This is a genomic window from Streptomyces sp. NPDC048106, from assembly GCF_040706415.1.
GTDB lineage: Bacteria > Actinomycetota > Actinomycetes > Streptomycetales > Streptomycetaceae > Streptomyces.
On record NZ_JBEZND010000017.1, the window covers coordinates 1 to 57,249 of the forward strand.

48 protein-coding genes and 1 riboswitch (1 of these 49 only partly in view) are annotated in these 57,249 nt (G+C 72.0%); of the genes, 14 read left to right on the forward strand and 34 right to left on the reverse strand.

The features are described from left to right. Positions 1-935: 935 nt before the first annotated feature. The 3 genes from AB0927_RS18885 to AB0927_RS18895 form a co-directional block, all read right to left on the reverse strand. Positions 936-2,822 carry a DEAD/DEAH box helicase gene (locus tag AB0927_RS18885; protein WP_366668750.1) on the reverse strand — a complete coding sequence of 629 codons (1,887 nt, stop codon included), beginning with the start codon at positions 2,820-2,822 and terminating at the stop codon, positions 936-938. 2,390 nt (positions 2,823-5,212) lie between these two features. Further along, complete coding sequence (locus tag AB0927_RS18890; RefSeq protein WP_366668751.1) at positions 5,213-6,541, reverse strand: TRAM domain-containing protein; 1,329 nt, start codon at positions 6,539-6,541, stop codon at positions 5,213-5,215. 164 nt (positions 6,542-6,705) lie between these two features. Further along, positions 6,706-8,754, reverse strand: coding sequence for an APC family permease (locus AB0927_RS18895; protein WP_366668752.1), 2,049 nt, complete (start codon positions 8,752-8,754; stop codon positions 6,706-6,708). A 391-nt stretch (positions 8,755-9,145) separates the two neighbouring features. Here AB0927_RS18895 and AB0927_RS18900 point away from each other — a divergent pair, with 391 nt between their 5' ends. Continuing rightward, positions 9,146-9,817, forward strand: coding sequence for a TrkA family potassium uptake protein (locus AB0927_RS18900; RefSeq protein ID WP_366668753.1), 672 nt, complete (start codon positions 9,146-9,148; stop codon positions 9,815-9,817). Next, positions 9,817-10,491 (forward strand): TrkA family potassium uptake protein, encoded by a 675-nt coding sequence (locus AB0927_RS18905; protein ID WP_366668754.1) that lies wholly within the window; start codon positions 9,817-9,819, stop codon positions 10,489-10,491. The genes AB0927_RS18900 and AB0927_RS18905 overlap by 1 nt, the downstream gene beginning before the upstream one ends. A 116-nt stretch (positions 10,492-10,607) precedes the next feature. On the opposite strand, the gene AB0927_RS18910 is transcribed toward AB0927_RS18905, so the two are convergent. The 8 genes from AB0927_RS18910 to AB0927_RS18945 all read right to left on the reverse strand — a co-directional run bounded on the left by AB0927_RS18910 (position 10,608) and on the right by AB0927_RS18945 (position 18,092). Then, the gene (locus AB0927_RS18910) at positions 10,608-11,393 is read right to left on the reverse strand and encodes a DUF3159 domain-containing protein (RefSeq protein WP_366668755.1); all 786 of its coding nucleotides are present in this window, start codon (positions 11,391-11,393) and stop codon (positions 10,608-10,610) included. 3 nt (positions 11,394-11,396) lie between these two features. Then, complete coding sequence (locus tag AB0927_RS18915) at positions 11,397-11,795, reverse strand: OB-fold nucleic acid binding domain-containing protein (RefSeq protein ID WP_366668756.1); 399 nt, start codon at positions 11,793-11,795, stop codon at positions 11,397-11,399. Positions 11,796-11,908: 113 nt separating this feature from the next. Then, entirely contained in the window at positions 11,909-12,622 is a 714-nt protein-coding gene (locus AB0927_RS18920) for a response regulator (protein ID WP_366668757.1), read from the reverse strand. After that, a complete protein-coding gene (locus AB0927_RS18925) occupies positions 12,616-15,231 on the reverse strand; it encodes a sensor histidine kinase KdpD (protein ID WP_366668758.1) in 2,616 nt (871 codons plus the stop codon). The genes AB0927_RS18920 and AB0927_RS18925 overlap by 7 nt, the downstream gene beginning before the upstream one ends. A 123-nt stretch (positions 15,232-15,354) precedes the next feature. After that, positions 15,355-16,041 (reverse strand): ABC transporter ATP-binding protein, encoded by a 687-nt coding sequence (locus AB0927_RS18930; RefSeq protein WP_366668759.1) that lies wholly within the window; start codon positions 16,039-16,041, stop codon positions 15,355-15,357. Positions 16,042-16,166: 125 nt separating this feature from the next. Continuing rightward, positions 16,167-16,931: a DUF3710 domain-containing protein gene (locus AB0927_RS18935; RefSeq protein ID WP_366668760.1), complete on the reverse strand. Its 765-nt coding sequence runs from the start codon at positions 16,929-16,931 to the stop codon at positions 16,167-16,169. 1 nt (position 16,932) lies between these two features. Further along, positions 16,933-17,511 (reverse strand): dUTP diphosphatase, encoded by a 579-nt coding sequence (dut, locus tag AB0927_RS18940; RefSeq protein ID WP_366668761.1) that lies wholly within the window; start codon positions 17,509-17,511, stop codon positions 16,933-16,935. Continuing rightward, positions 17,508-18,092, reverse strand: coding sequence for a PaaI family thioesterase (locus AB0927_RS18945; RefSeq protein WP_366668762.1), 585 nt, complete (start codon positions 18,090-18,092; stop codon positions 17,508-17,510). The genes dut and AB0927_RS18945 overlap by 4 nt, the downstream gene beginning before the upstream one ends. A 113-nt stretch (positions 18,093-18,205) precedes the next feature. On the opposite strand from AB0927_RS18945, the gene AB0927_RS18950 reads away from it, so the two are divergent. After that, complete coding sequence (locus AB0927_RS18950; RefSeq protein ID WP_366668763.1) at positions 18,206-18,688, forward strand: DUF3093 domain-containing protein; 483 nt, start codon at positions 18,206-18,208, stop codon at positions 18,686-18,688. A 98-nt stretch (positions 18,689-18,786) separates the two neighbouring features. On the opposite strand, the gene AB0927_RS18955 is transcribed toward AB0927_RS18950, so the two are convergent. From AB0927_RS18955 to AB0927_RS18970, 4 genes are all read right to left on the reverse strand, one after another. Further along, positions 18,787-19,701, reverse strand: coding sequence for a hypothetical protein (locus tag AB0927_RS18955; RefSeq protein WP_366668764.1), 915 nt, complete (start codon positions 19,699-19,701; stop codon positions 18,787-18,789). 13 nt (positions 19,702-19,714) lie between these two features. Next, positions 19,715-20,011, reverse strand: coding sequence for a DUF4193 domain-containing protein (locus AB0927_RS18960; protein ID WP_053655247.1), 297 nt, complete (start codon positions 20,009-20,011; stop codon positions 19,715-19,717). A gap of 401 nt (positions 20,012-20,412) precedes the next feature. Continuing rightward, complete coding sequence (locus tag AB0927_RS18965) at positions 20,413-21,660, reverse strand: HAMP domain-containing sensor histidine kinase (RefSeq protein WP_366668765.1); 1,248 nt, start codon at positions 21,658-21,660, stop codon at positions 20,413-20,415. Positions 21,661-21,666: 6 nt separating this feature from the next. After that, complete coding sequence (locus AB0927_RS18970; RefSeq protein ID WP_003993508.1) at positions 21,667-22,320, reverse strand: response regulator transcription factor; 654 nt, start codon at positions 22,318-22,320, stop codon at positions 21,667-21,669. 412 nt (positions 22,321-22,732) lie between these two features. On the opposite strand from AB0927_RS18970, the gene AB0927_RS18975 reads away from it, so the two are divergent. After that, complete coding sequence (locus AB0927_RS18975) at positions 22,733-22,906, forward strand: hypothetical protein (protein WP_285553251.1); 174 nt, start codon at positions 22,733-22,735, stop codon at positions 22,904-22,906. 89 nt (positions 22,907-22,995) lie between these two features. On the opposite strand, the gene AB0927_RS18980 is transcribed toward AB0927_RS18975, so the two are convergent. Further along, entirely contained in the window at positions 22,996-23,832 is an 837-nt protein-coding gene (locus AB0927_RS18980; protein WP_366668766.1) for an inositol monophosphatase family protein, read from the reverse strand. An 8-nt stretch (positions 23,833-23,840) separates the two neighbouring features. Then, the gene (locus tag AB0927_RS18985; RefSeq protein WP_366668767.1) at positions 23,841-24,968 is read right to left on the reverse strand and encodes a ferrochelatase; all 1,128 of its coding nucleotides are present in this window, start codon (positions 24,966-24,968) and stop codon (positions 23,841-23,843) included. Between the two features lie 173 nt (positions 24,969-25,141). Here AB0927_RS18985 and AB0927_RS18990 point away from each other — a divergent pair, with 173 nt between their 5' ends. Together AB0927_RS18990 and AB0927_RS18995 are read left to right on the forward strand one after the other, a co-directional pair. Then, complete coding sequence (locus AB0927_RS18990) at positions 25,142-26,392, forward strand: MFS transporter (RefSeq protein ID WP_366668768.1); 1,251 nt, start codon at positions 25,142-25,144, stop codon at positions 26,390-26,392. Further along, complete coding sequence (locus tag AB0927_RS18995) at positions 26,340-27,671, forward strand: D-arabinono-1,4-lactone oxidase (RefSeq protein WP_366668769.1); 1,332 nt, start codon at positions 26,340-26,342, stop codon at positions 27,669-27,671. Before AB0927_RS18990 ends, AB0927_RS18995 begins: the two co-directional genes overlap by 53 nt. Here AB0927_RS18995 and AB0927_RS19000 read toward each other — a convergent pair. Further along, the gene (locus AB0927_RS19000; RefSeq protein ID WP_366668770.1) at positions 27,595-28,338 is read right to left on the reverse strand and encodes a hypothetical protein; all 744 of its coding nucleotides are present in this window, start codon (positions 28,336-28,338) and stop codon (positions 27,595-27,597) included. The genes AB0927_RS18995 and AB0927_RS19000 overlap by 77 nt on opposite strands. Before the next feature lie 480 nt (positions 28,339-28,818). Here AB0927_RS19000 and sepH point away from each other — a divergent pair, with 480 nt between their 5' ends. Further along, the gene (sepH, locus tag AB0927_RS19005; RefSeq protein WP_366668771.1) at positions 28,819-29,859 is read left to right on the forward strand and encodes a septation protein SepH; all 1,041 of its coding nucleotides are present in this window, start codon (positions 28,819-28,821) and stop codon (positions 29,857-29,859) included. 63 nt (positions 29,860-29,922) lie between these two features. Here the strand turns inward: sepH and AB0927_RS19010 are convergent, their stop codons facing one another. After that, the gene (locus tag AB0927_RS19010) at positions 29,923-30,774 is read right to left on the reverse strand and encodes a sulfurtransferase (RefSeq protein WP_366668772.1); all 852 of its coding nucleotides are present in this window, start codon (positions 30,772-30,774) and stop codon (positions 29,923-29,925) included. A 357-nt stretch (positions 30,775-31,131) separates the two neighbouring features. On the opposite strand from AB0927_RS19010, the gene AB0927_RS19015 reads away from it, so the two are divergent. Further along, complete coding sequence (locus AB0927_RS19015) at positions 31,132-31,923, forward strand: VOC family protein (protein ID WP_366668773.1); 792 nt, start codon at positions 31,132-31,134, stop codon at positions 31,921-31,923. Positions 31,924-31,961: 38 nt separating this feature from the next. On the opposite strand, the gene AB0927_RS19020 is transcribed toward AB0927_RS19015, so the two are convergent. The 5 genes from AB0927_RS19020 to AB0927_RS19040 are packed head-to-tail and all read right to left on the reverse strand — an operon-like array spanning position 31,962 to position 37,768. Further along, the gene (locus AB0927_RS19020) at positions 31,962-32,612 is read right to left on the reverse strand and encodes a thymidine kinase (RefSeq protein ID WP_366668774.1); all 651 of its coding nucleotides are present in this window, start codon (positions 32,610-32,612) and stop codon (positions 31,962-31,964) included. A 52-nt stretch (positions 32,613-32,664) separates the two neighbouring features. Further along, the gene (locus AB0927_RS19025) at positions 32,665-33,855 is read right to left on the reverse strand and encodes a nucleotide pyrophosphatase/phosphodiesterase family protein (protein ID WP_366668775.1); all 1,191 of its coding nucleotides are present in this window, start codon (positions 33,853-33,855) and stop codon (positions 32,665-32,667) included. Next, positions 33,855-34,442, reverse strand: a complete 588-nt coding sequence (locus tag AB0927_RS19030) for a DUF5998 family protein (RefSeq protein WP_366668776.1) — start codon at positions 34,440-34,442, stop codon at positions 33,855-33,857. The genes AB0927_RS19025 and AB0927_RS19030 overlap by 1 nt, the downstream gene beginning before the upstream one ends. Positions 34,443-34,452: 10 nt before the next feature. Beyond that, positions 34,453-34,917, reverse strand: a complete 465-nt coding sequence (locus AB0927_RS19035) for a hypothetical protein (protein ID WP_366668777.1) — start codon at positions 34,915-34,917, stop codon at positions 34,453-34,455. A gap of 4 nt (positions 34,918-34,921) precedes the next feature. After that, the gene (locus tag AB0927_RS19040; RefSeq protein WP_366668778.1) at positions 34,922-37,768 is read right to left on the reverse strand and encodes a GNAT family N-acetyltransferase; all 2,847 of its coding nucleotides are present in this window, start codon (positions 37,766-37,768) and stop codon (positions 34,922-34,924) included. Positions 37,769-37,912: 144 nt separating this feature from the next. On the opposite strand from AB0927_RS19040, the gene AB0927_RS19045 reads away from it, so the two are divergent. Further along, entirely contained in the window at positions 37,913-38,194 is a 282-nt protein-coding gene (locus AB0927_RS19045; protein WP_366668779.1) for an HPr family phosphocarrier protein, read from the forward strand. 310 nt (positions 38,195-38,504) lie between these two features. Here AB0927_RS19045 and AB0927_RS19050 read toward each other — a convergent pair whose 3' ends face one another. The 4 genes from AB0927_RS19050 to AB0927_RS19065 form a co-directional block, all read right to left on the reverse strand. Next, complete coding sequence (locus AB0927_RS19050) at positions 38,505-39,191, reverse strand: GntR family transcriptional regulator (RefSeq protein ID WP_366668780.1); 687 nt, start codon at positions 39,189-39,191, stop codon at positions 38,505-38,507. A 199-nt stretch (positions 39,192-39,390) separates the two neighbouring features. After that, positions 39,391-40,134 carry a M23 family metallopeptidase gene (locus AB0927_RS19055; protein WP_366668781.1) on the reverse strand — a complete coding sequence of 248 codons (744 nt, stop codon included), beginning with the start codon at positions 40,132-40,134 and terminating at the stop codon, positions 39,391-39,393. A gap of 12 nt (positions 40,135-40,146) precedes the next feature. Further along, positions 40,147-40,305: riboswitch (cyclic di-AMP (ydaO/yuaA leader) on the reverse strand. Positions 40,306-40,532: 227 nt separating this feature from the next. Continuing rightward, positions 40,533-41,903, reverse strand: coding sequence for a pitrilysin family protein (locus tag AB0927_RS19060; RefSeq protein WP_366668870.1), 1,371 nt, complete (start codon positions 41,901-41,903; stop codon positions 40,533-40,535). 17 nt (positions 41,904-41,920) lie between these two features. Continuing rightward, positions 41,921-43,315 carry a pitrilysin family protein gene (locus tag AB0927_RS19065; RefSeq protein ID WP_366668782.1) on the reverse strand — a complete coding sequence of 465 codons (1,395 nt, stop codon included), beginning with the start codon at positions 43,313-43,315 and terminating at the stop codon, positions 41,921-41,923. Between the two features lie 295 nt (positions 43,316-43,610). Here AB0927_RS19065 and AB0927_RS19070 point away from each other — a divergent pair, with 295 nt between their 5' ends. Then, positions 43,611-46,070, forward strand: coding sequence for a DNA topoisomerase IV subunit A (locus AB0927_RS19070; protein WP_366668783.1), 2,460 nt, complete (start codon positions 43,611-43,613; stop codon positions 46,068-46,070). A 33-nt stretch (positions 46,071-46,103) separates the two neighbouring features. On the opposite strand, the gene AB0927_RS19075 is transcribed toward AB0927_RS19070, so the two are convergent. Continuing rightward, entirely contained in the window at positions 46,104-47,255 is a 1,152-nt protein-coding gene (locus AB0927_RS19075; protein WP_366668784.1) for a GTP-binding protein, read from the reverse strand. A 153-nt stretch (positions 47,256-47,408) separates the two neighbouring features. Continuing rightward, on the reverse strand, positions 47,409-48,572 hold the full coding sequence (locus AB0927_RS19080) for a citrate synthase/methylcitrate synthase (protein ID WP_366668785.1): 1,164 nt from the start codon (positions 48,570-48,572) through the stop codon (positions 47,409-47,411). A gap of 121 nt (positions 48,573-48,693) precedes the next feature. Between AB0927_RS19080 and AB0927_RS19085 the strand changes: the two genes are divergently transcribed. The 3 genes from AB0927_RS19085 to AB0927_RS19095 all read left to right on the forward strand — a co-directional run bounded on the left by AB0927_RS19085 (position 48,694) and on the right by AB0927_RS19095 (position 52,722). Beyond that, positions 48,694-49,956, forward strand: a complete 1,263-nt coding sequence (locus tag AB0927_RS19085; RefSeq protein ID WP_366668786.1) for a citrate synthase — start codon at positions 48,694-48,696, stop codon at positions 49,954-49,956. Between the two features lie 123 nt (positions 49,957-50,079). Next, positions 50,080-51,021 carry a sucrase ferredoxin gene (locus AB0927_RS19090; protein ID WP_366668787.1) on the forward strand — a complete coding sequence of 314 codons (942 nt, stop codon included), beginning with the start codon at positions 50,080-50,082 and terminating at the stop codon, positions 51,019-51,021. 36 nt (positions 51,022-51,057) lie between these two features. Next, on the forward strand, positions 51,058-52,722 hold the full coding sequence (locus AB0927_RS19095) for a sensor histidine kinase (RefSeq protein WP_366668788.1): 1,665 nt from the start codon (positions 51,058-51,060) through the stop codon (positions 52,720-52,722). Positions 52,723-52,744: 22 nt separating this feature from the next. On the opposite strand, the gene AB0927_RS19100 is transcribed toward AB0927_RS19095, so the two are convergent. From AB0927_RS19100 to AB0927_RS19110, 3 genes are all read right to left on the reverse strand, one after another. Beyond that, positions 52,745-53,794: an ABC transporter substrate-binding protein gene (locus AB0927_RS19100; protein WP_366668789.1), complete on the reverse strand. Its 1,050-nt coding sequence runs from the start codon at positions 53,792-53,794 to the stop codon at positions 52,745-52,747. Between the two features lie 99 nt (positions 53,795-53,893). Next, positions 53,894-54,757, reverse strand: coding sequence for an ABC transporter permease (locus AB0927_RS19105; protein ID WP_366668790.1), 864 nt, complete (start codon positions 54,755-54,757; stop codon positions 53,894-53,896). Further along, positions 54,747-55,562, reverse strand: a complete 816-nt coding sequence (locus tag AB0927_RS19110; protein WP_366668791.1) for an ABC transporter ATP-binding protein — start codon at positions 55,560-55,562, stop codon at positions 54,747-54,749. Before AB0927_RS19110 ends, AB0927_RS19105 begins: the two co-directional genes overlap by 11 nt. A 158-nt stretch (positions 55,563-55,720) precedes the next feature. Between AB0927_RS19110 and AB0927_RS19115 the strand changes: the two genes are divergently transcribed. Beyond that, positions 55,721-56,413, forward strand: coding sequence for a response regulator (locus tag AB0927_RS19115; RefSeq protein ID WP_366668792.1), 693 nt, complete (start codon positions 55,721-55,723; stop codon positions 56,411-56,413). An 18-nt stretch (positions 56,414-56,431) separates the two neighbouring features. Here the strand turns inward: AB0927_RS19115 and AB0927_RS19120 are convergent, their stop codons facing one another. Continuing rightward, positions 56,432-57,249 carry the 3' portion of a cation acetate symporter gene (locus AB0927_RS19120; protein WP_366668793.1) on the reverse strand. Its footprint extends 799 nt past the window's final position, so the window shows 818 of its 1,617 coding nt (coding positions 800-1,617); its start codon lies off the right edge, out of view; the stop codon is at positions 56,432-56,434.

A 57,249-nucleotide genomic window follows, 5' to 3' on the forward strand; every position in this document is an offset into this window, starting at 1 on the left:
GGCATCTCCCGCCTGCACAACCTCGTCCTTGCCGGGTGACGCAGAAACCACCAGGTCACCCGGCACATCAAAGATCATTTACGGGACAGCCCTTAGTGGATCACCGACAAGGTGCGCTGGCTGCGGGAGTGGCGGGCGCCTTCCGGGACGATCGAGGATCGCAACGGCACACAAGCGGAAGACCTGGGCCATGCCCTCTTTGCCCTGACGGCCGGCCTCCAGGATGGCCGGCCGAGGATCGCAATTCTTCTGGCCACGTGGTGACCCGGATGTATCCGAGTCATGGTGGTCGCCCACCGGGGAGGCCGAGGATCGTAACCAAGTCACCGAGAACGGCCGCATGTTCGGCGTGCGTGGCAGTCGTTCTGCAGAATGACCGAAGATCGCAACGTGATGTCGTCGACGACACACAGGTGCGGCATGCACCGTGGCGCTCGCCCTCCGGGATGAGCGAGGATCGCAACGTCGTGTTATGGGGGAAGGGTGCTAACGGCAAGATCGTGGCAGTCGGCCCCTCCGGAGCGACCGCGGATCGCAACAGCAGCCGGTCTTGACGACGGGGCCCCGCGGATCCGAGGTCGCCCTTCGGGGCGACCGCGGATCGCAACAGCCGATGCCTCGGTCAACCCGGTTCGTCGTTGCCTGGCGGACCGAGGACCGCAATGACGATAGCCGCACAGTCGCTGGCATCGTCACCGTGGGATGGCGGTCACCCCCTCTGGGGTGGCCAAGGATCGCAACAACGAACGGCCTTTCATCCGTGCCGAAATCGAGGGAAGGGGGCCGTCCTCCCAGGACGGCCGCGAGCACAACCCCTGTCATGGCAGACAAGCGCCCCGGTCGACACCTCGCGGCGGTCGCTTTCCGTAGTGACCGGGGATCGCAACAGCGCGGCCTTGATCCGCACCAGGCGGGACACGATGTGGCGGTCGCCCTCATGGGCGACCGAGGATCGCAACGTGATGTTGTCGACGACACTCAAATGCGGCATGCACCCTGGGCAGCAGGTCGCCCGTCACCGGGACGGCCAGCCCGCAGCGCAGCGCGGCGTCGGCTTCCCTCTTGGGTAAGGAGGCCGTGTGCTGCTGGAGGCTGCGCAGCACCTCCGGGCCGCAGGGCCGGAACGGATCCGTCAGCTGTGCGACGGCTTCTTCGATCTGCTCCCGGTCACGCTCGTCCCGGATGACGACCACCGGGACACTGTGCTCGTCTTCGATCATCTGGAACTCGCGGTCCACCTCGGGGAAGTCAAGGGCGCGCCGCAGCTTCTGGATGTGCGCTCCCCAGCCCCGCTTCCGGGTCCCCGCCCTGCTGGTACGAATATCGCCGCTGGTAGTAGTGGTGCAGTGCGTCGAGATCGTCCGGCGCGGCGAGCGGATGCGGTCCGAAGAACTGTTTCCCGGTCTGCACCGCGGTGCGGTACTCGTCGCTGCGCGGCCGGCTGCCGTCTGCGGGGTCGAAGACGATGACGGTGCCGGAGGGCAGGCGTCCGTCGCGGTTGCAGCGGCCGGCCGCCTGCTGCAGGGGACTTGTAGGGCTCCGGCGGCGCCCACGCCCGGTACACGCGTGGGAAATCGACGTCCACACCCGCCTCGATCAGACTGGTCGACACCACCTGGACCGGCTCCCCCCGGCCGAGCCTCCAGCGTGACGTCCTGCCCCGTCCGCCACTCGTACTCCACCCTGCGCAGGGAATCGAACAGCGCCGCCGGGTCGTCGATGACCGCTTTCCGCTCCAGCCCCTTCCACGCCGACAGCTCCCAGAACGACGGCTGGGTCGCCGAGACCAGCAGCACCGTGGCCCCGAAGTGATCCACCAGCCCCCGCAGCCCGCTCAGGATCGGCGCGAGAAGACGGTCCGGCAGCGCCTGCACCTCATCCAGGATGATCACCGAGCCGGCCAGATTGTGCAGACGCCGCATCTGCGACGGCTTGTGGGAGAAGAGGGACTCGAACAGCCTGACCGTGGTGGTCACCACGAACGGCGCGTCCCAGTTCTCCGCCGCCAGCTTCGCCGTCCGGGCACGCTGCCGCAACGCCTCGCGCTGCTCCTCGGCCAGCTCGCCGAACCCAGCCCCCTCCACGTCGAGGTCCACGGCACTGTGATGCTCCAGCACCATCGCCGGCCCGCCGCCGGCGTCCTCGGGGTCGAGCAGGTCCCGGTACACGGCCGCGTTCTGCTCCGTGATCGAGATGAACGGCACCGCCAAAACGACACGGCGCTTGCCGTGCTGCGCCGCGTGCCGCAGCGCGAAGGCTCCCGCGGCCATGGTCTTCGCCCCATCGGTGGGGACCTGGAGCACGTACACGCCCGGCTCGCCCGCCGCCGCGCATGCCCGCTCGTACACCGACTGCCGCAGCGCATCCACCGGCGAGGACCCCCGCCCCGCCAGGTACCGCTTGCGCCGGGCCTCATAGCGCTCCACCACCGCCGCCATGTCTGCCGGCTCCCCCACCCGCACCGCCGCACCCTCGAAGTGGGCGGACGTGTCGAGGTAGTCCGCGTCCACAACACAGGAGAACAGCATCCTCACCAGCAGGTCCAGCCCCAGGCCCTGCTCCCGCCTCGGCAGGTCGAGCAGCCAGCCGGGCAGAGCGATCCGCGACGAGCGGTGAATCTCCGGAACGATCCCCTCCACAGCGCGGATCGCCTCCTGAACCCGCGCAGCCTCCGACCCGCCCGGACGGCCCTTGTGCAACTCGTCCGGCAGCCGCCCCGGGTCTAGAAGCCCGCCGTGATGCCCGAACACCACCGTCGCACACGCCAACTGCGTATACCGCTCCGCCAGCACCGTGCCGGCATGCTTGTGCCCAACCCCCACCCTCCCCCACCTCTGCGCGCCTCGACGGCCCGGAGCCCGTCCTGCCACGCACACGCCCCCTTGCCCACGTCGTGCACCAAGGCCAGATACTCCGCCAACTCCCCGGCCCCGAACACCTCCCCGAAACGCCGCGCCAACGCAGCCGAGCCACGCAAGTGGTCCTCCAACGTGTGCCGCACCCCCGAGACACCACTCAGGCTGTGCGCATACAACACACCCGCCACTACACCCTCTCCTCCCCGCCAGATGCACGGCGCCCTCCAGCCGAGACCAAGACCGTATCCGCACCCTCGGACACCAACCGGCTCTCAGACTCCAATCAGCACCCCCAAATCCCTGGTCCGAACCGGGAACACCGAGCCGCGGGGCCGCCCCATCCCTGCTGACCTGGCAGCCACCACCTCTCCAGCATCCCGGTCAAAGCCAGCAGGAGCGTTGAAGACCCGATGGCACAACAGGTCCAACTCACGATCAACGATCGCCCCAGGACAACCGCCAGGAGGCCGCCACACCCTGGCCACCGGCGTGGTGTGCATTGCAACCCTCGGTCGCCCCGGAGGGCGACCGCTAGCCTGGCGCGTACGACATCCCGCAGGCACCTCCCGGATCGTTGCGATCCTCGGCCCCCCGGAGGGTGACCGCCAGCTCGGCGAGGGCGTCTTGCAGCTAACGGGTGGTGAGCTGGTTGCGATCCTCGGTCGCCCCGGAGGAGGACCGCCAGGTCCGACGACCTGATGTCGGTGCACGAGCTGTACGTGTTGCGATCCTGGGCCGCCCCGGAGGACAACCGCCAGCAGCCCGCCGTCTACAACCCGGACACCGGTCAGTGGTTGCGATCCTCGGCCGCCCCGGAGGACGACCGCCAGGGCCCTCGGGGACGCCAGCACCGAGACGGAGATCGCGGTTGCGATCCTCGGTCGCTCCGGAGGACGACCGCCAGTCGGGGAGTGCTGGGGCATGAGGTCTCCAGACATGACGTTGCGATCCTCGGTCGCTCCGGAGGGCGACCGCCAATGCCGGTCCACACCCGCACGCGCCCGGTGTCCGTCTCGTTGCGATCCTCGGTCGCTCCGGAGGGCAACCGCCAGCCCGGGCCCCAGCCGAAGTACTTGAGCTGGGTCTTGGCGTTGCGATCCTCGGGCGCCTCGGAGGGCAACCGCCAGCTCATGATCCACGACGCGTCAGGCGTCTGCATGGGGTTGCGGTCCTCGGTCGCCCCGGAGGACGACCGCCACTCGCCGTGGATGAGCCGGTTCAGCCTGTGGCACAAGTTGCGATCCTCGGTCGCCCCGGAGGGCGACCGCCACCGGGCCGCGTACTGACGACGAGCGGATGTTGCTGGAGTTGCGATCCTCGGTCGCCCCGGAGGGCGACCGCCACGTCCGGCTCTCTGTCCGGCGTATTGAGATCGCCCAGTTGCGATCCTCGGTCGCCCCGGAGGGCGACCGCTACGACCCGCTTCATCGGCACCCGCCTGGGCCTGCAGATGTTGCGATCCTCGGTCGCCCCGGAGGGCGACCGCCACACCGGTACCGGCGGCCAGGCGCCGCCCCCGCGCGAGGTTGCGATCCTCGGTCGCCCCGGAGGGCGACCGCCACCTGGCCGCCAGCGGCTACCTGCACAACGGCAAGTGGTTGCGATCCTCGGTCGCCCCGGAGGGCGACCGCCACGCTGCTTGAGCAGTGAAAACAGCCTACCGCTCACTCCTCTGTGGGTGAGCATCGAGTAACAGAGTTGCTGAATACGGACATACGACTTAGGTGCAATTCGCGTGTCGCGTGTGTGCTTCCGGTTCCGAAGCAGTCATGAGGAAGGAACACTCATCCAACTGTCGGCCGTGTAGCGGACATCATGGTCGTCAAAGTACGCGATCGCCATAGGGAGGCTGGTGGAGGGCCTGCGCTGTGGCGCCCCAGGGTAGGCAACGTCCTGCTCCGCTGGGCCGGCGCCCTTCCGGTCCGGGATCCGGAGCCGGGCTGTCCGGGCCTGGCCGAGAGGTTACAGGGCGCACTGGAGGCCCCGTCGGCCGGACTGGCCGAGCCCGCTCCCCCGGGCGGCCCATGGTCGGTCGCATTACCCGGACAACTGCCTACTTGACTGGTGGCGCTGGCGGCTGCCGTCGCCCAAAACCGCGCCTGGGCAGCAGACAGGCTGGCTCGGGGCTGTGAGCCGGTGACGGTGATGGCTGGGCAAGCGGCCCCGATGTCCCCGGCAGCCCGCCACACCTACGAAACCAGGAGCCCACCTGAACAGCGACGCGATAGACCTGATGCCCCATCAGAACGAGCGTCAAATGAGCGTCAAGATACCTCGCAGAGCGTCATTTGAGCGTCAAGATATCGCCCGTAACGCCCATAGCGCACATCATGCGCACCCACCAAAACCGCAGGTCAGGAGCTCTTCGCGACCGGTTCAAGGATGGCGACGCACTCCACATGGTGCGTCATCGGGAACAAGTCGAACGCCCGCAGCATCCGCACCCGGTACCCGTTCTCCCCGAAGTAGCCCAGGTCCCGGGCCAGTGCCGCGGGGTCGCACGCCACGTAGGCGATGCGGCGGGCGCTCAGGGACGCGAGGTGGCGGACCGTGTCGCGGCCGGCGCCGGCGCGGGGCGGGTCGAGGACGATGAGGTCGACCTCGGTGATGCCGGTACGGGGGAGGACGGATTCGACCTTGCCCTGTTCGATGCGGACGCGGGGGAAGTCGGCCAGGTTGTGGCGCGCGTCCTCGACGGCGCGCTTGCCGGACTCGATGCCGAGGACCGCGCCCTGGTCGCCGAGGCGGTCGGCGAGGGCGCCGGCGAAGAGGCCCACTCCGCAGTAGAGGTCGAGGGCCATCTCGCCCTTGCGCGGGAGCAGGCCCTGCATCACGGCGGTGACGAGGGTGTCCGCCGCCTTCGGGTGGACCTGCCAGAAGCCGCCGGCGCCGACGCGGTGGGTACGGCCGTCCGCGCGCTCGCGGACGAAGGGGCGGCCGTGGACGCGGTGCACGCCGCCGGACTTCTCGTCGACCCGCAGCACCGAGACCGGCTTGTCCAGCTCGACCAGGGGGAGGCGGCCGCCCGGACGCGGGGTGAGGATCACCTGGCGGTCCTGGGAGCCCGTCGCCGCGATCGCCTCGACCGACTCCATGCCGGCCCAGTCGTGCTTCTCGACGCCCAGCTCGGAGACGCCGGGCGCCGCGATCATGCAGTGGTCGATGCGCTCGACCTCGTGCGAGCGGTGGCGGCGCAGCCCCGCGTGGCCCTCGGCGTCGACGGCGTACTGCACCCGGGTGCGCCACTGCGGCACCTCCCCGGCGGGCAGCTTGTCGCCCTCGGCCGGCACCACGGTGCCGTCCCAGCCCGCCTGCTCCGGGGTGAGGCCCGCGAGCCGCCTGAGCTGCTCGGCGAGCACGTCCGCCTTCAGCCGGCGCTGGGCTCCCGGCTTGGCGTGCTGCCAGTCGCAGCCGCCGCAGCGGCCGGGCCCGGCGAAGGGGCAGGGGGCCTCGATGCGGTCCTTGGACGCCTCCAGGATCCGTACGGCGTCCGCGCGCAGGAAGCGGGCGCCCTTCTCGCCCTCGGTCACCTTCGCCACCACCCGCTCGCCGGGCAGCGCGTGCCGCACGAAGAGGACCTGCCCCTCGGCGGTACGGGCGATGCAGTGGCCGCCATGGGCGACGGGGCCGATCTCGACCTCGTACTCCTCGCCCACCAGAGACGTGGTCGGTTCTGCCTGCATGGTGGGTGACTCCAGATCGAGTTGTCGACAGAGGGATACAGCGGGATACGGCGGGGTTCGGAGAAAGACGGCAACGGGTCCGGGGCGGTCGAGCGCAGCCGGTGGACCGACAACAGCCCACCAGTCTACGGCCTCGCCGCCCCGGACCCGAATTCGCGTCCCCGTCAGTCCTTCGCCGACGGCTCCTTCGGCCGCTCCCCCGCCGGGCCGCGGCGCACCGCACCCGGGGCGCTCCACTCCTGGCGCCTGCGGGCCCTGACCCGGGCCGCCTCGGAGGAGGCCAGCTGGTAGGGCACCGAGGTGACCATCACGCCGGGCGTGAACAGCAGGCGGCCCTTGAGGCGCAGGGCGCTCTGGTTGTGCAGCAGGTGCTCGTACCAGTGGCCGACCACGTACTCCGGGATGATCACGGAGACCGCGTCGCGCGGGGACTCCTTGCGCAGCCCCTTGACGTACTCGATCACCGGCCGGGTGACCTCGCGGTAGGGCGAGTCGAGGACCTTGAGCGGTACGTCGATGCCGCGCCGCTCCCACTCGTCGCGCAGCGCCTTCGTCTCGGCCGCGTCCACGTTGACCGTGAGCGCCTCCAGGCTGTCGGAGCGCATCAGCTTGGCGTAGGCCAGGGCCCGCAGGGTCGGGCGGTGGATCTTGGAGATCAGCACCACGGAGTGCACGCGGGAGGGGCGGACCATGTCGTCGTCCGGCTCCTCGGGCGCGGCGATCTCCTCGGCGACGCGGTCGTAGTGCTTGCGGATCGCGGTCATGGTCGCGAAGAAGATGCACATGCCCAGCAGCGCCACCCAGGCACCGTGCGTGAACTTGGTGACCAGCACGACGACCAGCACCAGGCCGGTGAGGAAGGCGCCGAAGGTGTTGATCGCCCGCGAGCGCATCATGTGGCGGCGCTTGGCCTGGTCCTTCTCGACCGCGAGGTGGCGGTTCCAGTGCCGGACCATGCCGGTCTGGCTCAGCGTGAAGGACACGAACACGCCGACGATGTAGAGCTGGATCAGACGCGTGGAGTCGGCGCCGTAGATCACCGTCAACAGCGCGGCGGCGCCGGCGAGCAGCACGATGCCGTTGGAGAAGGCGAGCCGGTCGCCGCGGGTGTGCAGCTGGCGGGGCAGATAGCGGTCCTGGGCGAGGATCGAGCCGAGCAGCGGGAAGCCGTTGTACGCGGTGTTCGCCGCGAGGAACAGCACCAGCGCGGTCGCGGCCGCCAGCACGATGAACAGGAGGCTGCCCTTGCCGAAGACCGCCTCGGCGACCTGGGAGATCACCGGGTTCTGGACGTAGCCGGAGCCGATCGGGTGGCCGTTGTGGATGAGGTCGGTGGCCGGGTTCTCGGCCATGCGCACCTTGGTCGTCGCGGCCAGCGCGATGATGCCGCAGAACATGGTGACGGCCAGCAGGCCCATCATCGCCAGCGTGGTGCCCGCGTTCTTCGACTTGGGCTTGCGGAAGGCCGGGACGCCGTTGGAGATCGCCTCGACGCCGGTGAGCGCCGCGCAGCCGGAGGAGAAGGCGCGCAGCAGCAGGAAGACGAGGGCGAAGCCCGCGAGGCCCTGGTGCTCTGCCCTGATGTGGTAGTCGGCGGTCGGCGCGCGCATGGCGTCGCCGAGCACCAGGCCGCGGAACGCGCCCCAGAGGATCATGACGAAGACGCCGCCGACGAAGACGTACGTCGGGATCGCGAAGAGCTTGCCGGACTCCCTGACGCCGCGCAGGTTCATCAGCGTCAGCAGGACGATCACGGCGGTCGCGCAGAGCACCTTGTGCTCGACCACGAACGGGACGGCCGAGCCGAGGTTCTCGATGCCGGAGGCGATGGAGACCGCGACGGTCAGCACGTAGTCGACGAGCAGGGCGCTCGCGACGGTGAGGCCGGCCTTGGGGCCGAGGTTGGTGGTCGCCACCTCGTAGTCGCCGCCGCCGCTCGGGTAGGCGTGCACGTTCTGGCGGTAGGAGGCGACCACGGTGAACATCAGCACGACGACCGCGACCGCGATCCAGGGGCTGAAGTGGTACGCCGACACGCCCGCGATGGACAGGACCAGCAGAACCTCCCCCGGCGCGTAGGCGACGGAGGACAGCGGGTCGGAGGCGAAGACGGGCAGTGCGATGCGCTTCGGCAGGAGGGTCTCCCCCAGCCGGTCACTGCGCAGTGCGCGCCCGATCAGGATCCGTTTGGGCACGTCGGTCAGTTTGGACACGAGAGAGGATCGTAAGCCTTCGAACTGGCAGCCGCCCACCCTGTCCGCAATATCTTCCCCATGGGTGAACTCGGCAGCGGAGTGATGTACGGATTCCGTGGGACGGACTCGGGTCGTGCCTAGATGGCAAACCCCGTCTGTCACCGACCTGTGGAGGCCCCATGCCGCCGACCGCTGAGCTGATCGGGGCCGTGCTCGCGCTGGCCGGCCTCGGAATCCTGACCTTGTGCAGCGTGCGCAGCATCACTCGCAGATGAGCGGATGGGCCGCGCGAGCGGACCGAGGTGGGTACAGGGGTGCCCGCCGGGGGTGATGCGTGTGTAGCTTGGTCGGCGGTCTGAGAACCTGTTAAGGCCAAGCCAGCGACTCTTTGACATTCGGAAGGACGGTCGTGCACATCGTCATCATGGGCTGCGGGCGAGTAGGCTCCGCTCTCGCCCAGACCCTGGAGCAACAGGGGCACACGGTCGCCGTGATCGACCAGGACCCGACCGCCTTCCGTCGGCTGGGACCGGGGTTCGGGGGCCGCCGGGTCACCGGAGTCGGCTTCGACCAGGACACCCTGCGCGAGGCGGGGATCGAGGAGGCGGGCGCGTTCGCGGCCGTCTCCAGCGGCGACAACTCCAACATCATCTCCGCGCGGGTCGCGCGCGAGATGTTCGGCGTGGAGAACGTGGCCGCCCGCATCTACGACCCCCGGCGCGCCGAGGTCTACCAGCGCCTCGGCATCCCGACGGTGGCCACCGTCCGCTGGACCGCCGACCAGATGCTGCGCCGGCTGCTGCCGTCGGGGGCCGAGCCGCTGTGGCGCGACCCCACCGGCGGGGTACAGCTCGCCGAGGTGCACGCCTCCCCGAAGTGGGTCGGCCACAAGATCAGCAGGTTGCAGGAGGACACGGGCGTCCGGGTGGCGTTCCTGACCCGGCTGGGCGAGGCGATCCTGCCCACCTCCCAGACGGTGTTGCAGGAGGGCGACCTCGTGCACGTGATGATGCGGACGGACGACGTGGACAAGGTCGAGGCGGCGTTCGCCGGGGGCCCGGAAGAGGAGGGCGGTCACTGATGAGGGTCGCCATTGCCGGAGCCGGCGCCGTCGGCCGCTCGATCGCCGCCGAGCTGCTGGAGAACGGCCACGAGGTGCTGCTCGTCGACAAGGCCCCGACCGCCATCTCGGTGGAGCGGGTGCCGCAGGCGGAGTGGCTGCTGGCCGACGCCTGCGAGATCACGTCCCTGGACGAGGCGGCGCTCCAGCGCTGCAACGTGGTGATCGCCGCCACCGGTGACGACAAGGTCAACCTGGTGGTGTCGCTGCTCGCCAAGACGGAGTACGGCGTGCCGCGTGTCGTCGCCCGCGTCAACAACCCCAAGAACGAGTGGCTGTTCAACGAGGCCTGGGGCGTGGACGTGGCCGTCTCCACCCCGCGGCTGATGTCCGCCCTGGTCGAGGAGGCGGTGAGCGTCGGCGACCTGGTGCGGCTGCTGCGCTTCAGCCACGGCGACGCCAACCTGGTGGAGCTGACGCTGCCCGAGGAGTCGGCCCTGGCCGGCACCCAGGTCGGCGACGTGCGCTGGCCGGAGGACACCTCGCTGGTGACCATCATCCGCGGCACCCGGGTGCTGACCCCGTCCCGGGAGGACTCCCTGGAGCCGGGCGACGAGCTGCTCTTCGTGGCGGCGCAGGCCCGGGAGCAGCAGCTGGAGGAGCTGCTGTCGGTGCGCAGGCAGGAAGAGGGCTGACGGCCCCGAGCACATGGAAGGGCGCCCTGGTCACCCAGGGCGCCCTTCGTCGTCATGGCGGCGACGTACTTCCGTACGACGGTGACGTCTGCCGGTGGTGAACGCCTACCGGTGTCCTACCGGCGGTGCCGGCCCGGTGCGGGCTCGCCGGCCTCCGCGGCCAGCGCGGCCTTGCGCTCCTTCTCGGCCTTCTCGGCCTGCTCCTCGGCCTCCATCTCCGCGAAGACGTCGATGGGCGCGGGCGCCTTGGCGAGGAAGACCCAGGTGAGCCAGACGGCCAGCAGGAAGGGCGGGATCTTCAGGGCGATGAGGACCCAGCCGAGCCGGGTGGTGTCGGACCACCAGTACAGCGGGAAGAGGATCGCGCACTTGGCGAGCAGGATCAGGCCCCAGGCCCAACTCGACTTGGCGTAGGCCTTCTTGCGGCCCGGGTTGCGGGTGCGCCAGGAGAGGTTCTCCTTGAAGACCGGGCCCAGCACGACACCGATCAGCGGCACCCCGGCGAGGGTGGTGACGATGTACGCGAGCGCGAGGCCCAGCGTGTAGAGCATGCCGGGCAGGTAGAAGTCCTTGGCGTTGCCGGTGAACATGGCGAACACCACGCCGAAGGCCACGCCGAACACACCGCTGAAGGCGTGCTTGACGGTGTCCTTCATGGCGAGCCGGACCACGACCAGGATCACGGAGACGGCCAGCGCGGCGATCGCCGAGAGGTGCAGGTTCTTGTTGACCGTGTAGATCGCGACGAAGAGGAGGCCGGGCACGACCGTCTCGACCATGCCGCGGACGCCGCCGAAGGCCTCGAACAGCGCCGCCTCCGTCACCGCACGGGCGTCTCCTTCGCCGGGCGCGCCGGGCGGGGTCTGGTCGGTGTCTTCGGTCGGCTTGTCGAGGGACGTCACCGGCTACTCCCGTCCGAGGGGTCGCAGTTCGTACTTCGGGTTGAACAGCACCCGGCGGCCCCGGCTCAGCGAGATCCGGCCCGATGCGATCAGCTTGCGCCCCGGTTCTATGCCCACGATGGAACGCCTGCCGAGCCACACCACGTCCAGCGCCGCGGAGCCGTCGAACAGCTCGGCCTCCAGGGCCGGGACTCCGGCACGCGGACGCAGGGTGACTGTGCGCAAGGTACCAGTTACGGTGACGATCTGCCGGTCCTGGCAGTCGCCGATCTTCGTGCAACCCGCCGTCTCGGCGTCCTCGCGCAGCTCCTCGGACTCCAGGTCCTCCTGCGACGAGGAGAGCCGGTCGAGCATGCGCCGGAACCGGCCGGCCGGCTTTTCGGAACGAGGAACAGCACTCATATCTGAAGCGTACCGGGGCCCAACGGCGGCGCCGTATCCCCGCTCACACTTACCGGTGCGCGCAACCTCACTTCTCGGAACATTCCCGGATCACTTCGCGGGTCGCTTCGCGGTCACTTCTCGAACCGGTAGCCCATTCCGGGCTCGGTGATGAAGTGCCGGGGGTGCGAGGGGTCGGCCTCCAGCTTGCGGCGAAGCTGGGCCATGTAGACGCGCAGGTAGTTCGTCTCGGTGCCGTACGACGGCCCCCACACCTCCTGGAGGAGCTGCTTCTGGCTGACCAGGCGGCCGGTGTTGCGGACCAGCACCTCCAGGAGGTGCCACTCCGTGGGGGTGAGCCGGACGTCCCGTCCGCCGCGGTTGACCTTCTTCGCGGCCAGGTCGACGGTGAACCCCTCGGTCTCCACGGTGGTCATGCCGTCCTCGCCGGCGCCGACCGGCTCGGCGCGGCGTACGGCGGCGCGCAGCCGGGCCAGCAGCTCGTCCATGCCGAACGGCTTGGTGACGTAGTCGTCGGCGCCCGCGTCCAGGGCCTCGACCTTCTCGTCGGAGGTGTGACGCGCGGACAGCACGAGGATCGGCACCCGGGTCCAGCCGCGCAAACCCTTGATCACCTCGACGCCGTCCATGTCGGGCAGGCCCAGGTCGAGGACGACCACGTCGGGGTGGCGGGAGGCGGCGAGGTCGAGGGCGGTCCTGCCGTCGGCGGCCGCGTCGACCTCGTACTTGCGTGCCTTGAGGTTGATCACGAGGGCGCGCACGATCTGCGGCTCGTCGTCGACCACGAGGACCCGCGTGGGGGTCCGGTCCCCGCTCGGGCTCAGCATAGGGTCTGCCTTTCTCGTTCCGCGCCGCCCGGCCCATCGTCGCCGGAGGCGGGTTCCGCGCCGCCCGGGACGGGGGTGGCCGCCGCTCCGGGGGATTCTGTCACCGGTTCCGTCCCGTGGGCGCTGCGCAGGCTCAGGACCATGGTGAGGCCGCCGCCGGGTGTGTCCTCCGCGTTCAGGGTCCCGCCCATGGCCTCGGCGAAACCGCGGGCGACGGCGAGGCCGAGCCCGACGCCCGCACCGCGCGGGGCGTCGCCGTAGCGCTGGAAGGGTTCGAAGATACGGTCCTTGGCCGCGTCCGGCACGCCGGGCCCGCGGTCCACCACGCGGACCTCGACCCGGTCGGCGAGGGCGCTGGCGGAGACCAGGACGCGCCGGCCGGGCGGGCTGTACTTGACGGCGTTCTCCACGAGGTTGGCCACCGCGCGCTCCAGCAGCCCGGGGTCGGCCAGGATGATCGGCAGGGTCTCGGGCACGTCCAGTTCGACGCTGTCCTCCGGCACGCCGCCCAGGGCCATCGGTACGACCTCGTCCACGTCGATCTCGCGGATCAGCGGGGTGACGGTGCCGGTGTTCAGGCGGGACATGTCCAGGAGGTTGCCGACGAGGTGGTCGAGCCGGTCGGCGCCCTCCTCGATGCCCTCCAGCAGCTCGGCCCGGTCCTCCTCGGACCAGTCGACGTCGGCGGAGCGCAGGGAGGAGACGGCGGCCTTGATCCCGGCGAGCGGAGTGCGCAGGTCATGGCTCACGGCGGCCAGCAGGGCGGTGCGGATGCGGTTGCCCTCGGCGAGCGCGCGGGACCGGTCGGCCTCCTCCCGCAGGCGCCTGCGGTCGAGCACGACGGCGGCCTGGGCGCCGAAGGCGGCGAGCACCCTGCGGTCCTCGGCGGGCAGCACCCGGCCGGTCAGGGCGAGGGCCATGTGGTCGCCGACGGGCATGTCGACGTCGGCGTCCTCCGGGCGCTCCAGGGCGGGCCCGAGGCCGGCGCGGCCCGCGCAGGTCCACGGCTCGACGTCGCTCTGCCGCTCCAGCAGGGCGGCCGACTCCATGGCGAAGGTCTCGCGGAGCCGCTCCAGCAGCTCCTCCAGGCTGGTCTCGCCGCGCAGCACGTTGCCGGCGAGGAAGGACAGGATCTCGGACTCGGCGCGCAGCCGGGCCGCCTGGTGGGTGCGGCGGGCGGCGAGGTCCACCACGGAGGCGACCGACACGGCGACGCCGAAGAAGATCACTATGGCGACGATGTTCTTCGGGTCGGCGATGGTGAAGCGGTGCAGGGGCGGCGTGTAGAAGTAGTTCAGCAGCAGCGAGCCGAAGGCCACCGAGGCGAGGGCGGGCAGCAGGCCGCCGAGCAGGGCCGCCGCGACCGTGACGGCCAGGAACAGCAGCATGTCGTTGGCGAGGCCGATGTCGACGCTGTTCAGCACCAGCGCGAGCACGGCCGGTCCCGCGATCCCCATGGCCCAGCCCGAGATGATCCGCGTACGGCCGAGCCGGGCGCCGCGGGCCACGGGCAGTCCGCGGCCCTTGGCGACCGCCTCGTGGGTGACGATGTGGACGTCGAGGTCGGGGCCGGAGTCGCGGGCGACGGTGGCGCCGACGCCGGGTCCGAAGACGTACTGCCAGGCCTTGCGGCGCGAGGAGCCGAGCACGATCTGGGTGGCGTTGACGCCGCGGGCGAAGTCCAGGAGCGCGGCCGGTATGTCGTCGCCGACCACGTGGTGGAAGGTGCCGCCGAGGTCCTCCACGAGGGTGCGTTGCACGGCCAGCTCCTTCGGGGAGGCGGCCGTCAGCCCGTCGCTGCGGGCGATGTAGACGGCGAGGACCTCGCCCCCGGCGCCCTTCTCGGCGAGCCGGGCGGCCCGGCGGATGAGCGTGCGGCCCTCGGGTCCGCCGGTCAGCCCGACCACGATCCGCTCGCGCGAACCCCAGATCTTCGAGACCCGGTGATCGCTGCGGTACTGCTTCAGGTACTCGTCCACCCGGTCGGCGACCCACAGCAGCGCCAGCTCGCGCAGGGCGGTGAGGTTGCCGGGGCGGAAGTAGTTGGACAGCGCCGCGTCGACCTTGTCGGGCTGGTAGATGTTCCCGTGCGCCATCCGGCGGCGCAGCGCCTCCGGGGACATGTCGACCAGCTCGATCTGAGCGGCCCGCCGTACGACCTCGTCGGGCACGGTCTCGCGCTGCCGCACCCCGGTTATGGACTCGACCACGTCGCCGAGTGATTCCAGGTGCTGGATGTTGACGGTCGAGACGACGTCGATCCCGGCGGCGAGCAGCTCCTCGACGTCCTGCCACCGCTTGGCGTTGCGCGAGCCGGGGATGTTGGTGTGCGCGAGTTCGTCCACCAGGGCGACGGCGGGCGCCCTGCGCAGCACGGCGTCGACGTCCATCTCCCCGAAGACGCCCCCGCGGTACTCCAGCTCCTTGCGAGGCACCTGTTCGAGGCCGTGCAGCATCACCTCGGTGCGCGGCCGCTCGTGGTGCTCCACGAACGCCACCACGCAGTCCGTGCCGCGCTCGGTTCGGCGGTGCGCCTCGGCGAGCATCGCGTACGTCTTTCCGACCCCCGGCGCCGCCCCGAGATAGATCCGCAGCTTCCCGCGTGCCATGGCTCCATTGTCTTCCGCTCACCCCTGCCTACGCAGCGTCGACCTTACGGCCAACGACGGGGACGAAGGGGATAGGGCCGGGCATGCCGGGGGTCTTTGACGAAACCCTGATGGGGGTGGGGATCAGGGAGTCACCAGGGTGCCGTCGCGCAGTTCCAGGACGCGGTCGGCCAGGTCGAGCAGGGTGGGGTCGTGGGTGGCGACGAGGGCGCAGGGGCGCGGCTCCGGGGAGTCGGTGTGGACGACGCCGTGCAGGAGCCGCATGACGGAGTGGGCGGTCTCCGCGTCCAGTTGGCCGGTCGGTTCGTCGGCGATCAGGAGGGCGGGGCGGTTGGCGAGGGCGCGGGCGACGGCCACGCGTTGCTGCTGGCCGCCGGAGAGTTCGCCGGGCCGCTGGGCGGCGTGCGGGGCCAGCCCGACGAGGGACAGCAGGAGGCCGACCCGCTCGTCGCGCTCGCGCGGGTCGGTGCGGCGCAGCCGCAGCGGTACGCCCACGTTCTCGGCCGCCGTCAGGATGGGGATCAGCCCGAAGGACTGGAAGACGAACCCGATCCGGTCCCGGCGCAGTCGCAGCAGTTCGTTCTCGCCCAGCTCCGCCAGCCGCCGGCCGTCCACCTCGACCCGCCCCCGGTCCGGCGTGTCCAGGCCGCCGACGAGGTTGAGCAAGGTCGTCTTCCCCGACCCCGAGCGGCCCTTGAGGGCGACCAGTTCTCCGGGTGCCACCTCGAAGGAGACGCCGCGCAGGGCGTGCACGGCCGTGGCCCCGCGCCCGTACGACTTGTGGACCCCCGCCACCCGCACCATGGCCATGCCGCCCCCCGGAAGCCCCTGGGGCGCCAGTATCCCGGCCCGCCGGCCGGCCGACAACGCCCGCGGCTCCCCCGGCCACGAAAAACGGGCCGCACCCCGAAGGCGCGGCCCGTCCGTCGAAACCGTCAGCGGACTTCCGTGATCTCCGGTCCCCGCTGCAACTGACCCATACCGCCGGAGAACCGCGAACCCTCCTCCTGCTGGACCCCCTCGGGAACCATCTGGGCGTCGTTCGGCAGCTTGAGGACGATCGGGTCGCGGGGCGCCATCGGGCCCTCGCCGCGGACCACGACCGTGTCCCGGAAGATCTGCTCCAGCAGCCCGGCGGCCTGCGGCTGCACCGCGCCCTGCCCGGAGATCACGCCGCGCAGGAACCAGCGGGGGCCGTCGACGCCGACGAACCGCACCACCTGGAAACCACCCGTGCCGTCCGGCAGCTGCACCGGCACCTGGGCCCGCAGCTCCCAGCCGAGCGGGCCCTCGACCTCGTCGACGATGCCCCCCTGCTGGGTGATCCCGCTCGCGATCTCCTCGCGGACCTCGCCCCAGATGCCCTCGCGCTTGGGCGCGGCGAAGGCCTGGAGCTGGACGGCGCTGTCCTGCAGGACGACGGTCGCGGCGACGATCGCGTCACCCGCGACCTCGACCCGCAGCTCCATGCCGTCCACGCCCGGCACGAACAGACCGCCGAGATCCACGCGGCCCTCGGCCGGGTCGCGCACCTCGGTGCTGTCCCACGGCCCGTCGGGCCGGGGGCCGGGCTCCAGCCGGACGCGCTCGCGCTCGGCCTCAGCTTCCTCGTCCGCCTCGGTGTCGACGCTGTCGACGACCTGCTCGGCCTCGCCGGCCGCGTCCTCGGCGGCACCCTTCTTGTTGCGACGTCCGAACACGTCACTGTCCTTCCCGGTCGGATACGACCGAAGCGTATCGATTCCCACCCGTCGGACCGCCCTCGGCGGACCGACCGCTTGTGCCGCTCTCGTCGCCCACCGCGACATGGCCACCGGTGGACCCGAAGCCCCCTTCGGCCCGCGCGGAGCCGGGAAGCTCCGCGACCTCCTGGAAGCGGACCCTCTCGACCTGCTGGACGACCAGTTGGGCAATCCGGTCGAAGCGCTCGAACCGCACGCTCTCGCGCGGGTCGAGATTCACCACGATCACCTTGATCTCCCCACGGTACCCGGCATCAACCGTCCCTGGAGCATTCACCAGGGCGACACCGCAGCGGGCCGCGAGACCGGACCGCGGGTGCACGAAGGCCGCGTACCCCTCCGGGAGGGCGATCGACACCCCCGTGGGCAGAACGGCCCGCTCACCGGGGGCCAGCTCGCACGCCTGCGTGGTGCGCAGATCGGCGCCGGCGTCCCCGGGGTGCTCGTACGCCGGAAGCGGCACGTCCGGGTCCACGCGCCGGATCAGCACGTCCAGCGGGGGACGGCCGGCGGGACTTCCGGGCGTCCGGGGGCTCACGGGTTCACCTCGAAGGCACGGGCCCGCCGCACCTGGTCGGGGTCGCTCATCGCGGCCTCGATCTCCTTGGGGCGGCCGTGTTCGGTGAAGTGGTCGACCTTCACCTCGATGAAGAGGGCGTCGGCGCGGACGGCGACCGGCCCGTCGGGGCCGTCGAGGCGGCCGACGGCGCTGGAGTAGATCTTCCGCCCGGCGACGGCGGTGACCTCGGCCGTCAGATGGAGCGTGGTGCCGACGGGCACGGGCCGCACGTAGTCGGTCTCCAGCCGTCCGGTCACGGCGATGGTCCGCAGCAGCCAGTTCAGCGAGCCCAGGGTCTCGTCCAGGGCGGTGGCCAGCACCCCGCCGTGCGCGAGGCCGGGAGCGCCCTGGTGGGCGGCCTGGACGGTGAACTCGGCGGTCAGCGTGACGCCCTCGCCGGCCCGTGCCTCCAGGTGCAGCCCGTGCGGCTGCCCGGGGCCGCAGCCGAAGCAGTGTTCGTAGTGGGCGCCGAGGAGCTCCCCGGGCGCGGGCGCGTCGGGGTGCCGTACCGGTTTCACCGCGTCGGCTGGGGGCTGAAGGCTTGCGGAACTACCACTCACGAGCGCAGACCTTACAGCCCGCCCGCCACCCGTCACCGCCCCGCCTGACAGCGCTTCGCGTCGGCCCCACCCTCGTTCCGGCGCGTACAGGATCCCGTGCCAAGCTTGGTTTCATGCAGCTCTCCGCCACCCCCTACGAAGAACGCCTCACCGCCCCCCGCTCGTGGTGGCTGATCAGCTTCTTCGTGGGCGTCTCCTTCGCCCTGATCCTCTTCCCGTTCGGCACCCTGCCGATCCTCGGCGGCCTGGTCGGCGGTACGGCCGCGGCCGCGGTGGTCGCCAGCTCGTACGGTTCCCCGCGCATCCGCGTGGTGGGCGACTCGCTGATCGCGGGGGAGGCGAAGATCCCGGTGTCGGCGCTGGGCGAGTCGGAGGTGCTGGAGCCGGAGGAGGCCCGCGCCTGGCGCACGCACAAGGCCGATGTCCGCGCGTTCCTGCTGCTGCGCGCGTACATCCCGAGGGCCCTGCGGGTGATCGTCACGGATCCCGAGGACCCGACGCCGTACCTGTACCTGTCGACGCGGGAGCCGGAGCAGTTGGCGGCGGCGATCGAGGCGGCGCGGAAGGCGCACGCCCACAGCTCCACGGAGAGCTAGCAACCCGCCGCCTCGGAACATCCCCGGGGCATTGCTCGGCGCACCCCTCAACGGCCTCGAACGGGCTCAGGAGGGGGCGTAGCGGGCTCGGGGCGGGCTCAGAGCCCCTTCGGGAGGTCGCGCAGTCTCAGGGGCTTCGCAGGCTGTTCCAGGGGCGGCAGCTGCTCCAGCTCCTCCCAGGGCACCTGGACCTTGCGCAGGTCGGCGCGGACGCGGGCCGCGAGTCTTCTGGTGTCCCGGCGGTTCAGGACCGCCCCGACCGCGGCGCCCACCATGAACGGCATCAGCGTGGGCATGTCCCGCACCATCCGCTTCATGATCTGCTGGCGCAGTTCGCGCTTCATGCGGCCGCCGAGGGCCGCGTCGTACGTCGACGGCTTCATCACGTCGATGCCGCGCTCCCCCGACCAGGAGGACAGATACGCGGTGCTGCGGACCTTGAGGCCGCCCGGCGGGCGGACGCCGTAGACCTCGTGCAGTTCCGCGATGAGCTTCAGTTCGACCGCCGCGACCCCGGTGATCTCCGCGGCCAGTTCGGTCGGCAGGGCGGGCGGTACGGGCAGCATCGCCGCCGCGCCGATCCCGGCCCCGATGGTCGAGGTCCCGGCCGCGGCGCCCGCCACCAGCTTGTCGGCCAGCTCCTCGGGTCCCAGGCCCGGGAACTGCCTGCGCAGGGCCGCGAGGTCGCGTACGGGCACCCGCGGGGCGATGTCGATGACGCGGTCCGCGAGATACGCCAGACCCGCGCGAGCGCGGTCACCGCTCCTGCGGGCGCCTTCCCGGGCGATGACCCGGGCCTTGCCCCGGATGACACGCGCCCGCCGCCTGGCGACAGGCGCGCGCCCCCGCTTCGGCACCGGGTGGTCGGCCCGGTCCGCCGTCGGTTCGAGCGTGGCTCCCGGGTCCGGGGAGCCACGCCCGTCGTCACGCGCGCCGAGTGGGCCGTCGAGCGGCCCTTGGTCCGCTTTCCGCAGGGGGAAGCGGCGCTTCCGGGGAGGGGTCGAGCCAGTCATGGCCGACCCGTCCTCAGTCGCAGTCGCGGCAGATCGGCTGACCGTTCTTCTCGCGGGCCAGCTGGCTGCGGTGGTGGACCAGGAAGCAGCTCATGCAGGTGAACTCGTCCTGCTGCTTCGGCAGGACCCGGACGGCCAGTTCCTCGTTCGAGAGGTCCGCTCCGGGCAGTTCCAGCCCCTCGGCGGCCTCGAACTCGTCGACGTCGACCGAGGATGTGGTCTTGTCGTTGCGCCGAGCCTTCAGTTCTTCCAGGCTGTCCGAGTCGACGTCATCGTCGGTCTTGCGTGGAGTGTCGTAGTCGGTTGCCATATCGCTCTCCCCCTCTGGGTGTCTGCGGTGTCTCCAGCGCACGTAACGCGTGAGAGGCCGGACTTGTGCCCGACCTGAGGCGGAGATTTTGCCTCACATCAAGGGCTGTTACTCAATCGACACCCAACCCGATCCCTCAAGAGTGATCGGCTTGGATGGCGGTGAGGACCGTACACGCTTCGAATACCGCACCTCAAAGGCGCCCCATCGTGTACTTCCCGTGATCAAGAGCCCTGAAAACCAGGACTTTCCGGGCTTTCCAGCCCCTGTCATGATCACTGACAGTACATGGCCGGAAATCCGCCCATGTGATCGATCACACAGAGGCAAGCCCATTCAGCCTCTGGAAAATTCCGCGTGCAGCGAACATTTCTCGTGCGTGTCGATGGATCGGCCGTGGATCACAGCGGAAGTGTCACACGCATCACGAGTCCACCCCCCTCTCGGGGCTGCGCCACGATGTGCCCGCCGTGCGCCCTCGCCACGGACCGCACGATGGAGAGGCCGAGGCCGACGCCCTTGTCGCTGCCCGTGCGCTCGGTGCGCAGCCGCCTGAAGGGCTCGAAGATGTTGTCGATCTCGTACGCCGGAACCACCGGGCCGGTGTTCGAGACGGTGAGCACCGCCTGTCCGTGCTGGACCTCGGTGTCCACCTGGACCCACCCCTCCTCGACCACGTTGTACCGCACGGCGTTCTGGACGAGGTTCAGGGCGATCCGCTCCAGGAGCACGCCGTTTCCCTGCACGACGGCCGGTTTCCGCTCGCCGCGGATCACCACGCCCTTGGCCTCCGCCTCGGAACGCACCTGGTCGATCGCCTGGCCCGCCACCTCGGCCAGGTCGACCGGTTTGCGCTCCACTATCTGGTTGTCGCTGCGGGCGAGCAGCAGCAGGCCCTCGACCAGCTGCTCGCTGCGCTCGTTGGTGGCCAGCAGCGTCTTGCCGAGCTGCTGGAGCTCCACCGGCGCGCCCGGGTCGGAGAGGTGGACCTCCAGGAGGGTGCGGTTGATCGCGAGCGGGGTGCGCAGCTCGTGCGAGGCGTTGCCGACGAAGCGCTGCTGGGCGGTGAAGGCCCGCTGGAGGCGCTCCAGCATCTCGTCGAAGGTGTCCGCCAGCTCCTTGAGCTCGTCGTCCGGGCCGTCCAGCTCGATCCGGCGGGACAGGTCCGAGCCCGCCACCGCGCGGGCGGTGCGGGTGATCCGGCCGAGCGGGGACAGCACCCGGCCGGCCATCGCGTACCCGAACGCGAAGGCGATGACGGCGAGGCCCAGCAGGGCCAGCAGGGAGCGGCTGAGCAGGTTGTCCAGGGCGGCCTGGCGCTGGTGGTCCACGCACTGGCTGATCGCGTCGTTGAAGTCCGCCAGCGGCAGGCTGGTGGTGTTGATCGCGGGACAGTTGTCGCTGGAGACCTTCAGCTCCTGGAAGCTGACGATCTTGAACAGCGGCTGGTTGCCGGTGCTGATGGCCTGCGCGGCGAGCAGGTAGATGATCGACAGCAGCAGGATGCCGGCGATCAGGAACATGCCGCCGTACAGCAGCGTGAGCCGTATGCGGATGGTGGGCCGCAGCCAGGGGAAGGGCGGCTGGGGCCGCCGCGGGTCCCAGGTGGGCTTCGGGGGCGCCTGCGGGGGCGCGGGGGTCGTGGCCATGGCGGGTCAGATCCGGTAGCCGGAGCCGGGCACGGTGACGATCACGGGGGGCTCGCCGAGTTTGCGGCGCAGGGTCATGACCGTCACCCGGACCACGTTGGTGAACGGGTCGGTGTTCTCGTCCCAGGCCTTCTCCAGCAGCTGTTCCGCCGAGACGACCGCGCCCTCGCTGCGCATCAGCACCTCCAGGACCGCGAACTCCTTGGGCGCGAGCTGGACCTCCTTGCCGTCGCGGAACACCTCGCGGCGGTTCGGGTCCAGCTTGATGCCCGCGCGCTCCAGGACGGGCGGCAGGGGCACGCTGGTGCGGCGGCCGAGGGCGCGCACGCGGGCGATCAGCTCGCTGAACGCGAACGGCTTGGGCAGATAGTCGTCGGCGCCGATCTCCAGGCCCTCGACGCGGTCGCTGACGTCTCCGGAGGCGGTGAGCATGAGCACCCGGGTGGGCATGCCGAGCTCGACGATCTTGCGGCAGACGTCGTCGCCGTGCACGAGGGGGAGGTCGCGGTCGAGGACGACCACGTCGTAGTCGTTGACGCCGATGCGCTCCAGGGCGGCCGCGCCGTCGTACACGACGTCGACGGCCATGGCCTCCCGGCGCAGTCCGGTGGCCACCGCATCGGCGAGCAGCTGCTCGTCCTCGACGACGAGTACGCGCACGTCCGTTGTCCTTCCTGTGTCCACCCGCGTAGCGCTCCGGGGCGCCGCCGCGGGCAGGGGTGTTCGTGGAGTGTGACCTCCATCCTGCCCTTTTCGGTCATAAGTCGGCTGTAAGCGGGGGGGCCGGACCGCAGGGACGGGCGTCGGGGGCGGGAATACGAGATTTTCTCCACCGTTGAGGTTTCCGGGACGGGAGGCGGGGGGAGGACGGGTTTACACCCCGCGATCACGCTCTGCATGTGCCGCAGCACCATGCGGTACCTCACGATCCGCTTGTGCAGGGCGGGCGCGGGTGTCCGGCACCGTAGCCGCCCGGCCGGGCGCGCCGGGCACCTGCGGGAGACGTGATCGTCCTTTCCCACGGCACACCCCCGTGCCACCGACCCACCGACCCAGGACGAGGGGGCGCAGCATGGACGCTTTCACCGCAGGACTTCTCCAGCGCATAAAGACGACCGAGTCCGACCTGTCGCGGGCCCGCGACGAGGGCGACGACTTCCTCGTGGAGGTGGAGCAGGCAGAGCTGGACGACCTGCGCCGCCTCGCCGCCGAACACGGTGTGGAGGTCGGCGCCTCGCGCGTCTGACCGGCCGAGCGCGCAGGCGCGGCAGCGGTATGCGAAGGGACCCCGGCGAATCCAGCGCCGGGGTCCCTTCGCGTCGTACGGGCGGGGCGTCAGCCGTCCGCGTCGGACCGTCCGTCGCGCCAGGCCCCGAAGTCCTCCAGCAGCCCCTGGAGGGGCTCGAAGACGCCCGGGGTCCCCGCGACCGTCAGTTCCCGTGACGGGGCCTCTCCGGGCCGTCCACCGGTCAGCGCGCCCGCCTCCCGGGCGATGAGGTCCCCCGCCGCGTAGTCCCAGGGGTTCAGTCCGCGCTCGTAGTACCCGTCGAGCCGGCCGCAGGCCACGTCGCACAGGTCGATGGCCGCGGAGCCGCCGCGCCGGATGTCCCTGACCAGCGGGATGATCCTGGCGGCCACCTCGGCCTGGTGGGTCCGGACGTGGCCGACGTAGTTGAAGCCCGTGGAGACCAGCGCCTGGTCCAGCGGGGGCGCGGGGCGGCAGGCGAGCGCCCGTTCGCCCTCCCACGCGCCGGTGGCCCAGGCGCCGCCACCGCGTACCGCGTGGTAGGTCTCACCGCGCATCGGGGCCGCGACGACCCCGGCGACGGTCTCGCCGTCCTGTTCGGCCGCGATGGACACCGCCCAGGTGGGCAGGCCGTAGAGGTAGTTCACGGTGCCGTCGAGCGGGTCGATCACCCAGCGCACACCGCTGGTGCCGGCGGCGGAGGCGCCCTCCTCGCCGAGGAAACCGTCGTCGGGGCGCTGCCCGGCGATCAGATCGGTGATCAGCTTCTCGGCCGCGATGTCCATCTCGGTGACGACGTCGATCGGGCTGGACTTGGTCCGGGCCACGGCGAGGTCGGCCGGGCGGCCGTCCCGCAGCAGCTCGCCGGCGCGGCGGGCGGCCTCCTGGGCCAGCCGCAGCAGTTCCCGGTGCAGGGCGTCGGTCACGGGTCTCCTCACGCGTAGGGGCTGTCGGCGCCGGCGGCGGCCGGGCGGGCCGCCCGGGAGGGGCAGCAGCCGACCGGGCAGACGTCGTGGCTCGCGCCCAGGCTGCCCAGGGCGCAGGGGGTGTTGTCCTGGCCGCGCTCGGTGGCGGCACGCTCCAGGATCAGCTCGCGCACGGCGGCGGCGAACCGGGGGTCGGCGCCCACGGTGGCCGAGCGGCGCACCGGCAGGCCCAGTTCCCCGGCCTTGGCCGTGGCCTCCGTGTCGAGGTCGTAGAGGACCTCCATGTGGTCGGAGACGAAGCCGATGGGGGCCATGACGACCGCCGGGACGCCGGCCGCGTGCAGCTCCTGGAGGTGGTCGCAGATGTCGGGCTCCAGCCAGGGGATGTGCGGGGCGCCGGAGCGGGACTGGTAGACGAGGCGCCAGGGGTGGTCCACGCCGGTGCGCTCGCGGACCGCGTCGGCGATCAGCCGGGCCACGTCCAGGTGCTGCGCGACGTAGGCCCCGCCCTCGCCGTGGGCCTCGACGGGGCCTGAGGTGTCGGCGGCGGCCGTGGGGATGGAGTGGGTGCTGAAGGCGATGTGGGCGCCGTCGCGGACGTCGTCGGGGAGGTCGGCGAGGGAGCGCAGCACACCGTCGATCATCGGTTCGACGAAGCCGGGGTGGTTGAAGTAGTGCCGCAGCTTGTCGACCTTCGGCGGCTCCAGGCCCTCGGCCCGCAGGGCGGCCAGCGCGTCGGCGAGGTTCTCGCGGTACTGGCGGCAGCCCGAGTAGGAGGCGTAGGCGCTGGTGGCGAGGACCAGGACGCGGCGGCGGCCGTCGGCGACCATCTCGCGCAGGGTGTCGGTCAGGTACGGCGCCCAGTTGCGGTTGCCCCAGTAGACCGGCAGGTCCAGGCCGTGCTCGGCGAAGTCCTCGCGCAGGGCCTGGAGCAGGGCGCGGTTCTGGCCGTTGATGGGGCTGACCCCGCCGAACCGGAAGTAGTGCTGCCCGACTTCCTTCAGGCGTTCCTTCGGGATGCCGCGCCCGCGCGTGACGTTCTCCAGGAACGGGACCACGTCGTCGGGGCCTTCCGGGCCGCCGAAGGAGAGCAGGAGCAGGGCGTCGTACGGGGTGGCATCGAGCGCGTCTGGCATGTCTCGATCCTGCCACCCGGCACCGGTCCCCCGGCAACCGCGGGACGAGGAGTCGGGATCAAGGCGGTTCATGGCGAGATGTCCCGCTGACATATCGGGTGCACCTGGGGTCTCCTCACTCGTAAGCTGTATGCGCCGCATTCGCGCCTTACCGGAACCGCCTCGGAGAACACGTGCCCAGCCCCTACAGAGCCCTCTTCGACGTGCCCGGCACCAAGGCCTTCGCGGCGGCGGGGCTCCTCGGCCGGATGCCGCTGTCCATGATGGGCATCGGCGTGGTCACGATGATCTCCCAGCTCACCGGGCGTTACGGGCTCGCGGGCGCGCTGTCGGCCACCATCGCGCTGTCCGCCGCCGTGCTCGGCCCCCAGGTCTCCCGGCTGGTGGACCGGCACGGCCAGAGCCGGGTGCTGCGCCCCGCGACCCTGGTGGCCCTCGTCGCGGCCGCCGGGCTGCTGCTGGCGGCCCATTTCGGGTGGCCGGACCGGGTGCTGTTCGCCTGCGCCGCCGGCATCGGCGCGGTGCCGAGCCTGGGCGCGATGGTCCGGGCCCGCTGGGCCGCCCTGTACCGGGGCACGCCCCGGCTGCACACCGCCTACTCGTTCGAGTCGGTCATGGACGAGGTCTGCTTCGTCTTCGGGCCGATCATCTCCATCGGCCTGTGCACGGTCTGGTTCCCGGAGGCGGGCCCGCTGCTCGCCGCCGTCTTCCTGGCCGTCGGCGTGTGCTGGCTGTCCGCCCTGCGCGCCACCGAGCCCAAGCCGCATCCGCGCGAACGGGACGGCGGGGGCAGCGCGCTGCGCTCGCCGGGGCTCAAGGTGCTGGTGGCGACCTTCGTGGCGACCGGCGCGATCTTCGGTTCGGTGGACGTGGTCACGGTCGCCTTCGCCGACGAACGCGGCCACAAGGGCGCCGCGAGCGTGGTGCTCGCCCTCTACGCGGCCGGTTCCTGTGTGGCCGGGGCGGTCTTCGGGCTGCTGCGGCTCGCCGGGGCGCCGGAACGCCGCTGGCTGCTGGGCGTCGCCGCCATGGCCGTGAGTATGATCCCCCTCCTACTGGTCGGAAACCTGCCGCTTCTGGCCGTGGCGCTGTTCGTTTCGGGGCTGTCCATCGCACCGACGATGATCACGACGATGTCCCTCATCGAAGAGCACGTACCCCGTGCGCAGCTCACCGAGGGCATGACCTGGGTGAGCACCGGCCTCGCGGTCGGCGTGGCGCTCGGCTCCTCGCTGGCCGGTTCGGTGATCGACGCCGCCGGGGCGCGCGCCGGGTACGGGGTCCCGGTGCTGTCCGGGGCCGCCGCGGTCGTGGTCGGTTTCCTCGGGTACCGCCGGCTGCGCAGGCCGGCCGCGGGTCGGGGAGGGACCGTTGAGCAGCACAGCGAGCGGCAGGACGAGCGGCGCGAGCGGAATATGGCGTAACTGGGGCGGGAACGTCGCGGCCCGGCCCGCCCGGCAGGTCGCGCCGGCCTCGGTGGAGGAGCTGGCCGCGACGGTGCGCCGGGCCCGTGAGGACGGGCTGCCGGTGAAGGCCGTGGGCACCGGGCACTCCTTCACCTCGATCGCGGCCACCGACGGCGTGTTGATACGCCCTCAACTGTTGACGGGCATACGCAGGATCGACCGGGACACGATGACGGTCACGGTCGAGGCGGGCACCCCACTCAAGAGACTCAACGCGGCGCTGGCGCGCGAGGGTCTGTCGCTCACCAACATGGGCGACATCATGGAGCAGACGGTCTCCGGGGCCACCAGCACCGGCACCCATGGCACGGGCCGCGACTCCGCCTCCATCGCCGCCCAGATCAAGGGCCTCGAACTCGTCACGGCGGACGGCTCGGTGCTCACCTGCTCCGCGACGGAGAACCCCGAGGCCTTCGCCGCCGCCCGCATAGGGCTCGGCGCGCTCGGCATCGTCACCGCGATCACCTTCGCCGTGGAGCCGCTGTTCCTGCTGACGGCGCGCGAGGAGCCGATGCCGCTCGACCGGGTCCTCGCCGAGTGCGACCAACTCTGGGCGGAGAACGAGCACTTCGAGTTCTACTGGTTCCCGCACACCGGGAACACCAACACCAAGCGCAACAACCGCAGCGCGGGCCCCGAGCAGCCGGTCGGGCGGCTGGCCGGCTGGTTCGAGGACGAGTTCCTCTCCAACGGCGTCTTCCAGGTGGCCCAGTGGGTCGGCCGGGCCGCTCCCGTGAGCATCCCGGCGATCGCGAAGATCTCCAGCAGAGTGCTGTCCGCGCGGACGTACACCGACATCCCGTACAAGGTCTTCACCTCGCCGCGCCGGGTGCGCTTCGTGGAGATGGAGTACGCCGTGCCGCGCGCGGCCCTGGTGGAGACGCTGCGCGAACTGAAGGCCATGGTCGCGCGGTCGGGCCTGCGCGTCAGCTTCCCGGTGGAGGTGCGCACCGCCCCGGCCGACGACATCGCCCTGTCCACCGCCTCGGGCCGGGACAGCGCCTACATCGCCGTCCACATGTACCGGGGCACGCCGTACCAGTCGTACTTCACCGCCGCAGAGCGCATCTTCACCGCGCACGAGGGCCGGCCGCACTGGGGCAAGGTGCACACCCGGGACGCGGAGTACCTCGCGCGGGTGTATCCGCGGTTCGCCGAGTTCACGGCGTTGCGAGACCGCCTTGACCCGGAACGGCTGTTCCGGAACCACTACTTGCGGAGGGTGCTGGGGTCGTAGGCACCCCGGCGGAGCCGCTGGGCGCGGGGGCCGGGGTGGCCTGGCCGCCGCCGGCCGCCCCGTCCGGCGAGGCGCTCGGGGCGGGCGTCGCCGGGTCCGCGGTCCCGCCGCCGGAACCGGAGCCGGAGCCCGAGCCCGAGGTGACGCCGGTGGAGGCGCCGTCACCCGGGGACGTATGCGAAGGGAGCTGACCGGGGTCATCCGTTCGGTGGACGGCGGACCTACGACCGCCGACCGCGTCGCCGACGGTCGTGCCGGTGCCCCCGCTGAAGCTGCCGCCGGACACCAGTTCGTACGCAGTGATGCCGCCCATGGTCACCCCGAACACGAGAACGGCCGCGATCACCGGCCGCCGCCAGTTCCTGGCCCGCGCGCGGTAGACGGTGCCCGCGGAGAACTCGCCCAAGGCGGGCGGCTCCGGCACCCGGGGCGCGGCGGCGGACGTCCTGGCTTCCCGGAACTGCTCCCCGGTCCGCCGGAAGAAGTGCTGGAAGACGGTGCCGCCGCAGGTGGCGATCACGCTGACGACACCGGCGCCGAGGATCGTGCCGTACACGCCGAAGGAGGAGGCCAGCTTCGCCGCGATGACCGCCGCCAGGGCGCCGCCCGCCACCTGGGGGACGTTCAGGTCGATCCGCTTCCGCTGCCCATCGGGTGTTTCGCGCATACCCGGAACTTGCCTGCCTTTCCCGTACTTGATCGACATCGGGGTACCGACTGCACGAGATAGGGACGTATACGCGGAACCATTAGTTCCGTTTCCGGGTATTGCGTGAAGTTCGCCACGTCCATGATCCACAAAACCGGTTGCGCGGGGCTCGAACGCCTCCCTTGCCAGAAGTTGGGCGGCGCGCCAATCCACGCACGTGGCCCGAATGGAGTACTGTTGCGAGCCCTGGGTCCGGTCTCCCACCAGGGTGTCCGCGGCCACCAAGGACCGCCTGGAGGGGGCTAGTTGCACAGGGTGACAGGCTCGGTCACTTAGAGTGGCGAACTGGTAACCGTGCCATAACGGCGACCCAGGGCCCGTGCCCGACACGCCGGGCAACTCGGCAAGGTTGTGGCAGGCTGCACCCGGGCAGGCCACACTCGACTAGCGGAAGCAGCGACGCACGTGACGTCGGCAGGCACCACCCGGGAGGTCCCCATGCCCGAACTGCGTGTCGTGGCCGTCTCGAATGACGGCACACGGCTGGTGCTGAAGGCTGCCGACTCTACGGAATACACGCTTCCGATCGACGAACGGCTGCGCGCCGCCGTGCGCGGCGACCGGCCGCGCCTCGGCCAGATCGAGATCGAGGTCGAGAGCCATCTGCGCCCCCGCGACATCCAGGCGCGGATACGAGCCGGTGCCACCGCGGAGGAGGTCGCGCAGCTCGCGGGCATCCCCGTCGACCGGGTGCGGCGCTTCGAGGGCCCGGTGCTGGCCGAGCGCGCCTTCATGGCCGAGCGGGCCCGCAAGACCCCGGTCCGCCGCCCCGGCGAGAACTCGGGTCCGCTGCTCGGCGAGGCCGTGCAGGAGCGGCTGTTGCTGCGCGGCGCCGAGAAGGACACCGTCCAGTGGGACTCCTGGCGCCGCGACGACGGCACCTGGGAGGTGCTGCTCGTCTACCGGGTCGCGGGCGAACCGCACTCGGCGAGCTGGACGTACGACCCGCCCCGGCGGCTGGTCCAGGCCGTGGACGACGAGGCGCGCTCGCTGATCGGCGAGTCCGACGACCTCGCCGTAGCGGAGCCGAGCTTCCCGTTCGTCCCGCGCATCGCCCGGCTGCCGCGCGAGCGTTCGATGGACCGCGCCCTGGAACGGACCGATCGGGAGCGGCCGAGCCTGCCCGCGCAGCCGTCCGAACCCGACGAGGAGAGCATCGGCGAACGGGACTCGCTGACCAGCCTGCTGGAGGCGGTGCCGTCCTTCCGCGGCGACATGGTGGTGCCGGAGCGCAACCCGCAGACCACGGACGAGCCCGACGAGGAGGCCTGCGTGGAGGAGCCGCCGGCGCCCGCCGCCTCGGCCGGCTCGGCCTACGCGGACGTCCTCATGCCCCGCTCGGTCGGCAGCCACCGCGACCGGCTGACCGGCGCCACCGACCGCCAGGCCGAGGCCGACGGCGTACGCCCCGGCCGCCGCGCGGCCGTCCCGAGCTGGGACGAGATCGTGTTCGGCACCCGGCGCAAGAAGCAGGAGTAAGCGGCCGTACGACGACGGGAGGTGCGGGGCGACCGACCGCCCCGCACCTCCCGTCCGCCGCCGCTACTGCGGGTCCGCCCCCACGGCCACCGGCCGGGACGGGTCCGCGGACCACTCCGACCACGAACCGACGTACAGGGCCGCCGGGATGCCCGCCACCGCGAGGGCCAGCACCTCGTGGGCGCCGGAGACACCCGAGCCGCAGTAGACGCCCACCGGCGCCTCGGTGGAGACGCCGAGGGCCTTGAAGCGGTCCTTCAGCTCGGCGGCCGGCAGGAAACGGCCGTCGGGGCCCACGTTCTCCGTGGTCGGCGCCGAGACCGCGCCGGGGATGTGCCCGCCGACCCGGTCCACGGGCTCCACCTCGCCCCGGTACCGCTCCCCCGCGCGGGCGTCCAGCAGCACACCCGTGCGGGCCAGTTCGGCGGCCCCGTCCGCGTCCAGCAGGCCCGCGGCGTCCGGCGCCGGCACGAAGTCGCCCTCGGCGGGCTCGGGCACCCGCGTCGACAACTCCCCCGTCCAGGACGGCAACCCGCCGTCGAGGACCCGCACGTCCGGGTGACCCGTCCAGCGCAGCATCCACCACGCGCGCGCGGCGGCCCAGCCCTGCCCGCCGTCGTACACGACGACCGGGCGGCTCGCCGACACGCCCGCGCGGCGCATCGCGGCGCCGAACTCCGCGAGGTCCGGCAGCGGATGGCGGCCGTGCGCGCCCGGGGCCGCGGCCAGCTCCCGGTCCAGGTCGACGAAGACCGCGCCGGGGATGTGGCCGGCCGCGTGCTCCGCCCGGCCGTCGAAGGGCGGGGCACCCGCCGCCTTCGCCAGGCTCAACTGCCAGCGGACGTCCAGCAGGACCGGCGGCTCCTCGCCGGCGAGCGCCTCGGCGAGTTCGGATGCGGTGATGATGACTGTCATGGCGCCATGCATACGCCAGGGGTGGCCGCGGCGTCCAGGTCCGGTTACTCTGCTCGGCCGGGCAGGCTCGATCACGGCCTGTAGGTGATCGAGCACGTGCCGTACACCCGTCGGACATTCGTCGGACATCCGTCGGAAATCCGCCGGGCATCGTCAGGAAGCGGTGAAGGACGCCGGCCCGGACATTCTTCCGAAAGACACCGGCAAACCGGCGGCGCGGCGACGCGACAGGGCCGCGCGACCGTGGAGGATGCGGACACACCGATACGGGCGTACGCGCCGGCGGCGTGCACACACCTGCCGGAGAAGCGGAAGCGACACGGCCACCGCACGAGGCGGCCGGGGAGAGAGTGATCGATGACCGAGGCACGGGAGTCGGCCGGTCCGCAGGCGCTGCGCGCGCCCGGCACACCCTGCTGGGTGAGCCTGATGGCGCACCGGCTCACCGCCACCGAGGAGTTCTACGGGGAGCTGTTCGGCTGGGAGTTCCGGCCGGGCCCGCAGCAGCTCGGCCCGAACGTGCGGGCGCTGCTGGACGGGCGCGAGGTGGCCGGCATGGGCCAGCTGCCGCCGGAGAACCGGCTGCCGGTGGCCTGGACGCCCTATCTCGCCTCGGACGACGTGGACCGCGCGGCCGAGGCGGTACGGCTGTGCGGCGGCACGGTGGCGGTCGGTCCGCTGGACGCGGCGGACGCCGGACGGCTGGCCATCGTCGCGGACCCGGTGGGCGCGGTGTTCGGCATCTGGCAGGCGCCCGCGCATGTCGCCCCGGCGGTGACCGGGGTGCCGGGCACACCGGCGTGGAACGAGCTGCTCACGTTCGAGACGGAGACCGTCGCCAAGTTCTACGCGAGCGTGTTCGGCTACCAGACGGACCCGGTGGTATCCGCCGGCTTCGACTACGTGACCCTGCGCGTCGGCGGGCGCCCGGTGGCCGGGCTGCACGGCGTGGGCCACGGGCTGCCCCGGGACCGGGGGCCGTACTGGCAGACCTACTTCGAAGTGGCCGACACCGCCGGGACGCTGCGTCGGGTGACCGGCCTCGGTGGCCGGATCGTCCGCCCGGCCACGGACAGCCCGCACGGGCGGGTGGCCACGGTGGCGGATCCGGAGGGCGCGGTGTTCTCGGTGATCCAGGACCCGCGCTGACCCCCCTGGCGTGACCGGCGGACCGGCTCCCGGTGGGCTCAGGACGACGAGACGGGCAGCACGTCCGGCGACAGGGCCGCCGCGCGAGCCGTCGCGGCGGTCATCCGGCGCCGGTGGTGGCGGCGGCACAGCACCTCGTAACCGACCTCGCCCGCCGCCTGGTTGACGTCCCCGACGACGACCTGGGCGCCCTCGACCACCATCTGGCCGCCGATCGTACGGGCGTTGTGCGTGGCGCGGGCGCCGCACCAGCACAGTGCCTCCACCTGGAGCACCTCGATGCGGTCGGCCAGCTCCACCAGCCGCTGGGAGCCGGGGAAGAGCTTGGAGCGGAAGTCGGTGGTGATGCCGAAGGCGAAGACGTCCACGCCGAGGTCGTCCACCACGCGCGCGAGCTGGTCGATCTGCACCGGGGCGAGGAACTGCGCCTCGTCCGCGATCACGTAGTCGATTTTTCCGCCCTGCGAGAGGTGGTCCACGACGTAGACGTACAGGTCCTGGTCGTCGGCGACCTCGACCGCGTCGGTGACCAGGCCGAGGCGCGAGGACAGCTTGCCCGCGCCCGCACGGTCGTTGCGGGTGAATATCATCCCGGCCAGGCCCCGCGTGGAGCGGTTGTGCTCGATCTGCAGAGCCAGCGTCGACTTCCCGCAGTCCATCGTTCCGGAGAAGAACACCAGCTCGGGCATGAGGAGTTGAGCACCTTTCGGCGAGGGGACGGAGAAGCGGACGGGGGACCGGTCAGGAGCGTACTTCGAGCAGCGGGACCAGTTGCTCCACGGGAGTCATCGAACCGTGGTTGCCCACCAGCGCGGACTCCTTGGGTTCCCGCTCGGAGGCGATGATCAGGACATCGTCGTACGCGGCCGCGATCACGTCGCCGAGCCGGGCGTAGACCCGCTCGTCCACCCGCGGCCCGAACCACCCGGCCGCGATCGCCTCGTCGCGCGAGGCCACCCAGAACTGCTCGCCGAGCACCTCGCGCCAGCAGGCCAGTACGTCGTTCTCGGCGCCCGGCACCGCGTACACGTGGCGGGCCCGGCCCTCGCCGCCCAACAGGGCGACTCCGGCGCTGAGTTCCCAGTCCGTGTCGAAGTCGAAGCGGTGCTCCTCGTCGAACGGCACGTCGATCATGCCGTGGTCGGCGGTGACGTAGAGCGCGCTGCGCGGCGGAAGCTGCTCGGCCAGGCGCTGGGCCAGCCGGTCGACGAACATCAGCTGGCCGCGCCAGGTGTCGGAGTCGACGCCGTAGCGGTGGCCGGCGCCGTCGAGTTCCGCGTAGTACGTGTACACCAGCGAGCGGTCCCCGGCGGCCAGCTGGGCGGCCGCGAGGTCCATGCGCTCCTCGCCGGACAGCCTTCCGTGGAAGCTGCCGCCGCTGAGCGCGACCTTGGTGAGCGGGGTGTGCTGAAACGTGGGCGAGGAGACCTGGGCGGCGTGCACCCCGGCCTCGTGGGCCAGCTGGAAGACCGTGGGGTACGGCTGCCAGGGGCGCGGGTCGGTGTACGGCTGCCAGCGGAGCTGGTTCATCAGCGCGCCGGTGGCCGGGTCGCGGACCGTGTAGCCGGGCAGGCCGTGGGCGCCGGGGGGCAGGCCGGTGCCGACGGAGGCGAGGGAGGTCGCGGTGGTCGCCGGGTAGCCCGCGGTGAGCGGCCGGCCGGTGCCGCCGCGCGAGCTGCCGAGCAGCGAGGTGAGGAAGGGCGCCTCGTCGGGGTGGGCGCGCAACTGCTCCCAGCCGAGGCCGTCGACCAGGAAGACACAGGCGCGGTCGACCGGGGTCAGCTCCGATATCGCCGCGGTCATGCCGGGGACGTCCATGCCGGCGGCGAGCGTGGGGAGCAGGTCGGCGAGGGAGCCGCTGCCGTACTCGGGCAGCGGCGCGGTGGCCAGGGCGAGGGGTTCCGGGTGGTCCCAGGCGGAGAGCTGGGACATCAGTGGTCGAGGTCCGCGGTCGCCTCGGAGAGGGCCTGGGCGAAGGCGAGCGCCTCGCGCACCGTCTCCGGGCCGTCCCCGGCCTCGCTGACGCGGAGGCTGAGGTCGTCCGCCGTGGAGCTGCCCGTGTAGCCGTGGTCGGCGTCGCAGTTGGGGTCGCCGCAGGCGGCGGGCTCCAGGTCGAGCCGGCTGACCGCGCCCCAGCCGATGGTCAGCACGACCTCGCGGGGCAGGGTGCCCGGGGTGTACTGCTCGGGGTTGGCGACGACGCGGCTGACCACGACGGAGGAGATCCGGCTGAGCTTCACGGACTCGGTGGAGGTGGTGGCGTACGGCGTCGGGGAGGTGCTGTCGGCGGCCTGCTCGTCGGTGTGGCTGACGATGAAGCGGTTGGCGCTGAGGACCAGGACGGTCACATGGCGGCGCACCTCGTTCTGGTCGAACGTGGTCTCCTGGTGGACCAGGTACGACCGGATGGGCTCGCCGCCCACGGCTGCCTCCACCGCCTCGGCCACGAGGGCCGGGTAGTAGCCGCTGCGCTCGATCGCCGCTCGCAGCCCCTGGGTCGTCGTACTGGTCTTGGCCATGGCGTCCATCCTAGTCCGTGGCCAGGGGCACTCCGGGCCAACGGGGCGTCCCCGGGGCAGGGGGGCCGGGCGGGTTCCGGAGAGGGGGATCGGGCGGGTCGCCGGGCGCCTCGTGGTCCCGCTCTCGCGTGCCCCGCCGGACCGGCCCTTGCCTGATCTCCACCCGCTCGGCGGCGATCAGGCAGGACACGGGTTCGCATCCGCCGGCGTCCGCCTCGAAGGCGACGACGACGGGCGGTGTCTCTCCGAGGAACCGGACAAGGCGCGCGGTCTCGTCGGGCGCGGGGGCGCGGAAGACGGGGTCCTGGAACGAGAACGGGCAGGACACGAAGACGGGCGCGACGAAGACCGCTTCCAGGATGTGGTGGTACGTGAGGTCGTACCCGGCGGCCAGCCGCAGCGCCCCGGCGTCCCAGCCGATCACCTCCCAGTCCCACAAGCTGGTCTCGGGGAGCCGGTGGCCGGCGAGGTCCATGGGGTCAGTAGGCCGGCATGGTGCGGGGGCCGTGGTCGTCGCGGGCGGGTGGCGGGGCGAGGCGCAGGGTCGCGCCGAGGACGCTCGCGCCGTGCGGGGCCACGACCACCGGTTCCAGGGTGACGGCGACCACCTCGGGGTGGTCGTCGACCAGGCGGGAGACCCGCAGCAGCAGTTCCTCCAGGGCGGGGGTGTCGACGGGGGTGGAGCCACGCCAGCCGAACAGCAGGGGCGCGGTGCGGATCGCGCGCACCAGCGAGGTCGCGTCCCGGTCGGTGACCGGGATCAGCCGGTGCGCCGTGTCGCCCAGCAGCTGCGACGGCGCGCCGGCCAGGCCGAAGGACAGCACGGCCCCGGCCGCCGGGTCGATCACGGCCCGTACGACGGTGTCGACGCCCCGGGGCGCCATCCCCTGCACCACCGGCCGCAGCTCCTCCGGCTTGCCGAACAGCTCGCTCAACTCCGCGTACGCCCGCCGCAGTTGTTCCTCGTCCGCCAGGTCCAGGCGTACGCCGCCCAGGTCGGCGCGGTGCCGCAGGTGCGGGGCGGTCGCCTTCAGGGCCACCGGGTAGCCGAGGGTGCGGGCGGCCTCGGCGGCGGCGTCGGCGGTGGGCGCGGAAAGCGCGCGGCGCACCCGGATGCCGTACTTCGCGAGCAGCTCGCAGGTCTGCGCGTCCGAGATCGTGAGCCCCTCCCCCCGCGCCAGCAGCTCGCCGATCAGCCGCGCGGCCCCCTTCTCGTCGATGTCCTCGTACTCCGGGACCCGACCGGGCTCGGCCGCGTCCCGGCGCCACTGCCCGTACCGGACGGCCTCGGCGAGGGCCCGTACGGCGCGCTCGGCGGCGGGGTAGGCGGGGATGAGGCGGGTGCCTTCCGGTGCCGCCGGCGCTCGCGCTCCCGCGGCGGGCGAGGGCTCCGCGCGGTGGCGGGGAGGCTGGGCCCCGCCTTCGGTGCCGGGTGCCCGCTCCACGGACTGGGGCGCGGTACTGGCCGCCGCGGAGAGCGCCTCCGCCAGCCCGCCGAGCTCCACATGCACCACCAGCACCGGTTTCCCCGGCGCCGTGGCCGCGGCCGAGCCCAGCGCCTGAGCCAGCTCCGCGTCCCCGGGCGACGCCTCCCCGATCGCGGGTATCGCCGTCACCACGACGGAGTCGTTCGTGTCGTCGGCCAGCGCGGCGCTGAGCGCCCGGTGGAAGTCCTCCGGCGTCGCCCCGGTCGTCAGGTCGAGCGGCCGCGCGGGCCGCAGCCCCTCCGCGAGGCACCGGTCGTACGTCAGCACGCCCAGCGACTCGGAGTTCCCGAGGATCGCCACCCGCGGCCCGGCGGGCAGCGGCTGCCGGGCGAGCAGCAGACCGGCGTCGACCAGCTCCGTGATGGTGTCGACCCGGATCACCCCGGCCTGCCGCAGCAGCGCGGACACGGTCGCGTGCGGCAGCCGCGTCGCGCGCACCGCGTGGCCCTGCGGTGCCGTACCCGTCCCCTGCACCACGACCAGCGGCTTCGCCGCCGCCGTGCGCCGGGCGAGCCGGGTGAACTTGCGCGGGTTGCCGATGGTCTCCAGGTACATGAGGACGACGTCGGTGTCCGGGTCGTCGTACCAGTACTGGAGGACGTCGTTGCCGGACACGTCCGCCCGGTTGCCCGCGGAGACGAACGTGGAGACGCCGCTGACGCCGGTCACCCCGCCCCCGCGCCGGTGCAGCCGGGACAGCAGGGCGATGCCGATGGCGCCGGACTGGGCGAACATGCCGATGCGCCCGGGGCGCGGCATCTCGGGGGCGAGGGAGGCGTTGAGCCGTACGTCCGGGGCGGTGTTGATGACGCCGAACGCGTTGGGTCCGATGATCCGCATGCCGTACGCGCGGGCCTGCCGCACCAGCGCCCGCTGCCGCTCCCGCCCCTCGGGACCGCTTTCCGCGTACCCGGCGCTGAGCACGACGAGCCCCTGCACGCCGTGCTCCCCGCACTCGGCGACCACCGCCGGCACGTACTCGGCCGGTACGGCAACGACGGCGAGGTCCACCGGGCCGTCGATGTCCCGCACACAGCGGTACGCGGCCACCCCGTCGGCCTCCGCCAGGTCCTCGGGGAAGGCCTTGTTCACCGCGTACAGCCGGCCCGGGTACCCGGCGTCCCTGATGTTGGCCAGGACGCTGCGGCCCACCCCGCCGGGCGCGCGGCCGACGCCGATGACCGCGACGGAGCCGGGCGCGAGGAGCCGCTGCACCGAGCGGGCCTCGGCGCGCTGCTCCCGCGCGTACTGCACGGCGAGGGCGCGGTCCGTGGGTTCGAGGTCCAGCTCCAGGCGTACGACGCCGTCCTCGAAGCTGCGTTTCTGGGTGTACCCGGCGTCCGTGAACACCTTGATCATCTTGGTGTTGGCGGGCAGCACCTCGGCGGCGAAGCGGCGGATGCCCCGCTCCCGGGCGACGGCCGCGATGTGCTCCAGCAGGGCGGAGGCGACTCCCCGGCCCTGGTGGGCGTCCTGCACCAGGAAGGCGACCTCGGCCTCGTCGGCGGGGCCGGACGCGGGCGCGCCGCCGGCCCCGATGCGGTCGTAGCGCACGGTCGCGATGAACTCGCCGCCCACGGTGGCCGCGAGACCCACCCGGTCCACGAAGTCGTGGTGCGTGAAGCGGTGGACGTCCTTGGCGGACAGCCGGGGGTAGGGGGCGAAGAAGCGGTAGTACTTGGACTCGTCCGAGACCTGCTCGTAGAAGTGGACCAGATGGTCGGCGTCGTCGACGGTGATGGGCCGAATGCGGGCGGTACCTCCGTCCCGCAGGACCACGTCCGCCTCCCAGTGCGCGGGGTAGTCGTACCGGCCCTGCGGTTCCGCCGAGGTTCGCATGGGCCCCAGGGTACGGCTCGCGTCCGGCAACGGCGCGGGGCAGTCTGTGGAGCACGGCGGAGGGGGCGCGAGCCCCTCTTCTGGCCCGCTTCACGATATGGAAGACTGGTCTAGACAACCCTGAACAGTGAAGGGCAGCAACACATGGCTGAGCGCCGCGTCAACGTCGGCTGGGCCGAGGGTCTTCACGCCCGCCCCGCCTCCATCTTCGTCCGGGCCGCCACGGCCGCAGGCATCCCGGTGACGATCAGCAAGTCCGGCGGCACCCCGGTCAACGCGGCCTCCATGCTGGGCGTGCTGGGCCTGGGCGCCCAGGGCGGCGAGGAGATCGTGCTCACCTCCGACGCCGAGGGCGCGGACGCCGCCCTCGACCGGCTGGCCAAGCTGGTCGCCGAGGGCCTGGAAGAGCTGCCCGAGACCGTCTGAGCCCCGAGCGCCCGCCGGGCCGGCCGGACTGTCCGGCCGGCCCGGCGGGCGCTTCACGCGGCGGTGGCCGTCAACTCCGGCTGGCCGCCGGGTCCTTGCCGGACGCCGTGACCGTCAGTGTCACCGCGGCGGGCGGGAGGGTTTACGGGGTGCCCTGGACCGGAAAATCGCGCCGGGCCCCGCCGGACTGCGCCGCCTCGGCACTTTCGGGGTACCGCGGAATTCACCGGGACATGGAATTCACGGCAGCCGGGAAATAGGGAAATGGCCACCCGCTGAATATCCCCCCACTTTGTATACGGCACCCGTGTTAACACCGTGCACCGGACATGTTTACGGTATGTTGCGAGATACCCGGGCGTTCCGCGGCGCCGGGGATCCGCAGCCGGTGCGCGGCCGTCGTGCGCTGGGTGTGCAGCGCGGTCACCGCGCGGGCGCGCTCGTCGTCGCCGCGTGCCACCGCGTCCACGATCGCGCCGTGCTCCGCCCACGCGCCGACCAGGTCCGGCGGCGCGTCCACCGTGTACATCCAGGCGATCTTGTGGCGCAGCTGGGTGAGTGTCGAGGTCAGTGAGGGGCTGCCGCAGGACTGGGCCAGCGTCTCGTGGAACCAGCCGTTCAGGGCGCGCAGGTCCTCGCCGCCGCCCGTCCTGGCGCGCTCCTGCCCCAGCCGGACCAGGCCTCGCAGCACCTTCAGATGCGCCTCGGTGCGGCGCCGGGCGGCCCGCGCGGCCCCCAGCGGCTCCAGGAGCAGGCGCATCTCCAGCAGGTCGGCGGCCTCCTGCTCGGTCGGCTCGGCCACGCAGGCGCCCGCGTGCCGGCGCGTCACCACGAAGCCCTCCGCCTCCAGGGTGCGCAGGGCCTCGCGCACGGGGACGCGCGAGACGCCGTAGCGGCGGGCGAGCACCTCCTCGGTGAGGCGGCCGCCGCGTTCGAGGGCGCCGGTGACGATGTCGTCCCGGATCGCCGTGCACACCGAGTGCGCCGGAATACGCATGACCGACCTCCGCCTTAATACCCGCGACACGACGCCGACGACGGACGCGTCTTTTCCGTGACTCTATTCCACCGGGCCGGAATTTCCGACGGCGGACCGGAATCATGGATATTTTTTGGACAGATTCCGGCGGCGACGGCCGTGGAATGGCGAAAGCCCCGGCTCAGTGGCCGGGGCTTTCGATGCCGTGCGGGGTCGGTCAGACGTCCACGCCGTGGTTGCGGAGGTAGGCCACGGGGTCGACGTCGGAGCCGTAGTCGGGGCTGGTGCGCGCCTCGAAGTGCAGGTGCGGGCCGGTGACGTTGCCGGTCGCGCCGGACAGGGCGATCTGCTGGCCCGCGGCGACCTGCTGGCCCACCGTGACGCCGATGGAGGACAGATGGCCGTACTGGGTGTACATGCCGTCGGCCATGCGGATCACGATCTCGTTGCCGTACGCCCCGCCCCAGCCGGTGGAGACGACGGTGCCGACGCCGACCGCGTGCACGGAGGTGCCGGTCGCCGCGTGGAAGTCGATACCGGTGTGGGAGCCGGAGGACCACAGAGAGCTGCTGGCCATGTAGCCGGTGGACACGTAGGAGTGCGCGATCGGGGCGACGAAGGTGTTCAGCCGCTTGCGCTCGGCCTCGCGGGCGGCCCGGGCCCTGGCCTGGCGCGCCTCCTTCGCGCGCTCGGCGGCGGCCTTCTCGGCCGCCTGGTGCTCGGCGATCCGCTGCTGGGCGGTGGCCTGGGCGTCGATGTGCTCGGCGAGGTCGTCGGTCGCGGCGAGCACGGGGGTGAGGCCGGTCTGCTCGGCGGTTTTCTCGGCGGCGAGCGCCGGGGACGCGGCGAGGGTGCCGATGACGCCGGTGGTCGTGAGGGCCGCGACTCCGGCCGCGTGAACGGTGGTTCGCTTGACCCGGCCGGGCTTGCGGTGCTTCCCGGTGGCGCACATGAACGCCATGCGTGTGGCTGTCCTTTCCTTCCCTCTCGCCTACCGGGTTAGCTGACGGGTTCGGAGCAGGAAGGTCTCCTACGGGCCCGCACGTCTCGCGCGGATGCCCGATTCACCCCAGGGGACGGTGGGTCCCCGGCTCCCCTGGCTCGCGCCTCGGGGACTCGGCGATGGCTGTCCGGTGCCGCGGCTGCGGCGCACTGCCCGACGGACAACCCGGACGACGCTAAGCGGACCGGCTCTCAATCCTCAAACGGAACGCGGCTTTTGTAGCGCATCCCACAGGGCAGACAGGCAACCTCCGTATCAATTCGGACATCCTGAGGAGAGAGTGGAACAAAGTGGGGCCCTGACGACCCGTAGGCCGTCAGGGCCCCACCCCGCAAGGGGCCTGCCCGTAGGTGCCGTTACTCGGCGGCCACCACGGTGACCTCGCCGATGCCCAGCGCCTCGACCGGTGCCTTGATCTGCGCGGCGTCACCGACCAGGACGGTCACCAGGCGGTCCACCGGGAAGGCGTTGACGACCGCCGCGGTGGCCTCCACGGTGCCCGTCGCGGCCAGTTGCCGGTAGAGCGTCGCCTGGAAGTCGTCGGGCAGGTGCTGCTCCACCTGGTCGGCGAGCGTGCCCGCGACGGCCGCCGCGGTCTCGTACTTCAGCGGCGCGACGCCGACGAGGTTCTGCACGGCGACGTCCCGCTCGGCGTCGGTCAGGCCCTCCGCCGCGAGGGTGCGCAGCACCTTCCACAGGTCGTCGAGCGCCGGACCGGTGTTGGGGGTGTCCACGGAGCCGCTGATGGCGAGCATGGAGGCGCCGTTGCCGCCCGGGCCGGAGCGGAGCACCTGCCCGAACGCGCGCACACCGTAGGTGTAGCCCTTCTCCTCGCGCAGGACGCGGTCCAGGCGGGAGGTGAGGGTGCCGCCCAGGCAGTAGGTGCCGAGCACCTGGGCGGGCCACACCCGGTCGTGCCGGTCCGCGCCGACGCGGCCGATGAGCAGCTGCGTCTGGACGGCGCCGGGCCGGTCCACGATGACCACGCGTCCGGTGTCGTCGGCCGTCACCGCGGGCACCGGCCGGGGCTCGCCCGGGGTGCCGGTCCAGGCGCCCAGGGTCTCGCCGAGCAGCGCGTCCACGTCGATGCCGGTCAGGTCGCCGACCACGACCGCGGTGGCCGTGGCGGGGCGCACGTGACGGTCGTAGAAGGCGCGCACGGCGACCGCGTCGATCTTCTCGACCGTCTCCTCGGTGCCCTGGCGCGGCCGGGACATGCGCGTGGACGCCGGGAACAGCTCCTTGGAGAGTTCCTTGGCGGCCCGGCGGGCGGGGCTGGCCAGCTCGTGCGGAATCTCGTCCAGGCGGTTGCGGACCAGCCGCTCGACCTCGCTGCCGGCGAAGGCGGGGGCGCGCAGCGCGTCGGCGAGCAGGCCGAGGCCCTTGGTCAGACGCGAGGCGGGGACCTCCAGGCTCAGCCGGACGCCGGGGTGGTCGGCGTGCGCGTCGAGGGTGGCGCCCGCGCGCTCCAGCTCGGCGGCGAACTCCTCGGCGGAGTGCTTGTCGGTGCCCTCGGAGAAGGCTCGCGCCATGATGGTGGCGACGCCGTCCAGGCCGGCCGGCTCGGCCTCCAGGGGGGCGTCCAGGAGCACCTCGACGGCGACGACCTGCTGACCGGGGCGATGACAGCGCAGCACGGTCAGGCCGTTGTCGAGCGCGGCGCGCTCGGGGGCCGGGAAGGCCCACGGCTTCGCCTCGCCGGCCTGCGGCTGGGGGTGGAAGTCCATGGTGGCGAGCTGCTCGGTCACTTGGCCGTCTCCTCGTTCTCGTTTCCGGCCTCTACGGTGGCCTCCGACTCCGGGTCCTCGGGCACGTCGGCGTCCTCGACGGCCTGCGGGGACTTCGGCTCGTAGACCAGGACCGCGCGGTTGTCGGGGCGCAGCCGGGCCTTGGCGACCTCCCGGACCTCCTCGGGGGTCACCTCCAGGATGCGGTGCACGGCGTTGAGGGCGAGCTGCGGGTCGCCGAACAGGACGGCGTAGCGGCACAGTTCGTCGGCGCGGCCCGCGACGGTGCCGAGCCGGTCCAGCCACTCGCGCTCCAACTGGGCCTGGGCGCGCTCCATCTCCTCGGGGGTGGGGCCCTCCTCGGCGAACCGGGCCAGCTCCTCGTCGATGGCGGTCTCGATGACCGGCACCTCGACGTCGCCGGAGGTCTTCACGTCCAGCCAGCCCATGGAGGGCGCGCCGGCCAGGCGCAGCAGGCCGAAGCCGGCCGCGACGGCCGTGCGGTCGCGCCGCACCAGCCGGTTGTACAGCCGGGAGGACTCGCCGCCGCCGAGGACGGTCAGGGCGAGGTCGGCCGCGTCGCACGCGCGCGTGCCGTCCTGCGGCAGCCGGTAGGCGGCCATCAGGGCGCGCGCCGGGACCTCCTCGACGACGACCTCGCGCAGCTGCCCGCCGATGACGTCGGGCAGGGTGCCGTCACGGGGCGCGGGCTTGCCGTCGTGGGCCGGGATGGTGCCGAAGTACTTCTCGATCCAGGCGAGGGTCTGCTCGGGGTCGATGTCGCCGACCACGGAGAGCACCGCGTTGTTCGGCGCGTAGTAGGTACGGAAGAACTGGCGGGCGTCCTCCAGGGTGGCCGCGTCCAGGTCCGCCATGGAGCCGATCGGCGTGTGGTGGTAGGGGTGGCCCTCGGGGTACGACAGGGCGGTCAGCTTCTCGAAGGCGGTGCCGTAGGGGACGTTGTCGTAGCGCTGGCGGCGCTCGTTCTTGACGACGTCGCGCTGGTTCTCCATGGACTCGTCGTCCAGCGCGGTCAGCAGGGAGCCCATGCGGTCGGCCTCCAGCCAGAGCGCGAGCTCGAGCTGGTGGGCGGGCATGGTCTCGAAGTAGTTGGTGCGCTCGAAGCTGGTGGTGCCGTTGAGCGAGCCGCCGGCGCCCTGCACCAGTTCGAAGTGGCCGTTGCCCTTGACCTGCCCGGAGCCCTGGAACATCAGGTGCTCGAAAAGGTGAGCCAGGCCGGTGCGACCCTTGACCTCGTGGCGGGAGCCGACGTCGTACCAGAGGCAGACCGCCGCCACCGGGGTCAGGTGGTCCTCGGAGAGCACCACGCGCAGACCGTTGGCCAAGCGGTGCTCGGTCGCTGTCAGGCCCCCGGAGCCTGCCTCGGCTGTGGTCGTGTGACCCATGGGCATGTACGTCCCTTCGCGAGCGGAGGCGGTTAGTGGAAACCGCGGTTTTCCTGCCGTTCCTGCCACTGTATGCAACGCGTGCGGGGCCCCGGCGAAGTTCCCGCGGCGCGTACGCCCACAGCGGATCGCGTAGCCTGCCTCGGACCCCGCATCCGGTGATCGTCCGGGGCGCCGGTCCGGGTTGTCAGTACCCCGGTCCACAATGGTCCGCGACAGATCCGTCAACCGCTTCAGCACGAGCGAGCCGAAGGGTGCGCGCCCCGAAGGCGAGCGACCAGATCAGGAGGAGCCGGCAGCGATGGCCCGCCGCAGCACGAAGACCCCGCCGCCCGACGATTCGTACGAGGAGAAGATCCTCGACATCGACGTCGTGGACGAGATGCGTGGCTCCTACCTTGAGTACGCGTACTCGGTCATCTACTCGCGCGCCCTGCCGGACGCCCGTGACGGCCTCAAGCCGGTGCACCGCCGGATCGTCTACCAGATGAACGAGATGGGCGTGCGCCCCGACCGCGGCTACGTGAAGTGCGCGCGTGTCGTCGGCGAGGTCATGGGCAAGCTGCACCCGCACGGCGACGCGTCGATCTACGACGCCCTGGTGCGCATGGCCCAGCCCTTCTCCATGCGGCTGCCCCTGGTCGACGGCCACGGCAACTTCGGCTCGCTCGGCAATGACGACCCGCCGGCCGCCATGCGGTACACCGAGTGCCGGATGGCCGAGGCCACCAGCCTGATGACCGAGTCGATCGACGAGGACACGGTCGACTTCGCGCCGAACTACGACGGCCAGGAGCAGGAGCCGGTGGCCCTGCCCGCCGCCTTCCCGAACCTGCTGGTCAACGGCTCCTCGGGGATCGCGGTCGGCATGGCGACCAACATGCCGCCGCACAACCTGCGCGAGGTCGTGGCCGCCGCCCGCCACCTGGTCAGGAATCCGAACGCGGACCTGGACGCGCTGATGAAGCACGTCCCCGGCCCGGACCTGCCCACCGGCGGCCGGATCGTCGGCCTGGACGGCATCCGGGACGCGTACGCGACCGGCCGGGGCACCTTCAAGATGCGCGCGACGGTCTCGGTCGAGCCGGTGACGGCCCGCCGCAAGGGCCTGGTGGTCACCGAACTGCCGTTCACGGTCGGCCCCGAGAAGGTCATCGCGAAGATCAAGGACCTGGTCAACGCGAAGAAGGTCCAGGGCATCGCCGACGTCAAGGACCTCACCGACCGCGAGCACGGGCTGCGCCTGGTCATCGAGATCAAGAACGGCTTCGTGCCCGAGGCCGTCCTGGAGCAGCTCTACAAGCTGACGCCGATGGAGGAGTCCTTCGGCATCAACAACGTGGCCCTGGTGGACGGTCAGCCGCTCACCCTGGGTCTGAAGGAGCTCCTGGAGGTCTACCTCGACCACCGCTTCGAGGTGGTGCGCCGGCGCAGCGAGTTCCGGCGCGGCAAGAAGAGCGACCGGCTGCACCTGGTCAAGGGCCTGCTGACCGCCCTGGTCGACATCGACGAGGTCATCCGGCTGATCCGGTCCAGCGAGAACTCCGCGCAGGCCAAGGAGCGCCTGATGGGGCACTTCTCGCTGAGCGACGTGCAGACGCAGTACATCCTCGACACGCCGCTGCGCCGGCTCACCAAGTACGACCGCATCGAGCTGGAGGCGGAGAAGGACAAGCTCACCGGGGAGATCGCGGAGCTGACCCGGATCCTGGACTCCGACCAGGAGCTGCGCAAGCTGGTCTCCGCGGAACTGGCCGCCGTGGCCAAGAAGTTCGGCACCGACCGGCGCACCGTCCTGCTGGAGTCCGGCGGCGCTCCGGCGGTCGCCGTGCCGCTCCAGGTGGCCGACGACCCGTGCCGGGTGCTGCTGTCCTCCACGGGCCTGCTGGCGCGTACCGCGACCGCCGAGCCGTTCCCCGAGCAGGCGGGCGCCAAGCGGGTCAAGCACGATGTGATCGTCTCGGCGGTGCCGGCGACCGCGCGCGGCGAGATCGGCGCGGTGACCTCGGCGGGCCGGCTGCTGCGGATCAACGTGGTCGACCTGCCGCAGCTACCCGAGACGGCGGGCGCGCCGAACCTCTCCGGGGGCGCCCCGCTCGCGGAGTTCGTCTCCCTGGAGGACGACGAGACGGTGGTCTGCCTGACCACGCTGGACGAGTCCTCCCCCGGCCTCGCGCTCGGCACCGAGCAGGGCGTGGTCAAGCGCGTGGTGCCCGACTACCCGTCCAGCAAGGACGAGTTGGAGGTCATCACGCTCAAGGAGGGCGACCGGATCGTCGGCGCGGTGGAGCTGCGCACCGGCGAGGAGGACCTGGTCTTCATCACGGACGACGCGCAACTGCTGCGCTTCCAGGCCTCCATCGTCCGCCCGCAGGGCCGACCGGCGGGCGGTATGGCGGGCATCAAGCTCACCGACGGCGCGAAGGTCATCTGCTTCACCGCCGTCGACCCGGCCGTCGACGCGGCGGTCTTCACGGTGGCCGGCTCGCGCGGCACCCTGGACGACTCGGTGCAGACGACGGCCAAGCTGACCCCGTTCGACCAGTATCCGCGCAAGGGCCGGGCCACCGGCGGCGTGCGCTGCCAGCGGTTCCTGAAGGGCGAGGACTGTCTGGCGCTGGCCTGGGCGGGCCCGGTGCCCGGGCGCGCTGCCCAGAAGAACGGCACCCCGGCGGAACTGCCGGAGCCGGACCCGCGCCGGGACGGCTCGGGCACCTCGCTGCCGAAGACGGTGTCGGTGGTCGCGGGGCCGGTCTTCTAGGGCTCTTCCAGGGCCTTTCTCCGGAAGAGGTCCTCACCGCCCGTAGGGCTCCGGGTCCGGTTCGTCCTCGGAGCCCTGTACGTAGCGCAGGACGCCCCACATGCCGTGCTCGTCGGCGTGCGGGGCGTCGCTCTCGCACTCCTTCGTTTCCTTGCCGAGTGCCTCGGTGTCGATGCCGGAGCCGATCAGCACGAGCTGGGTGCGGCGGGCCTCGCCGGGCGCCCACGGCTCGGGGTAGAAGCGCAGGAACCGGCCCACGGCGTGCACGGTGTACCGGTTGCGGGGGTCGCAGGGGCCGAGGTCGACATGTCCCTTGATCCGGTACAGCCCCTCGGGCCGGCTGTCCAGGAAACGCATCAGCCGGCGCGGGTCCAGGGGGACGTCGGAGGTGAAGGACAGGCTGTCGTAGCCGGTGTGCAGGTGCCCGGCGTGGTCGTCCGCGCGGCGGCCGTCGCCGTGGTCGTCGCCTTGGTCGTCGCCGCGGTCGTCGCCTTGGTCGTCGCCGTGGTCGTGCAGATCGTCGAAGGAGAGCTGGCCAATGCGTTCCTCGCTCGGCCGGCAGTCGAAGAGGAACTCGGGGTCGAGGCGCCCGTAGGTGGCGGGGACGACGGCGGCCCGGTCGGTCAGCGACGCCACCAGGGCAAGCACCCGTTCGGGGTCCGCGGCCCGGTCGGTCTTGTTGACGACGACCAGGTCGGCGAGGGCGAGGTGCCGGTCGACCTCGGGGTGCCGCGCGCGCGTGTCGTCGAACTCGGCGGCGTCCACGACCTCGACGAGACCTCCGTAGACGATGCCGGGCTGCTCGCTGGCGAGCACCATCCGCACCAGCTCCTGGGGTTCGGCGAGTCCGCTGGCCTCGATGACGATCACGTCGACGCCGGTCTCGGGAGCGGCGAGCCTGCCCAGGTAGACATCGAGCTCGCTGGTGTCCACGGCACAGCACAGGCAGCCGTTGCCGAGGGAGACGGTGGAGTCGCCGAGGGCGCCCGCGACGGCCAGCGCGTCGATCTCGATGGCCCCGAAGTCGTTGACGATCGCCCCGATCCTGCTGCCCGCGCTGCGGTGCAGCAGGTGGTTGAGGAGCGTGGTCTTCCCGGAGCCGAGGAATCCGGCCAGGACGACGACCGGGATCTGCGGCTGGGGGCGACGGCCGCCGTCCGTGCTGTGCGCCAAGCTGTCCGCCAAGGGGCTACCTCTCTCCTGTGAACCGGCTCCGGACCAGGATAAAAGGGTTCCGGGGACGGACGGCGGGGACGGAAGACGGGGGCGGAAGAGCGGGGGCGAAGGCAGGGGCGGGGGCGGGTGGGAGGCCGGGGTCCCCGGGCCCGGACCGGCCGGTCAGGCGGCGGGCACCGCGACCGGCGCCTCGGGGCCCACATAGCGCGCCGCCGGGCGGATGATCTTCGGATCGGCCGCCTGTTCCAGGAGGTTCGCGCTCCAGCCCACCACCCGGGCCGCCGCGAAGGTCGGGGTGAACATCTCCCGGGGCAGACCGCACAGTTCCATGACCACACCGGCGTAGAACTCGACGTTGGTGTGGAGTCCGCGGCCCGGCTTCAGCTCGGCGAGGATGGCCTCGACCCGGCGTTCGACCTCCACCGCGAAGTCCACCCGGGGGCCGCCGAAGCCGAGGGCGATCTCCCGGAGCATCCGCGAACGGGGGTCCTCCGTGCGGTAGACGGCGTGTCCGAAGCCCATGATCCGCTCGCCGGCCAGCACCCGTTCCCGGATCCAGGGGTCGATGCGCTCCGGAGTGCCGATCGCGTCCAGGGTGTCCAGGGCCCGGCTGGGCGCCCCTCCGTGCAGCGGGCCCGACAGCGCGCTCACCGCGCCGGTCAGACAGGCCGCCGCGTCGGCGCCGGTGGAGGCGATGACGCGCGCCGTGAAGGTTGACGCATTGAATCCGTGGTCAATGGTGGAGATCAAGTATTGCTCGACCGCACGGGCGTGGCGCGGATCAGGTTCCGAACCGGTCAGCATGTACAGGTAGTTGGCCGCGTACGGCAGGTCGTCGCGCGGCTCCACGGGTTCGAGCCCCCGCCCCAGGCGATGCAGGGCGGTGAGCAGAGTGGGTACGGCGGCGCAGGCGGCGAGGGTGTCGGCGCGGCGCCCGGCGGCGTCCAGGTCGTACACCGGCCGGAACTCGCGTGCCGCGCCCAGGAGGGACAGCGCGGTGCGCAGGCCGGCCAGCGGTCCGGAGGCGCGGCTCGCGGCGGCGATGGCGGGCAGGGCCGCCCGGACCTCCTCGGGCAGCCGCCGCAGCGCCGCCGTCTCGGCGACGAAGGCGGCGCCGCGCCCGGCGTCCGGGAGGGTGCCGTGCACGAGCAGGTGCCAGACGTCCTCGAAGCGCCGGGTGCGCGCGAGGTCGACCGCCGAGTACTGGCGGTAGTGGTAGAAGCCCTCCCGCCCCCGGACATCGCCGATCTCCGTCTCGGTGACGACGACGCCCGCGAGACCGCGCGGTACGTCGACGAGGGGCGTTGGGGTCCTGTCGATGGCCATGATTGTCCTCTCTGAGCTTGATCCGACTGTCCATGCTTGACGCTTTCTCTGTCAATGTTGATTGAATCAATGCAAAGCAAGTTGGCCATCGAGATGTCCAGAGACCGCTACGGTGACCCCCATGCGCGATCCCGAACCCGCCCCCAACCGCCCCGGGCGAAGACTGACCACCAAGGAGACCGCCGAACTGCTCGGCGTGAAGCCCGAGACGGTGTACGCGTATGTCAGCCGCGGCCTGCTGACCAGCAAGCGCGAGCCCGGCGGCCGCGCCAGCACCTTCGAGGCGCGCGAGGTGGAGGACCTGGCCCGGCGCAACCGCCGTGAGAGCGCCGGGATCCCGGGCTCCGGCGGCGACCTCTCGGTGCGCACCCGGATCACGCTGATCGAGGCGGACCGGTACTACTACCGGGGCGTCGACGCCACCGAACTGGCCGCCCGCCACTCCTACGAGGAGGTCGCGGAGTGGCTGTGGACCGGCCGGCTCGTCCCGGGTACGGCCTTCACCGCGCCCGAGGCGACCGTGCGCGTCGCCCGCTGGGCCGTGAAGGCGCTGCCCGAGCACACCTCCCCCATCGACCGGCTGCGGGTCGCGACGATCGCCGCGGCGGCCGAGGACCCCTTGCGCTTCGACCTGTCCGGGGCGGCCGTCCTGAACACGGCGCGCGTGCTCATCCCCACGCTTGTCGCCGCCCTGCCGCCGGTCGTGCGCGACCCCGGGGACGGCGTGCCGCTCGCCCACCGCCTGTGGTCGCGGCTGACCGGCCGCCCGGCGGACGAGGACGCCCTGCGCGTGCTGGACGCCGCGCTGGTCCTGCTCGCCGACCACGACCTGGCCGCCTCCACGCTCGCGGTCCGGGTGGCCGCCTCGGCGCGGGCCCACGCCTACGCGACCGTCTCGGCCGGCCTCGGCGTGCTGGAGGGCCCGCTGCACGGCGCCAGCAGCGGCCTCGCCCACCGGATGCTGCTGGACGTGCTGGAACTGGGCAACGCCGCCCCGGTGATCGCCGACGAGCTGCGCGCCGGCCGCCGCATCCCCGGGCTCGGCCATCGCCTCTACACCGGCGAGGACCCGCGGGCGCAGGTCCTGTTCGGCCTGCTGGAGCGGCTCCCGCGCGCGGAGCCGGCCCTGCTCGCCGCCCGCGACATCGTCGCCACGACCGCCCGGCACACCCCGCTGCACGCCAATGTCGACCTGGCGCTCGCGGTGTTCACCTCCTCCTTCGGCATGCCGGCCACCGCCGGCGAGACGATCTTCGCCGTCGCCCGCACGGCGGGCTGGATCGCGCACGCCCTGGAGGAGTACGGCGAGCGCCCGCTGCGTATGCGCCCCGTCGGCCACTACATGGGCCCGCGCCCGCCGCAGCCCCTACCGGAGGCGGACTGAGCCCCGCGACCCGCCCCGGCCCGCCGAAGCCGGGGCCGCCCTTCCACAGGGCCACCTTCCATGAGCACGACACGACCCCAGGCCGGAAGTCGCCCTGCCCTGAGTCAGGTTAGGCTCACCTCTGTGAGTAGGTGTGCGACCGTCTCCCGGAGCCTCGACGAGCCCGTTTCCGCGACGGCGGCCACGGCGACGACATGGCTGCTGCTGGAACAGCCCGGCCCCTGGGGCGCCAAGGCGCTCACTTCAAGCCACCTGGACCCGGCGGTCGGCCGCGCGCTGGAGACGGCCGCCGAGGGCACCGGCGTACGCGTCGCCCTCATCCGGCGCCCCGGCCGCCACGCGGACCCCGGCACCTCCGAGCTCCGCCAGGTCTACGCCGCCCACACCGCGCCGGGACGGACGTGGCTGCACGCGGCCACCACCCGCGATCCCCGGCACCTCCTCGGCCTGGACCTCCCGGCCCTCGGGGCGGGCGACCACGGCTCCTTCGGCGCGGTGCTCGGAGGTCGTCCGCACACCGGCGATCCGCTCGCGCTCGTGTGTACCAACGGAAAACGCGACCGCTGCTGCGCCCTGCTGGGCCGCCCGCTCGCCGCCGAGCTGGCCGCGTCGGGGGAAGGCGGGATCTGGGAGGTCACCCATCTGGGTGGACATCGCTTCGCGCCGACCGTGCTCGTGCTGCCGTACGGCTACGTCTACGGCCGCGCCGAGGCGCCCACCCTCAAGAGGGCCCTGGACGGCGTCCGGGAGGACCGGGTGGCCGTCGAGGGGTGCCGCGGCTGCTCCGCCTTCGACCCTCCTGGCCAGGCTGCCGAACTGGCGGTGCGTGAGGTGGCGGGCGAGTACCGGGCGGGCGTTCTGGGCGTCGTACGGACCGAGGGCACGGCTCCGCGCTGGGCGGTCACCGTCGCCCATGCCGACGGCCGCCGCTGGCGGGTCACCGTGGCGCGCGGGGCGTCGCTGCCGCCGCGCCCGGAGAGCTGCGGCGCCGCGGTGCTCGGCACACCGGCCCGGATGACCGTGGTGGCGGTGCGCGAGCTGCGGCCCACGGCGCTGGCGAGCTGAACCGCGCGGCGGGCGCACCCCGTACTGTCGTCCCCCATGAGCCCCACTCCCCCCGCACGCCGCCTGCGCCTCGGTATGCCACGGCGGGTGTTCTCGCAGGTGCTGCTCATGCAGGTGACGATCGCCGCGGGCGTCGCGGTGCTCGTGACCGGCCTGTTCCTGGCACCGCTGAGCACACAGCTGGACCACGAGGCGATGCGCCGCGCGCTGGCCATCGCCGAGACCACGGCCCAGGACCCGCAGATCGCCAACGGCCTGCTGACCACCCCGCCGACCGAGGACGGCCCGGTGCAGCGGGAGGCCGAACGGATCCGGCTCGCCACGCACGCCGAGTACATCGTGGTCCTGGACCGGCACTGGGTGCGCTGGTCGCACCCGACCACCTCGCAGATCGGCCGCACGGTCTCCACGAACCCGTCCGGCGCCCTGGCCGGCAAGGAGGTCATGGAGATCGACCGGGGCACCCTGGGACGCTCCGCGCGCGGCAAGGTGCCGCTGTACGACGCCCGGCACCGCCTCATCGGGGCGGTCTCGGTCGGCATCGCCTACGACAGCGTGCGCGCCCGGCTGATCGGCGTCATCCCGGGGCTCCTCGCCTACGCCGGGGGCGCCCTCGCGGTGGGCGCGCTGGCCGCCTGGCTGATCGCCCGCAGGGTGCAGCGGCAGACCCGGGACCTGGCCTTCTCCGACATCTCGGCGCTGCTCGCCGAGCGCGAGGCGATGCTGCACGGCATCCGTGAGGGAGTGGTCGCACTGGACCGGGGCGGCCGGATCCGGCTGCTCAACGACGAGGCACGACGGCTGCTGGGCATCGGCGACGAGGCCGTGGGCCGCGCTCCCGACGAGGCGCTCGGCGAGGGCCGTACGACCGACGTGCTGGCCGGACGGGTGACCGGCACCGATCTGCTGACGGTGCGCGGCCGGCGGGTGCTGATCGCCAACCGCATGCCCACCGGCGACGGCGGTGCGGTCGCCACCCTGCGCGACCGCACCGAACTGGAGCAGCTGGGTCGCGAACTCGACTCCACGCGCGGGCTGATCGACGCCCTGCGCGCCCAGGACCACGAGCACGCCAACCGGATGCACACCCTGCTCGGGCTGCTGGAACTGGAGATGTACGACGACGCGGTGGAGTTCGTCGGGGAGGTGGTCGGGGACCACCGGGTCACCTCCGAACAGGTCACCGAGAAGGTCCATGACCCGTTGCTGGCCGCATTGTTGGTCGGCAAGGCGACCGTGGCGGCCGAGCGCGGGGTCGCCCTGTGGGTGTCGGAACGCAGCGGGCTCCCGGACCGGCTGGTCGACCCGCGCGGGCTGGTGACGGTCGTCGGCAACCTGGTGGACAACGCCCTGGACGCGGTCGCGGGCACCCCGCATGCGCGCGTGGAGGTCGAGTTGCGCGTCGAGGGCCGCGCGGTCGTGCTCAGGGTGCGGGACACCGGGCCCGGAGTGCCCCTGGACCAGCGGGAGCTGGTCTTCACCGAGGGGTGGTCCACCAAGCGGGCGCCCGCGCACGGCAAGCGGGGCCTCGGCCTTTCGCTGGTGCGCCGGCTCGCCGAACGCCAGGGCGGCAGCGCGACCGTGGGCACCGCCGGCGGGGGCGGTGCGGAGTTCACGGTGGTGCTGCCGGAGGCGCTGAGCGAGCCGGAGCTGGAGTCCGGGCCGGGCCTGGAGCCCGAGCCCACGGCCCGCAACAGTTGATTGCGTTGACGGGCCGCCGTACCTACTTGACCGCCTTGACGAACTCGGTCGTGTACGTCTTGCTCAGGTCGACGTTCGCGTTCTTGATGTTGGGGTTGAACGCCTTGAGCACCTTCTCCACGGTCTCGGGGCCGTTCTGCGGCATCACTCCGTCGTCGGTGAACATCGGCAGGGTGCTCTTGACGGACTGGGTGTAGAGGGCCTTGTCGCCCTGGGAGTAGTCGGCCGGCATCTTGGCGGCTATCTCGTCGGCGCTGTGGGTGGACATCCACTTGAGCGTCTTGACGAAGGCATTGACCAGCTTCTGGACGGTGTCCTTGTGGCCGTTCACCCAGTCCGTCTGCATGTACAGACTGGACGACGGGTACGGCCCGCCCAGTGCCTGCTGCGAACCCTCGGGGGTGCGCATGTCGAGCAGGATCTTGCCGGCCTTCTTGTCGAGGATCGTCGCCACGGTCGGGTCGGTGGTCATGCCGCCGTCGATCGAGCCCTTCTGCAGCGCCGCGATGAACGTCGGTCCCGCGCCCACCGCGACCGGCGTGAACTCGCTGACGTCCACGCCGTTCTTCACCGCCAGGTACTTGGTGAGGAAGTCGGTCGAGGACCCGAGCCCGGTCACACCCAGCTTGCGGCCCTTGAAGTCCTTGGGCGACGTGAGGTCGCCCGCGGCCTTGTCGGAGACGACCTCCACCTCGCCCGGTGCGCGGGAGAACTGGACGACGGACTCGACCGACTTGCCCTTCACCTGGAGGTCGAGGGTGTGGTCGTAGAAGCCGACCGCGCCCTGCACCTGGCCGGCGACGAGCGCGGTCTCGGCCTGGACCCCGGCGGGTTCGGACATGAGCTGGACGTTCAGGCCCTCGTCCTGGAAGTAGCCGAGGCGCTGGGTGAGCATCGCGGGCATGTAGATGACCTTGTCGAGGCCGCCGACCATGATCTTGACGGTCTCGCCCTTGCCACCGCCGCCGGAGCCGGCCGCGGAACCGGCCGCGTCGTTGGCGCAGGCGGTGAGCGAGGACAGGGCGAGCAGGCCGGCGGCGGCCAGGGAGGCGTGTCTTGCGGTCTTGCGCATGGCGGTTCACGTCCTTGTGAGAGGGCGGTGCGGGGGGATGGTGCGGGGGTGCGGGGGCCGGTTCGGCGGAGAGCCGCTCGGTGGTCCGGGTCGGCGGGGTCAGCTGTCGGAACCGGCGGGCTTCCAGCGGAAGATGCGCCGCTCGGCGAAGGTCAGCAGGCCCTCGGCGGCGAGGGCGACGACGGCGAGGATCACCATCGCGGCGTACACACCGGCCGCGTTGAAGGTGTTCTGCGACTGCGCGACGAGCAGGCCGATGCCCTTGGTCGCGCCGATGTACTCGCCGACGATGGCGCCGATCAGCGCGAAGCCGAAGCTGACATGGAGGCTGGTGAAGATCCAGGAGGTGGCCGACGGGATGACCACCTGGAGGGTCACCCTGCGGTCGCTCGCGCCCAGGATGCGGGCGTTGGCCACCAGGTTGCGGTCCACCTCGCGGGCGCCCTGGAAGGCGTTGAAGAACACCGGGAAGAAGACCAGCACCACGGCCGAGGCGACCTTGGAGGACGGGCCGAGCCCGAACCAGATCAGGAAGATGGGCGCCAGCACGATCCTGGGGATCGAGTTGAGCACCTTGATGTACGGACCAAGCACCTCGGCGAGCAAGCCGATCCGGCCGAGCGCGATGCCGAGGAGGACACCGGCGACCACGCCGACGACCCAGCCGAGCAGGGCCTCGTAGAGCGTGTACCAGACCTGCTCTCCCAGGGAGCCGAGCGCGGTGCCGTGCATGACCCAGGTGGAGATCTGGTCCCAGATCTTCGAGGGCATCGAGAAGTTGAACGGATCGATGACCTTCGCCCGGGACAGCGCCTCCCACAGGCCGAGCACGGCGACCAGGAGCACCACCCGCGCGGCGTTGACGAAGAGCCTGCGGCGGCGGACGGCCTGGGCGCGGCTCCGGGCTCGGTCGGACGTCTTGGCGGTGCCCGCGACCGGGGTGTCGAGAACCTCAGGCGACATGTGCGGCACCCCTCTCACGGGTGATGCGGACCTCTTCGCCGAGGGACTCCCAGATTTCCCGGTAGATCTCGATGAAGCGCGGCTGGAGGCGCACCGACTCGACCTTGCGCGGCCGGGGCAGATCGATCTCGAAGACCTGTTTCACGGTCGCGGGCCCGGCGGTCATCACGACGACCTTGTCGGCCAGCGCGATGGACTCCTCCAGGTCGTGGGTGACGAAGACCACCGAGGCGCCGGTGCCCGCCCACAGCTCCAGCAGCTCGTCCGACATCAGCGCCCGCGTCTGCACGTCGAGCGCCGAGAACGGCTCGTCCATCAGCAGGATCTCGGGGTCGTTGACGAAGGTGGCGGCGAGGGCGACGCGCTTGCGCTGGCCGCCGGAGAGCTGGTGCGGGTAGCGGTCCTCGAAGGCGGCGAGCCCGACCCGGGCCAGCCACTCACGGGCCTTCTGCCGGGCCTCGGCCTTGGGGACGCCCCGGAAGCGGGGGCCCGCCATGACGTTCGACAGCACGGTGCGCCAGGGGAAGGTGGCGTCCTGCTGGAAGACGAAGCCGACCTTGTCGCCGACGCCGTCGACCGGCTCCCCGGCGACCAGCACCTCGCCCTCGCTGGGCTCCTCCAGCCCGCTGACCAGGGTCAATGTGGTGGACTTGCCGCAGCCGGTCGGCCCCACGACGGCCACGAACTCGCCGCGCCCCACGGTGAGGTCCAGGCCGCGCACGGCCGTGTGCAGTCCCCCGGACGGGGTTCTGAAAGTCTTGCTCGCGCCCCGCAGCTCGATCGCGGGGCCGGTGTGTGCGCTCATGGCCCGGGACGGTAGGTCCAGCCCGGTCCGAGCAGCAGTCTTGTGTGCACAAGCCGTTCTTTTGCTCGCAAGAACCTGTTGTGCTCTTTTTGCTCGCGCTACAACTGCGGAGCCGCACAGGCGGGCCTGGCGCTCGCCGGCCTTGAAGGAGAGGCCTGATGATTGACGTTCTGGTGGTCGACGACGACTTCCGCGTCGCCGAGATAAACGCCAAGTACGTGGGAAAGGTTCCCGGTTTCCGGGTGGCCGCCCGCGCGCACAGTGCCGCCCAGGCGCTGGCCGCCGTGGAACGCGGCGCCATCGACCTGGTGCTGCTCGACCACTATCTGCCGGACCGTACCGGCCTGGAACTCGTCCACCGCATGCGCGAGCAGGGCGAGGGCACGGACGTCATCATGATCACGGCGGCCGGCGATGTCGCCACCGTCCAGCAGGCGATGCGCCTGGGGGCCCTGCACTACCTGGTGAAACCGTTCACCTTCGCCGCGCTGCGCACCCGGCTGGACTCCTATGCCGCGCTGCGCCGCACGGTCGACCGGGTGGGCGGCCGGGGCGTGGCCGGCCAGGAGCAGGTGGACCGGATCTTCGGGGCGCTGCGCACGGCCCCCGCCCCGTCCGCGCCCGGCCTGCCGAGCGGCCACACCGCGCCCACGACGGACCTGATATGCGACGTACTGCACGGCGCCGACCACCCGCTGTCGGCCCACGAGGTCGCCGCCCGCACCGGCCTGAGCCGCTCCACGGCCCAGCGCTATCTGCGCCACCTGGAACAGGCCGGCCGCCTGCGGCTCTCCCTGAAGTACGGCGACACCGGCCGCCCGGAGCACCGCTACGCATGGGTGGCACCGTGACGGTCCACGCCCGGTCCGCTAGGCGGCCCCGGACCCGGTGAGGGAACGCACCTCCGTCTCGGCGTACTTGGCCTCGTCCGGGACCTCGTCCGAGGTGACCGTGCCCAGCCAGCCGGCGAGGAAGCCGAGCGGGATGGAGACGATGCCGGGGTTCTGCAGCGGGAAGTACTGGAAGTCGACGCCGGGGAACAGCGAACCCCGGCAGCCGGACACCACCGGGGACAGCAGCATGAGCCCGAGCGCCAGCACCAGTCCCCCGTACACGGCCCACACCGCGCCCCGGGTCGTGAAGCCGCTCCAGAACAGCGAGTACATCAGCACCGGCAGGTTCGCCGACGCGGCGACCGCGAAGGCGAGGCCGGCCAGGCAGGCGACGTTCAGGTCCCGGGCCAGCAGTCCGAGCACGATCGCCAGGACACCGATCCCGACGGCGGCGCACCGCGCCACAGCCACCTCACCGCGCGCCCCGACGCTTCCTCCGCCGCTCTTCCCGCCGCCTGAGCGCCGGAGCGACGCGTACAGATCGTGGGCCACGGAGGCGGAGGAGGCGAGCGTGACACCCGCGACCACCGCGAGGATCGTGGCGAAGGCGATGGCGGCGACCACCGCGAACAGGACCGTTCCGCCCGTGGAGCCCGCGCCGCCGCCCAGGTCGAGGGCGAGTAGCGGCACCGCCGTGTTCCCGGCCGCGTTCGAACCGCGCAGGGCCGTCGGCCCCACGACCGCCGCCGCCCCGAATCCGAGGACGATCGTCAGCAGGTAGAACCCGCCGATCAGACCGATGGACCACGCCGCCGAACGGCGTGCGGCGCGCGCGGTGGGCACCGTGTAGAAGC

Excerpts from the sequence above, each read along its gene's own strand:
- AB0927_RS18890 (WP_366668751.1), bottom strand. The coding sequence starts at position 6,541 with ATGCAGGCAGAACCGACCACGTCTCTGGTGGGCGAGGAGTACGAGGTC.
- AB0927_RS18905 (WP_366668754.1), top strand. The coding sequence starts at position 9,817 with ATGAGGGTCGCCATTGCCGGAGCCGGCGCCGTCGGCCGCTCGATCGCC.
- AB0927_RS18915 (WP_366668756.1), bottom strand. The coding sequence starts at position 11,795 with ATGAGTGCTGTTCCTCGTTCCGAAAAGCCGGCCGGCCGGTTCCGGCGC.
- AB0927_RS18920 (WP_366668757.1), bottom strand. The coding sequence starts at position 12,622 with ATGCTGAGCCCGAGCGGGGACCGGACCCCCACGCGGGTCCTCGTGGTC.
- AB0927_RS18925 (WP_366668758.1), bottom strand. The coding sequence starts at position 15,231 with ATGGCACGCGGGAAGCTGCGGATCTATCTCGGGGCGGCGCCGGGGGTC.
- AB0927_RS18930 (WP_366668759.1), bottom strand. The coding sequence starts at position 16,041 with ATGGCCATGGTGCGGGTGGCGGGGGTCCACAAGTCGTACGGGCGCGGG.
- AB0927_RS18950 (WP_366668763.1), top strand. The coding sequence starts at position 18,206 with ATGCAGCTCTCCGCCACCCCCTACGAAGAACGCCTCACCGCCCCCCGC.
- AB0927_RS18955 (WP_366668764.1), bottom strand. The coding sequence starts at position 19,701 with ATGACTGGCTCGACCCCTCCCCGGAAGCGCCGCTTCCCCCTGCGGAAA.
- AB0927_RS18960 (WP_053655247.1), bottom strand. The coding sequence starts at position 20,011 with ATGGCAACCGACTACGACACTCCACGCAAGACCGACGATGACGTCGAC.
- AB0927_RS18965 (WP_366668765.1), bottom strand. The coding sequence starts at position 21,660 with ATGGCCACGACCCCCGCGCCCCCGCAGGCGCCCCCGAAGCCCACCTGG.
- AB0927_RS18975 (WP_285553251.1), top strand. The coding sequence starts at position 22,733 with ATGGACGCTTTCACCGCAGGACTTCTCCAGCGCATAAAGACGACCGAG.
- AB0927_RS18985 (WP_366668767.1), bottom strand. The coding sequence starts at position 24,968 with ATGCCAGACGCGCTCGATGCCACCCCGTACGACGCCCTGCTCCTGCTC.
- AB0927_RS19000 (WP_366668770.1), bottom strand. The coding sequence starts at position 28,338 with ATGCGCGAAACACCCGATGGGCAGCGGAAGCGGATCGACCTGAACGTC.
- sepH (WP_366668771.1), top strand. The coding sequence starts at position 28,819 with ATGCCCGAACTGCGTGTCGTGGCCGTCTCGAATGACGGCACACGGCTG.
- AB0927_RS19010 (WP_366668772.1), bottom strand. The coding sequence starts at position 30,774 with ATGACAGTCATCATCACCGCATCCGAACTCGCCGAGGCGCTCGCCGGC.
- AB0927_RS19015 (WP_366668773.1), top strand. The coding sequence starts at position 31,132 with ATGACCGAGGCACGGGAGTCGGCCGGTCCGCAGGCGCTGCGCGCGCCC.
- AB0927_RS19020 (WP_366668774.1), bottom strand. The coding sequence starts at position 32,612 with ATGCCCGAGCTGGTGTTCTTCTCCGGAACGATGGACTGCGGGAAGTCG.
- AB0927_RS19025 (WP_366668775.1), bottom strand. The coding sequence starts at position 33,855 with ATGTCCCAGCTCTCCGCCTGGGACCACCCGGAACCCCTCGCCCTGGCC.
- AB0927_RS19030 (WP_366668776.1), bottom strand. The coding sequence starts at position 34,442 with ATGGCCAAGACCAGTACGACGACCCAGGGGCTGCGAGCGGCGATCGAG.
- AB0927_RS19035 (WP_366668777.1), bottom strand. The coding sequence starts at position 34,917 with ATGGACCTCGCCGGCCACCGGCTCCCCGAGACCAGCTTGTGGGACTGG.
- AB0927_RS19040 (WP_366668778.1), bottom strand. The coding sequence starts at position 37,768 with ATGCGAACCTCGGCGGAACCGCAGGGCCGGTACGACTACCCCGCGCAC.
- AB0927_RS19045 (WP_366668779.1), top strand. The coding sequence starts at position 37,913 with ATGGCTGAGCGCCGCGTCAACGTCGGCTGGGCCGAGGGTCTTCACGCC.
- AB0927_RS19050 (WP_366668780.1), bottom strand. The coding sequence starts at position 39,191 with ATGCGTATTCCGGCGCACTCGGTGTGCACGGCGATCCGGGACGACATC.
- AB0927_RS19055 (WP_366668781.1), bottom strand. The coding sequence starts at position 40,134 with ATGGCGTTCATGTGCGCCACCGGGAAGCACCGCAAGCCCGGCCGGGTC.
- AB0927_RS19060 (WP_366668870.1), bottom strand. The coding sequence starts at position 41,903 with ATGGACTTCCACCCCCAGCCGCAGGCCGGCGAGGCGAAGCCGTGGGCC.
- AB0927_RS19065 (WP_366668782.1), bottom strand. The coding sequence starts at position 43,315 with ATGCCCATGGGTCACACGACCACAGCCGAGGCAGGCTCCGGGGGCCTG.
- AB0927_RS19070 (WP_366668783.1), top strand. The coding sequence starts at position 43,611 with ATGGCCCGCCGCAGCACGAAGACCCCGCCGCCCGACGATTCGTACGAG.
- AB0927_RS19080 (WP_366668785.1), bottom strand. The coding sequence starts at position 48,572 with ATGGCCATCGACAGGACCCCAACGCCCCTCGTCGACGTACCGCGCGGT.
- AB0927_RS19085 (WP_366668786.1), top strand. The coding sequence starts at position 48,694 with ATGCGCGATCCCGAACCCGCCCCCAACCGCCCCGGGCGAAGACTGACC.
- AB0927_RS19095 (WP_366668788.1), top strand. The coding sequence starts at position 51,058 with ATGAGCCCCACTCCCCCCGCACGCCGCCTGCGCCTCGGTATGCCACGG.
- AB0927_RS19100 (WP_366668789.1), bottom strand. The coding sequence starts at position 53,794 with ATGCGCAAGACCGCAAGACACGCCTCCCTGGCCGCCGCCGGCCTGCTC.
- AB0927_RS19105 (WP_366668790.1), bottom strand. The coding sequence starts at position 54,757 with ATGTCGCCTGAGGTTCTCGACACCCCGGTCGCGGGCACCGCCAAGACG.
- AB0927_RS19110 (WP_366668791.1), bottom strand. The coding sequence starts at position 55,562 with ATGAGCGCACACACCGGCCCCGCGATCGAGCTGCGGGGCGCGAGCAAG.
- AB0927_RS19115 (WP_366668792.1), top strand. The coding sequence starts at position 55,721 with ATGATTGACGTTCTGGTGGTCGACGACGACTTCCGCGTCGCCGAGATA.